Origin of the sequence: Acinetobacter septicus (genome assembly GCF_019355975.1) — a bacterium.
Taxonomy (GTDB): Bacteria; Pseudomonadota; Gammaproteobacteria; order Pseudomonadales; family Moraxellaceae; genus Acinetobacter; species Acinetobacter ursingii.
The window spans coordinates 1-57,671 of record NZ_CP079899.1 but is presented as its reverse complement, the minus strand read 5'-3'; the positions used below and the strand labels follow the sequence as shown (position 1 = coordinate 57,671).

Sequence of the window (57,671 nt, the reverse complement as noted above, 5' to 3'; positions counted from 1 at the left end):
CACGATATTCTTTTAGTTTTTCGATTAAGGCTTGTTGCTTGAAGATCAGATTGTCTAATATTAGATTTTCAGAATCTAAATACTCAACAATTTCATTTTGAATTTGTAAAGTTGGCAAAAACATCACAATATTCTTAACATTGTCTTTATTTAGTTTTGGTTGTGCAGTAGAAGTCATAGAAACTTGAAATTGATATTGAATTGTCTTGCTGTTTATTAAGTAATACATGAATTTGTTATTGATTCTTTGTTCTTTAAATCGGAGCAAAAACATATTTGGTGCTAAAGTGGCTTTTATTTTTTTATACGGCATTAAGCAAGCAAATCCAGCGTAAGCACCTACATTTGCTAATAATAATTCACCACCAAAAAACTCTGATTTTTTCAAATATTTATGAGCATCTTCTGTAATATAAACTCCATTATTATTTAAATCCTCTCGAAGATCAGTCAAGCGTACTAATCGAGAAAAACCATAATCTAAATAATTTACATTTTTAGCTAAATCTGCAAACGAGCCATTGGCTGTATAGTCAGTTAAAACCTTTATCGTACGTTTAATTGAATAGTATTGCCAATCACAGGGAACCCTTCCCAACCATTCCACACCACTATCTTTCATCAGTGCATTCGGGTTTAAACCTTTGGTGACAGCATGAGAAATAATGGATTTACGCTGTTCTTCTAAAAGCTCAATTAACTTTTCTTGTTTGCTAATGAGTTTGTCAATTCGGGTGGTTTCAGTGTCGAGGAATGAAACAATGCGTTTCTGTTCATCCTCACTTGGTAAAACAACAGGCATTTTATTTAATTCGTCCATCTTTAAAGATTGACGCATACCTTCGCCCATAGAATAAAATACTTTCTGTAAATCGTAAGCACGGAATAAATAATTATAAAAATCTGCATTTTGTTTGGTTTTGACAGCAATATATGCAGACGTAATAATTCCGTGATATTTTGAGATAGCACTTCTTAAACTACGTTTATCATTTTGTAAATCTGTAAAACGGAAAACAATATCATTAGGTTTAATAATTTGATAAGTTTCAAAGGATTCAGGTAATAAGCCTTTGTTGTCATCAATATTCTTTTCTTTAATATTTCCATAACTTAAAGACAAAACATTGGTTTCTTTTAAGCCAATATTTTTCTTTTTGTTTTCAGTAAAAAGATAATAAAACCTTTTCAAACTCCAATGCTCAGGTACATCATCTAACCATTCCACACCACTCGGCTTATAACTTGGGTATTGTTTAAATTCCATTTTTAAACCTCCCCAAGCAATTGTGCGACTTCGGCAGACAACTCTTTGATCTCCGCCATAATTTCATTTGGATGGCGTGGTTGCTCAAATACATAAAAATAACGGTTAAAGTTAATTTCATAACCCACCACACCAACTTGACCATCCTTGGTGTCGGTATAACTGGTATCAGTCACCGCATCAGGCGCATGAGGAAGCACCTCTTTCGCCATATAGTCCTGAATATTCTGATTTAAAGGGATATTTTCATAGTCAGTGAGTTCACTATCCATTTGCACTTCACCGTTAATTTCAACAGCTTCGGCATCAGGATTTTGTACACCAAACGCAGCGATCAAAGCATTCTTTAAGCCCTTACTGACTTTGCTGAGTGGTAGATTTTTCAGGAATGTATTCTCAAACCAAGCATAGTCTTTGCCGTCACCAAACTGCTGCTCAATATAAGTGGCTATTGTTTGTCGGTCGCTGTCCAGTAACTTGCCAAACTCTTTTGATGCTTTAAATAACTCCAGTTTTTTACCATCAAATTGAAGATTGATGCGTAGAGGACGTAATACTTTCACTCGGCGGTAGCCAAAATCGGTATAGTCAAAAATCTTGCTGACTGAACTTTCTTCAAAATCAGCGTAAATACGGCTAATCGTATCAATTGAATCTTGGTCAATAAACTTGCGTTTATTGCCCTCATTTTTACGCATGGAAGAACCCATGCCAGTTGCATCAATCAGTTGCACTTTGCCTTTGCGTTGATCGGGTTTACGGTTTGAAATCAACCAAATATATGTACCAATACCTGTACGGAAGAAAATATCTGTCGGTAATGCCACAATTGCTTCGAGATAATCATTTTCTAAAATAAAGCGTCTAATTTCCGACTCGCCTGAGCCTGCACCACCGTTAAATAATGGTGAACCTGATAGCACAATCGCACCACGACCACCACCATTTTCAGGCAGTTCTAGTTTGGAAATCAGATTTTGTAAAAACAGCATTGAGCCGTCACTGGCTTTAGGCAAGCCCGCACCAAAACGCCCATTTAAGCCTTTTTCTTTATGCTCTAATTGAACCGCACTGGCATCTTTCGCCCATGACATACCAAAAGGCGGGTTAGAACATTGATAGTGGAAACGCTGTCCTGCAAATAAGTCATTACTGAGTGTACTGCCCAATTTAATATTTTGCGATAAATCACGGCTTGGGTCAGATTCTAGTTTTTTTAACAGCATTGAACCCAATGCGACAGCATGAGTTTCAGGCTGTAATTCTTGCCCGTGGGGTACAAGTACAGGGGCAACTTTATAGCGGTCCTTAAAACCGTCTACATAGTTCATCATGTCGGTTAGGAAGCCCGATGTACCACAGGTTTGATCATAAATAGTGCGGATTAAACCATTCTTTTGTTCAAACAGCTCATTATCAGGCTCAAGCAATAAAGTTGCTGCCAAATGCACAATATCGCGCGGAGTCATAAAGTCCTCAGACCCCGTACCGACTTCTGCACCAAATCTTGCAATTAAATGTTCATAGACATTACTCATGGTACGGTCAGGCACAACATTCGGATGTAAGTCGATGGCAGCGAAATTATTGCAAATACGCAGTAATAGATTGGCTTTGGCTAATTTATTAATTGTTGTATTGAAATCAAATTGTTCAAAGATGACACGTACATTTTCAGAGAAATTGGCGATGTAATCTTCAAGATTAGCTTTGGTTTTTGTACCGCCTAAATTGGAAAGGTTATAAGTCGATTTGTTATAGAACGGATTGCCGCTTACGTTAGTAAGAATATCGTCAAGCGCCATCCCTTGATCTTTGAATTGCGCATAAGTATTGAGAACAGCTTCTTTCGTTGGCTCAAGTACACATTCCAAACGTCTTAATACCGTAAAGGGTAAAATGATTTTGCCGAACTCTGTATGTGGGAAATCACCCCAAAGATCATTCGCATTGTTCCAAATAAAACTTGCCAGTGTAGATTCGGTATTGTTTGGTGCAGAAGCCATTTTGTTTTTCAACCTTATTTTGCAATAGTTAAATATTATGCAATAAACGTAAATTTTTCAACCTTGAAATGCAATATTTAAAAATTTCAAATCTGACTACTTTTTTATTTCATAATAAAGACTTAATGTTAAAATTTATCACAGGATAATCATTAGGCTTGGTGTGAGATGCCAAATAAGCAAGAAAAAATGACAGCATTTGGACAGTTTCGTATCTTAAAAATTGGAACAAAGTATATTCAAGCTGAACTGATCGGTAGTGTAAAAAATTATCAAGCCCAACTTGTCAAAAATGCCGTGCTATCAGATATAGAAATAGGTGCAACCATTTTTCTGAGAGTAAATGATCAATCTACCCAAAACAGATATGGCACTAAAGTTCAGTTTGAACCAATTGAGCTTTTAACTGACCAAGCTGAAATTGAGAAATACATTTTGGCTGACAGGAAGCGAGTAGCAGAAATTTACATTCAAGCAGCACAAGAAAATTTGGATAAAGGTTGGTATAGCGGTGATGCCATAGATAAGGCACTATTTTTTAGCGCAAGCCATCCAACTTATAAACCAATCAATATTGAGCTACGCCACAGACGACTCAAAAATATCATTCATGCTTGTTGTAATTATCAGTACAAAACAACAGCACACTTCATTCATTTGTGTCGAGCAACTATAGATATGTACAAAGATGAACAACGATTGAGTGATTTGGAATTAAGCCAGTTTGAACAAAGCATCATTAAGATTCAATCTGATTTGAATTTATCAGAAGAAAATGCTCAACAAAAAGCAAATGAATATTTGAGTCAACTAAAAGGATTATTAAAAAGCTAAATTCACTTTCAACCTTATAATGCAAATTTTAAAAATGATTAGCTCAAGTAGTTTCAACCTTAGATTGCAAAATTAGAGTTTGTTAAGTTAAAAATAAGGTGAGATTTATAAAAATCCCACCCTAAAATGCAAATAGCCCTTAAAAGAGGTGGAGAGTATGGGCTATAAAGAGATTAAGTGTTTAGGCTTCAAGTTCTTTAATAGCGATCCTCGTGGTGAAACTGATTTTGCACTGGATTTTAGGGCAACATTGCCACACTAATCTTGAAAACATTGACTCAAAAAGAAGCCCCGATATTCGGGGCTTTTTCATATCTGCTTTTACATATCGAACGACTGTCCACGTTCGTTAGTTTTGTTTAAATTCTGCGGTTCTATACCATACAGCTTTAGACCATCACCTAGAACGAGATCATCTACACGCTTTTCAAAACGAGTAAAGAAATCGTTCAGTCTTTGGAAGACTGGTGGTTCATCTAACAGTTTGGCCATGTTGTTTAATGTTTTACTTAGACTGTTCACAAGATTGAACTTTTGTTGACGGTCCAAAGACAAGCTGTTCGATGTATCTAAAAGGGTGGTGAGGCTTTCTTGAACCTTTAGATAGTTTTGATCATTGGTCACATTACTGACAATCAAATGCACTACTTTGTTTTTGATCTTCAATGTATCCAGATTCAATTGATCAAATGCAATGGTCCTATCAGTAAGATTTTCTCTAAATGTTTTGAGATTCTGCCACTCTGGATGTGCAGCCTCTAAATCAGATAAAACTTTCATGATTGACGCACGGTATTCGCTATCAGACGCACTAATCACAAAAAGTTCAGGATACGACCGCTTCTTAGAAACTTCTTCCTGAGCTTTATTGAGCTTATCTTCAGCGACAGCAATTGAACCCTCAACATCGGCATTACTAATACCAGCTTCATGAATTAACTTTCTAGCTTTATACATTTCTGCTGAATGAAGCCAAAAAGCGGTAAAGATAGCTGACTTAGCGTAGCTTTGATGATCGATACCTTGCTGAAGATTTTGTTCGGGAATGGTCGAACGATCCACACTCTGCAATTTAACTGTATCTTTGTTGATGTCCTTGGATACATCAATATGTACTTTGGTATTTTGCATGCTATCCATACTTGGGTTTGTGCTACTGGTTGGTTCTTTGGCACCCATTTTCTCGAATTCAATATCACCGGCTTTAATCTTTTGATGGCCATCTGCAGTAGCGACAACTTTCAAAACATCATTTTGAACTTTGGTGACATCAATTTCAGAAAGGATCTCCATATAAGACTTAATGCCCTCAAGAGTCATGACGGGCGTAGATACGGGTGCCGTAGCGGTTGGAGTTGGTTTATCATCAAATGCTTTATCAAATGACGGCGGTTGGTACTTTGGTTTTGCATAGGATTTCGTGCTACCTGTACCAGCTGGTCCATCATAGTTAGCTTTTGATAGATCTTGTTTACGCTTTTCAATATTTGCGTTGTAATTTTCAATATTTGCTTGGTTTTTAGCACGTATGTTCTGCAATTCCAGATATTTTTCATCTGATTGTGCAATCACAATGCCGTAATTCGGTTGGTATTCTTTATTAGGGAACTTGGTTGCATAAGCTTCGCGTTGACGGTTGTAGCGGTTAATTGCATACGCAACTTCAGGGATCTTGTTGTCTATACGTTTGACGGCGTTATTCAGTTCTTTTGCCAACTCTGCAGCTAAACGTTCAACACCTAAATATTGACGAGCATCATCCCAATCAGAAACAGATAATTTATTTTGGAAAACCGGGGGTAGGGTGATACGTGTATTTTCATGTTTGCTCACATCACCTAACACACCACTTAATGAAAAGTTGTGACAAGCTTCTTGTAAGCCAGGATTCAAACCAGACTCAAGCGTTTGGCCAGCATCGTTATCATAACCAACAAATATATTGGCTTCAGGATTGATACTGCGGATAAGCTCAGCAACACTTGAGATATTGGATTTACTGTATGACGCTAAAACTTGTGTGTTTTCTGCAGTAAAACCCTCACCCAATAAACCAAGCTCTAAACCAGCATCCAACGCCTTACGTGCGCTGATCGCTGTTGCCCAACCCTCCTTGATCAAATAGTTCTTTGCATTCGGGTTAAAGACTTCATAGCCAACATCAGGATTTTTGCTAACAGGCAAGAATGCATCTTTCGTTTTGGCTTTATCAAAAAAGTACTTACCCTTATGCAGTACTTCTTCAAGCTTGTTGGTTTCTTTGTTGCGCTTTTTTTGGCGATGGTGGGTGATACGCTGTAAATTGACGACTTTGTTATTGGTGTCAATTAACGGTGCAAGAATGACAGCTCTGCTTTTACGTAAATCAAAGCCTTTTTTCTTTTCGCCCTCAAGCTCAGGTTCAAAGTTGATGAAATGCTTTTGATACGCTAATACATTCTCTACTGTTTCAACGAGAAGCTGTTGATTGGTAGCTGATTCAGGAAGTTCACGCTTTACTGCTTCAATGGCTTCATCACGGGTAAAGTTATCTTTACGCATGATTTTAGCGCCGTATGGCTCTAGGTTCTTTTCAACCATATACGGCATTTGTCGAATGTCGCGTTTAAAGGTCTGAAAGCTTCCAGTTTTATTATTAAAAAATGAATCGTCAATAATTTTACCAGCACGTTGCCACTCAATACGGATAGCGATTTGTGCAGCTAAGAGCTCTTTTTCTTGTTGAAGTAGATGCTTCTTTTGAGCTTCTTCAAACTCACGTACACGGCGATCAACATCTTCTTTGCTTGGTGGTTTGTAGTTAGGGTTTGAATCTCGTTGAGGCTTGATTACGTTCTTATAGTGGTCAGCAAAAGCAATTGAGATTTCAATGTCAGTTACACCAAAGCGGTGTCCTTTGAGTACTGGCCAGTATTCACCAGTATCACGGTTCATGTTTGGATAGATCCAATACATCCCTCGTGGTTTGACATTGTTGCTACTTGATTTACTAGGGTTATCTGATTCGGTGAGGCAAGGCACTTTCTCATCAAATACGGTCACGAATTGATATTTACCAGATGACTTGAATACGAATCCGTAGTTTCGCTCCAGTTCTTCTTGGAAAAACTGAAACATCGTATTTAAATCACAATTATGTCGGGCGCTCGGTACTTTCTCAGCCATAACAATTCCAATTTCTAATATATATTTAGGTGCAATGTGCTACCCAGGTTGCATAGGACTATTAATCATATGCTTAAGAAAATTTATACTTTTAGTATATACCGATTCTAAAAACATTTCTGTTTAATCTTTAATATAAGCTATGTCTAATAAAGGTTTAAAGAAAAATTAAAAGCTTTAATTTATTATTTTAATAAAAAATGTTTAAGCCCTCAATGTTATAATTTACAGATATTAAATAGGTTATGAATGACCACTTATTTAGGGTTAAATTACTTTTAATAATTTGAGGCTTTATATGTCAAAACATATTTTTTCGGGTTCTGTTGTAATCTATGGCAACGGCAATGTATACAGTTCAGGTTCCAACTATCAAATCGTTGGAAGTGGCAAACCAGTGACTAAGCAAGTACCTGTAAACCCATTTAACGAAATCTGTATGAAAGGTCCAATGAGTCTGAAGTTTTTTGCTTCAAGTGTTTCTAAAATGGAAATTACTGCAGACGACAATATTGTAGATCTTATTAGTGCGACTTTTCAGGGTGGTGTATTGGTTTTAGCTATTCAGGACAATGTAAGTTTTAGTACTTGTTCACCGTTAGAAGTATCGATCAGTCACCCAAATTTAAAAGCTATTGATTTAAAAGGTTCAGGCAATATTCAGGTCTTAAATCTTAATGAAGATAAATTCACAGCAAGTATTAGTGGATCTGGAAATATGGATTTAGACGGTACCGTTGAACACTGTGTCTTATCTTTGAGAGGTTCAGGCAATTTTGATGCATTACCATTGAAAAGCAACAATTTAGAAGTGGCACTATCTGGTTCAGGCAATATCTTTTGTACAGCTATCAATTCTGCTCAAGTACAGCTTTCAGGCTCAGGCAACGTTAAAGTTTATGGCAAACCAATCCATAAGTCACAAAACCGAACTGGTTCAGGAAACATTAGTTTTAAATAGGTCGATAAACCTAGTTATAAGTCACAAAACCGAACTAGATCAGGAAACATTTGTCTTAAGTAGGTCGATAAACCTAGTGCAATGAAAGTTTAGAGAAAAACAAACCCCAAAAGTTTGCTACCTTTGGGGGTTTATGTTTGACATTCAAATTATCGAAATAAAAATATTATTAATGAAGTTTTCGGACCATTCAGGATCGTTCGATTTACTCACAATATCTTTGAGCCAAACCTTTAATGATTCAATTGGATAATCTGCATTTTTGTATAAATTAATCACGGCGATAATCTGTTGATTCAGTGCTGTTGTTGAATCATTACGTGCGATCATTTCTACAAGTTTTGTGTAGGCCTGAAGGAGTTCTGGTTCTTCAGCTCCAGTGACTTTACGGGGTTGTTTGCTGATCTGTCCAAGAATTTCAATAAATTGTTCTTTGACCAGCTCAATCGGGTGAATCTGACTAAATCCCTGTTGAGTCAGCAAAGCATATGCACGTAAAACCAAGCTAAACCAATTCTTTTTGGTCATGCTATCAGGATAGAGGCCTATATCATCCAACTGTTGTTTGATGCCAAAGAATAGGGCGCTGATAGAATAGTTCGGGTTAACCGTGCTTTGAACTGCAGTCGTCCACACGGCATTTTGCATTTTATGACGTATTACATCACGCGTGTATTCAACGCCGTACAAACACTTAAAATCGTTCCAGTCACTTAGATCTAACTGTTCATCAGTAAATTCAGGTCCAATCATGGCTGCGTTTACAGCTCGGCATGCTTCTGTTGCGTAATAGATACCGGGATTGCGCTTTATTTTGCTTTCTAATGCTGTTTTATGGTCATTATCATTGAAGATATAGAAGCGTGAAAACGGGAATTCGGCACGGAAATCACGTACTACATTCATGATGTTGCCAGCCACGTACACGACAATGACTGGAATAGAGTATTGAATTGATTCTGCAATTGCTTCACCAGTGGCGTAGCCCTCACAAAAGATTATCCGATCTTGGTTCCATGCATCCAATGGATCTTTAAATAAGATTTTGAAAGCGCCGTTTGCAAGTACACCACGTAATGTAAACTTATCTTCACCACGCTTGTTTTTATGTTCAGCGATGGTCTGAAGGAAAATGATTTGATTTTTGAGGTTTTGCCCCTCAACTAAAAGCTTGTTCTGACGTAGCGACTGTTGATCTAGATCTGGTTGCAGATCAATAATACGGTTCAGAATAATGGTGCTGTTCTTGTGTTGAGGGTAGTACTGGCTGACATAATCAATCAGCTCATTTTTAGTGAAGTTGCTTGGATTGTACAATCTAGCATGACTGAAGCTAATCTGCTTTTTCACATTGTAGTTGTGTGGACGGTTTGGCAAGGGTAGGCTTCTGGCCCATTCAAAACCCATATAGATTTGAGCCAATATCTCTTGGTCTTTTTTGTTCTTCTCAGCACTTTTGCATGAGCTTAAGAAGCGTTTAAGATCTTCTTCTTGCTGTTCCTTGGTATATACGGTATCACCAGGTTGCAGATCCATTTCTTGAATGTATTCATACAAGCTGTAAGTGAAGTTTGCACCGCCAGCATGAAACCAACCATAAGACATACGTGCGTTATCTAGATCTACAAGATACCAGGCCGTTTTTTTCTTATTTTTTGTGGCGTCATTGTGGTGATTGGTTCTGAGGTAAATACGTTTAGAGCTTCGTTCAAGCTGAAAGTCACTCTCACGATCAAATACAATGCCCTCATTTTCAAGATGCGATCTAAATATTTTAGATAGCGTACCAATATCGATACCATACTTGATCATGAGGGGGTTCATAAATAAAGAAACTCACTTATAAATATTTTATAACCAGAGGTTGAGCGACTACATATTTTGATGGGTTGTTGGTTTGCAACGTGATTTCATGAGCGTAATGCCATGCCTTAGTGATACGGTTTAGGATGACACTTTCAAGGTCGTCTTCTAAGAATTCGTAAAGATTAAATCGCACGTTGTTTAAGATCAGTTTTTTATAACCTTTCACAAGGGTATTTAAAAAATTCTGAGATTGGTCCATAAAGGCGTTAACGTCAGCATCATAACTTATTGTGTTATTCACGACTGCATTATAAAAGTACTGCTCAGAATCAATTTTAATAATATGCATCTGCTCTAAGAATGACTCTAAATAAGCTGGATGCATATTTTTACTTAAAAACTTACAGATCCGCTTATTCTTGTTGTCGTTAAAATAGATGTATTTAGAGGTTAGCTCAGTATTAATCACTGTGACATATTCGCCGTCCACACGAAACTTCACGGTATTATTGTTGGTGAACTGCAGCATTAATTCTGTGAAGATATAGCTATCTAACGTTTTTTCATGCTTAAACGTCTGCTTGTCCAAGAAATTACTGTTGTACTGAAGATCTGCAACATTGGCATAGCTTTGAACGAATTGAGCGATGTCATTGTGCATGTTTTGGGTGTCGAGATCCGATACTTCAGTTGAAACCGATTGAAAGGCACTATTTTTATAAAGATGCCCTAATAATTCTGTTTGATTGTGGTTTTTAGGTTTAACTTTCAATCCAACTGTAAAATCGTCTTGCTCATAATTCCCTTTAATTAGATTGCTTAAATAACTTTCAGCTTCTTGAAAAGATACGTTTCCAAGGTTGTCTAAAAATGATTTTAAGGAAGTGCCATCTAATCGTACTGCAACATGAGATATAAATGATGGATCGAACTCGAAACGCATAATACTTCATTGATTGAAATGGGTATTAAAAGTATATAACAGGTTTAAGGAAAAAAGAATGAAAACCTTTAAGTATTATTACCATAAAAGTAATTTTGAATTGATTTAATAAGTTTAGTTTCGGTTTCTTGAGTATATAAACTACCTGAAATTAGTTTTAAGCCAGTATCAGTTTTAAGCCAATGTAGTGTATTAAAATGGTCATTAGCGATATGGCTACTCTTGTGCATGCGCGACACAAAACCAGTGTTCAGACCAGTATCAAACAGGCGTGGACAGCTTGGTGCGTGGACATGATAGAGGACTTCACGGCGTTGATTGCTAGAGGGTGATTTACCTACGCCACGGCGTACTGGCATACCTTTGTGCTTTCTATAACTACTGAGAAATGAATCAATCGTATCGTTATACGTGGGTTGCATCAGGTAGCCACGGTGATTGTAGATGTCAGTTTTAGGATGAATAGAGAAATTAAATAAGCTAAGCATTTTACCAAGTAAGATTAATAGCTCAGGACTACCTTTAAGGTTGGTACCAATCAAACTATCTTTAATAGTTTTAATAGTATCCGTGCGATACTCTAAAACCACATAGTCACCCCAATTAGAGGTTAAGCTTAAAGCATCTTCATCAGATATGTTGGCTTCAGTATCTTCATAGCAAAACACAATGATCAATACTTTAACGTTGTTGCCGTTAAACAAAACTTCGTTTTGATGCGCGAAAAAACCATATAAAGGTTTGTCGTTGTGTCCTAGACCTGGTGTATGAATAAAGTTGGTCCACTGAAAGTAGTAATTCAGCAAATGACCATCGACATAGCGACCGTTTTCATCATTCAATAGGGTGCGATATACATCATTTTCAAGCTTTAGCACGGGTTGGCTGTACCGCCAAGCGCTCAACGCTGCAGTCGTAAATGCAAAGTCATAAAAGTTAAACTCAGGGTTCATATTTTTATAGAACAATGCATAAGGCTGTAACACACTTTCCCATACCTGTAATGGGATAAAGATGTTGGAACCCCACTTAGGAATCTCCGCAAAATAACCAGTGCCATAGGTATGATTTACGTTATCCCAAAACAGGCGTTCTAGCTGTTTATAGTCTGGAATGTCTACGCTTTTAACCAATGATGCTGTACATAATGCTAACTTTTTCTCCAGTGCCAATAATTGACTGACAGGAGGGTATAAGCGACCAGCTTTTTGCGTAAAAACTTCCGCATTCAACTTTGATATAACATCAGCAAAGATTGAATCTTTCACTATACTGGTCATCCATAAAAAGTGTGTGAGGGTGGCTGATTTAGTATAAGGCATTCTAACAAGTTGTATGTATTCTATTAGGCGTAAAATTCTAAAAAGTTGATAATATATATCAGTTTTTAAAGCATTCACATTTCATACATAATTCCAACCTCGCTCAAATATAACATCTTATTGTTTGCAATTTCTAAACAGCAGTTTAACTAATCTGCAATATATCAGGGTAGAGTTGAGTATAGGGCTTAATCATTACTTTTGTTCAGCATGAGATAACAGTTTGTGGAATTTACGTGAATATAATTAAAAAAGCTTTAAAACTTATTAGAGATCGGTTATATTACGAATCAAGGGATATTACCCTATTTAATAAACTATTAGACTGAGATTGTTCTAATAGTTTTTTTTTGCCCTTTTTTTGACATTTCCTCTTTTTTCTTCTATAGCTTCTGCTATATTTCTCCATATTTTTCGTTATTTTGGTTAATATTTAATCAATGTTAAAAGCATAAATAATCAGCAACTTAGCCATTTATACCCACTACTATCCACAAAAACCTGTGCATAAAAAAACCAAATATTAAATCCCAAAATGGAATTTCTTCAATTTTAAGCTATAATTACGCACATAGTTTTAATCATTGTAGTGGACTTAGTTATGAGCCATGTAGACCAAATAGAAACGATTAAAATTACTAACCGCGAAATCGGAATATTGCCTAACAATGTGCCAGTAGTGGATCAGTTTTTGAATAACTACCGCACACATAAAGCATCAACGACTCATTCAGTGGCTAGTAATTCACCTTTAATGAACAATACCAATTCAATGCATGTGCATCGGTCAGTAGAAGATTCTCCCTATAATCAGCCTATTCGTAAAATTCATTAGAAATAAAAAAGCAGCGATTTCGCTGCTTTTTTATTGCCTATTGGATTTGTTTAGTGCTGATCCATATAGCTTTGAGTGAGCTTCTTACGCTCGTAATTCTCTTTGAGCTGTATGCCAATACTAATAATTACCATAGGTAAAATGGCTAGGGCAAAAAGAATGCAGATCGAATCAAAAATATTGGCCTGGGCATATGAGCGCATTATTGCGGATTCGCATTGGTTAATTCCTCTAGTGTTGATGGTTTTGTGGCGACTGGTTCATTTGCTGGTGCTTCAGGTGATACTTCTGGTACTTCAGGTGATACTTCTGGTGTTGAACTTGGTTCTTGTTGTGGATCTAACTTGTCTTCATAAGACTCTTGTTGACAATTACGTTGATAATATAGACTGATACATTAATATAATAGACTGAGTTTAATTTTAAATAGATTCTATAAAGCAATTTACTTAAACATATTAATAACTATGAATCAGCCTCCTTATTCAATTAGTCATTTGAACGCGCCTGAATACAAAGATAGATTATGGCGAGTCGAATGGTTTGGATGTGATATCAAAATTAATTCTAATGTGGAATCTGAACCAACTCTGAAAATACTTTTAGGTCTAATAAAAGAAAATTATGAAGGAAACCTTGCTTCAACAGAAGCCATTGAAAAATGGGAAACTACAGAAATTGGTGTCGGTCAAATAGTTAATTTATCTGTCGGATCTTTATTAAAGAATGGAAAACTTTTACAACAAACTGTGGGAAGCAAAGAAAAACTTACCATAAATTCAGAAAATGCAAGCCTTTTTAAAGCAACTGATAAAATTGGCAATCAAAATATAATTACTTATGCTGATCATCGAACATCAGGATTTGGTAAAGACTCATGGTGTTTGTGCTTCCCTTTAGGTGATGACCCAGCAGGAATCATTATACCTATTACTGAAATTATTCGATTTTATTTTGCAACATCAACATTACTATCAAAAGCAATTTATACAGGCGAGATTTCACACAATATCAATAAATTTGTTAACCTTAATTTCAGTGGTATGAAAAATAATACCTATTGTGTTGTTCATAGAAGGCAAATTGTTAGTGATAACGATTGCTGGGTGTTAGGTCGAATACTTAATGATGAAACAGCATACAAAGCCGCACAAGAAGTTCATGATAGTCTAATGTTCCAAAAGTATAATAAAGCATCTAACTTACACCCAAAAACTATTTTGCCATTTATGGGTGAAACCGAATTAACAGTAAGAAGTAAAACTTGAACCGTACCGGGTTTGTCGGAGAGTCAATATTCTGAGAGACTATCCCGATGACAAAATTAAAATATACCCCTGAAATCAGAGAAAGAGCGGTTCAATTATTGATTGAATCCGAGAAAGATTATCCATCGAATTGGGCTGCAATCACAGCAATTGCTCCTAAAATTGGCTGTACTCCTGAAACACTACGTGTTTGGTATCAAAAATACTTAGATCAACAAAATCCAGTTAAAGCACAGCAGCTTTCAGACCAAGAACGTATCAAACAACTGGAACGCGAAAATAAAGAACTGCAACGTGCTAACGAAATTCTACGTAAAGCAGCGGCTTTTTTCGCCCAGGCGGAGCTCGACCGCCCATACAAATAATGGTGGATTTTATCCATAACAATAAGGCGTTATATGGTGTTGAGGCGATTTGTAGAATTTTACCGATTGCAGCTTCGACCTATTATCGGGCTTTAGATCTCGTTGATAACCCAGAACATCGAGCGAAACGTGCTCTGCATGATTTACATCATGCAGAGCAAATCAAACGTATTTGGAAAGAAAGTTCAGGTCGATATGGTGTACGTAAAGTTTGGCAAAAATTGAAACGTGAAGGCTATGTGATTGCACGTTGTACAGTTGCTCGATTGATGCAAAAGCTAGGTATACAAGGTGTTTGGCGTGGTAAGAATAAACAAACTACTCGTAACCGAGATGACCAAAAACGGGCAGATGATTTAGTGAAACGTAATTTTAATGCTGATCATCCAAACCAACTATGGGTGGGTGACTTTACGTATATTCAAACTCATTCAGGCTGGGTATATACCGCATTTGTTATTGATGTGTTCTCACGAGCAATTGTTGGATGGAAAGTATCGACACGGATGAATACAGATATGGTGCTCGATGCATTGGAGCAAGCATTGCACGATCGAGGCATGCCAAAGAATGTGATTCATCATTCCGATAGAGGTGTTCAATATCTTTCTATTCGCTATACCAATCGTTTAGAAGCTGCAAATTTACGAGCATCAGTCGGTACAACTGGTGATTCATACGATAATGCTCTGGCTGAAACGGTGAATGGCTTATACAAAACAGAGGTGATTGAATATTTAAAAGCAGATTGGCAAGGTTTAGCAGATGTACAACTTGCGACACTAAACTGGGTAGATTGGTTCAATAAAAAGCGTGTACACAGTGCACTGGGTTATGTATCGCCTTTTGAGTTTGAAGCAATGTACTATGATAAGATTAACCCGTTAGGTCAGGTGGCCTAACTTAAATAAAAAAGTCTCCGACAAACCTGGTACGGTTCACTAGAAGATTATGGTGTTTCCTTGGTTAATGTTGGCAATCTCGCCTATAAACGCTATGCAAGAATTTATCGTAGAAATAATGCAACTACTGCACTTCCAATTAAAGTCGCATGTATCACAGACTTAGATATTTGGCCATTGAAAGCAGAAGCAAGAAATGATAATCCGATCGGATTTAAGAAGAAAAAAAATCCTAATACAAGTACTGGAGCAAAAGGAAATTTAAGGTATTGGCAAGATCATTATGATACACCCGAAAAAATGAAAAACCATCTCGATATGAAACGAGGAATTGATGGTGATAACGTTAAAACATTTGTATCCAATGACTGGACTTTTGAATATTGTCTTTGTAAGTATGGATTAGCTGAGTCAGTTTATGAATCAATAAAAGCAGATACTGACCCTGTATACTCATCATTACCAGAAGATATCGAAGAAAAAGCAATTAAAATATATGGCATGATTGAAAATAAAGGTTCAGGAAAAACAGAGGCAACATATAAATTAGTTAATTTATTAAAAAGTAAGTATAAAGATAAACCATCAGAATTCCGAGCACTTCTCCCATCATATATTATAGAAGCAATTGCACATGTAACAGAACCTTTCCCAGAATTAGCTGCAGCTGCAGCTGCAACTGGAGATAACCATGTTTAATATTTCTGATGATGATATAAATTTACTAGAAAGAGAAATGTCCCTTCAATTTGATAGTAGTCGAAGAGAAGCTTTAAAAAATTTTATTGATGTTCAAGCATGCCCTGGCGGAGGAAAAACAACATTAATTGCTGCCAAGCTTATTTTATTAGCAAAAAAATGGAATAGTCCATATAAAGGTATTTGTGTAATTAGTCATACTAATGTTGCTAAAGATGATTATTTCTCGACTTGAAAAACATGAACATGGCAGAACAATTTTATCCTACCCACACTTTATTGGAACCATCCAAGAATTTATAAATAGATATCTGGCTATACCATATTGCCGCCAGAATAATATATCTGTGAATCAAGTCGATGATGAAGTTTGTACAAAAATTTTATCATTTCACATAACCCGAGGTACTACAGCTTATCTAAATAGACGTTATGCACAGATTTCCGATCTTCAATATAAATTTATAAATAATAAATTAATTTTAAATGTTCCTGGATTTACAAGAAAATCTGAATCTTCATCCTATACGAACTTAGTCAATGCAAAAAAAGCATTAATAGACAAAGGTTTATTTTTCTATAGAGAAATGTTCGAATTCGCATGTGCGAATATGTATGAGAATGCAGGAACAGCCTTATCTATAAGAAAAAGATTCCCTATTGTATTTATAGATGAAATGCAAGACACCTATAAATATCAAGATGATATCTTGAGTATAATATTTAATCAGGATTCTAATCTTCAACGATTCGGGGATCCTGATCAAAGTATTTTCGAAAGTAGTAATGAACCTTTAAATACATCTTACAATGGCAGGAATCATCATAACATTAATGACTCTAATCGGTTTAACCAGACTATAGCCAATTTGGCTTCGGGATTAAGTTGTAATAGGTTAAGCTTAACATCAGCTATTACATCAAATTTTCAAAATACTATTTTTTTTATAGATAGTGCAAGTCAACATAAAACTATTAATGCTTTCGCAAATCTATGCTCTAACCAGTTAACAGACTTTAAAACAGATCCTATTAAAATTGTGGGTGCTATAGGAGCTAAAAATGATACCAATATATCTTTGGTTAACTACTTTCCAGAATTCAATAAATGTAATTCATCATCAAATTATAAACCTGAAAGAATTATTTATTGTTTTAAACGAGATAATATCAATCAAAATTGGCATTCTAAAGAAATTTACAAATCCGTATTAGAAGGGATATGTTACTATGCAAAAATTAACAATAAAAAGATTCTTATAGATACTGAAGAGCAAGAATTCGGAGTTAATAGTATTAAAAAATACTTAAAAAAAGAATCAAAATTAAAAAATTTCAATAAATTATTTATATCTATATTAAGAAAAGAAAATTTAAATCAAGAATTTTGGGATAGCTCAATTTCGCAAATACTCCAAATTTTTAATTTAAATGGTTTATTAAAAATTCCAGAGTATCTTAGCTACGATGGACACCCCCCATCTGCACAAAGCAATAATGAAAATTATGAACAAAATAAAATTTCTATTGAAATTAATAACAAAAATATAGAAATGGAAGTTGCAACTATACACAGCATTAAAGGTGAAACCCACGCTGCAACTTTGGTAGTTGAAACAACATTTGGAAGATCACATGATATTTCAAATGTATTCACTTACCTTGTACATCAACAACCTCAAGAACCAAAACCACAAACAATTAAGTTTATGAAACAAATCTATGTCGCTATGACTCGCCCTAGGCATTTTGTTTGCTTAGCCGTGCATAAAAACAACATTAACCAGCATCTTTCTTTGGCTGAACAAAAAGGTTGGAAAATAATTGATCTTACTGTGACTTAATTTTTCACTCTACCAAGCAATCACAGACTTGATTTTGGATTGATCATCAAGATAGTACTTAATATCTTTATTTTATTTTTTTCAATTAATTCAAAGTAGTAGCTACAGATATTGATTTCTATTAATGAGGTTTTTTCTTGGTCCACCCCAGTCATTTACACCTACACAATTTCAGTAGTAAATAGGTGTGTGGCTATAATCAAAACTATTCAGAAGTTGGCTCAGTAGGAGTTTCATTCAATGGTGGCAACAAGATAGAATAGCAATTAATAGGTTGATGTATGGAAATAAATTCGCTTTCGAACTTTCTTAGTGCTTGATGTTCAGGATAGCTTTCCACAGCCAAACTAACTAATTCCTTAGCTTTATCAAGATCGTTATTAGCACGATACCTTTCCGCTAATTGGAGCAACATTCCAGATTCAAGAAGTTGAGGGCAACGGAAACTAAATTTATGGTCACGTTCTTTGAAGTACTTCATTAAACAGGTGTGATGATCTTCAATACTCCATTCAATTTCCATCTCTAGTATATTTCGAGTAACCAATACAGCAGAGCTTGGCTGGATTAAAAGATTTTCATATCTTCCAATAAATTCTAGGCAATTTTCAATGCGGTCTCTTTCACCTACAAGACGATTATAAATGATGAATAGACAGATGAAAGCAAGCTTATCTGCAATGTTGATTCTGTCAAAGTTGGTTTGCAATTCTGTCAACAATTGAGATAAATCTGATAAAGGTTTATTTGGGTCATTTTCCCATAGGATTGCCAGCTGACTTAGAAAACCTTCAAATCGCTTGACCCCAGAACCTCTACTAAAATCGACTATTTGTATCCAATATTGAGGTGCTAGAGAGACGGTCATTATATTACTACGTTCAAGGTTATAATTATAAGGTTCACTTGTAATAGTTTGCTGACGCATAATGAATTCAGTAATGATATGTCTTGCAAGCCGTGCTAAGCCTTGAATCGTTAACCATGTTTTATTATCGATTCTACAAGTGTCGGAATAGCCAGAATCTCGATCTAAGGGTTTTGGTAGTTTTTGTGACGTATGTATGTATTTGGATCTAGCAAGATATGCATTGGACAATGCTGTAGGCAAATCAAAACGAGTTATCGGATGAGTTACAGCGTCAGATTCTTCTCTAAAGAATGAAGGTTTGATGTGGTTGATGGCAAAAGCTTGAAAACGTTTGCCTAACGATACATGTTCAATTCCTAAAATTGCATTACGTACACGTTCAGCAAGTTCTTCTTCAGCACCAGTTAAAGCCTCATCTATAATTCTTCTTTTTCTTTCCTCATAGTCATTCCACGTTGCTTGATGCCCATCAAATTCTTGAGCAAGAGATTCGATTGAGGCAACTAGAAGGGTATACGCCAGTTCAAAGTTATCTGCTATACGATGTATCCCAGTCACATAAGTTCGGATAGCATTCATTACTGTTAAGAATGTTTTGCGGTTCAAACCATGCAATTGCTGGGTAAAATTGATTAAGTGTTGTTTGTGGCTTTCCTGACAGTAGATGACTTTATCGAAGGTTTGATTTACTACTTTATTAGGAACAGTATGAGTGCTTGTACCCATTTCATCACTGAGTAATCTTTCAATCAGTGAATAACTTGGTGAAGCTATGCAATTTAAAGCGAAGGAGAGTATAGCTGAGAAATCACTTATAAAAGATGCAATACCATGGGAAGCCATAAAACCTGGTCCATCGCTATCAGGAAGGGCTTCGATAAGCTCCGTGTATGTGAAAATTAGAACGTTCGAATTATGAAAGGTTGACGTTCCCTCAATTGATCCAGTATCAGTTTCAATACGATCTTCAGCCATAAGGTGTAAATTTGAGTAGATGACACCTTTTAACTTATTGTGATATTCGACATCTCTCGTAAAGAGTTTACCTGAACCAATTTGAAGCACTGATGATTTCCTATTGTTAGATAAATTTTTGAATGATCAAAATACTTTCGATAAAATCAAGTGAATATATGAATATTATTAGAATGAAGGTCGAGAAACAACTTCAATTCATCAAGCTGCTATAGTCATTTTCGTAGCATAAAAGGATAGGTGAGGTTGAGCATGTAACCTGAAATGAATTTCAGAGACCCATTTCAATTGATGCAATTCACTACCACCAACATGAGATAAGCCAATAACACTTACATATTTGTTCAATTATTTTCAACAAATATTTTATGAAGAAATTTATTAGAAGAAGGTAAATTATGACTATATATACCATTGGTTTTACTAAAAAAAGTGCAAACAAGTTTTTTAATCTAATAAAGCAAAATCACGTTAAAAAAATTATCGATGTTCGCCTTAATAACGTTTCACAACTAGCAGGGTTTGCTAAGCGTGATGACTTGAAATTTTTCTTACGGGAGATATGTAACTGTGATTATGAACATGTGCCTGATTTGGCACCTACAGATGAAATTTTAAAGCCTTATAAAAAGGGCGATATGCCTTGGGATAGTTATAAAGATCTTTTTTTAAACCTTATGGCTCGGCGAAATATAGAAAAACATATAAGTCTGCAACAATTTGAAAATGAGTGTTTACTGTGTAGTGAGGATTTACCACATCAATGTCATCGTCGTTTGGTTATAGAATATTTACAGAAATATGCTGAGCAAAATCATGTGATTAAAGATATTTTCTAGGTAAAATTTATCTTCTTTCTTTAAAAAGAATTCGATAGTAAGAACATCACAAATCTAAGAATGAAAGAATTTGATTGTCATTTAAAGCTATGTATTTCAACGGATTAACATAAGAAATACTATGACTTAAACTTGTTTTGATATTGTGTATTATATTAAAAATATTGCTTGTACATCTTAAGTTGTTAATGATTCAGATTTTTTCTTAAGGTAGTTAAATATAGAGGGATTTCAATGCCACACGGTAAATTTATTTTGCATTCAAATTATATCCCCGCTGGGGATCAACCCGAAGCTATCGCAAGATTGATCTCAGGTATTGATAATGGTGCAACTCATCAAACCTTAAAAGGGATTACTGGCTCTGGTAAGACATTTACCATGGCAAATGTTATTCACCGCTTGAAACGACCTACTATTATTTTAGCGCCGAACAAAACATTGACGGCTCAGCTATACGATGAAATGAAGCGTTTCTTTCCAGAAAATGCGGTTGAATACTTTGTTTCTTACTATGATTATTTTCAGCCAGAAGTGTATATCCCTGGTAGTGATCGTTTTATCCAAAAAGATTCTGCAATTAATGACCATCTAGAGAGACTACGCTTATCCACGACTAAATCCCTCATAGAGCGTCGGGATGTAATTGTTGTTGCCTCTGTATCATCAATTTATGGTTTAGGTGATCCAAGTAGTTATAAAACCTTGCAAATTCCACTAGCTCCAGGTGCCCAATTTGAACAAAAAGAGCTTATCCATCGGTTAGCATTATTACAGTATGAACGAAGTGAAAAAACTTTAAAGCGTGCAATGTTTAGGGTTAGAGGAGACATCATTGATATTTTTCCTGCTGATTCAGAACATCATGCAATTCGCGTCGAACTCTTTGATGGACAAGTTGAGTCTCTTACGTGGATAGATCCTGTCACGGGAAAAAAGTTAAATGAAATAGATCATTACTTGGTTTCTCCTAAAACGCTTTTTGCGACCCCAAAAAATCAGATCGAGACTGCAATACCAAAAATACTTTCTGACATGGAGGAGCGAGTAGAGTATTTGAATAAAGAAAACCGTTTTACAGAAGCGAATCGTTTGTATGAAAGAATTACAAATGACATAGAAATGATGCAGCAATTAGGCTATTGCTCGGGAATGGAAAATTATTCTTGTTATTTTAGTGGACGTGATGCGAAGTTACCGCCAACTACCTTACTCGACTATTTAGCTGAAGATGGATTGTTATTTATAGATGAATCGCACGTCATGATTCCTCAGATTTCAGCAATGTATCGTGGAGATCAGAGTCGTAAAGAAACGTTAATTGAATATGGATTCCGTTTGCCATCCTCCAAAAATAATCGTCCATTAAATTTTCAGGAATTCGAAAGGATTAAGCCACAAACTATATTTGTTTCTGCGACACCAGGAGATTATGAATTACGTGTATCTCAGCCTAGAATCATTGAACAAATGATTAGGCCAACGGGATTGCTTGACCCTAAAGTCGAGGTAAGAAAATCTGAAGGGTACATTGATGATCTGCTCATTGAAATAGAAAAGTGCGTTAACAATCACAATAGAGTTCTAGTGACAACTCTAACGAAGGTAGGAGCTGAAAAGCTTCATGATTTTATATCAGATAAAGGTTTTCAAGTTCGATATATGCATTCGGATATAAAAACTGAAGACCGGATTAAAATTATTGAAGGTTTACGCGTTGGAGAATTTGACATATTAATTGGTGTAAGTCTTTTACGGGAAGGTTTGGATATTCCAGAAGCATCTTTAATCGCTATACTTGATGCTGATAGAGCTGGTTTTCTACGTTCGAGCCAGGCACTGCTTCAGATGATAGGTCGAGTTGCTCGTAACGAGAATGGTAAAGCTATCCTATATGCAGATAATGTAACTGCTGCAATGAGGAAGGCTATTGATGAAACAGCTCATCGAAGAGAACGACAAATTTTATTTAATCAAGAAAATGGAATTTCACCAGTTTCATCAAAACGTAAATTAGCTTCTGATAAAAATGAAGAAGCGGTACTTCCAATACATTCAGCAGCTTTCTGTGAGAATCTATCAATACTTTGTCAACAAATTACAAGCAAAGAACAGGAACTACTTACGTTTGAAGATAATGGAAATGAAGGAGAAGTTGAAAAAATTCGTCATCAATTAGATAATTTATATCGGCAATTTATTTATATTTGACATAAAATTGTTAACATAAGTGTAATGATACAGTATTCATTGAAAGAGCATTGATATCTAAGGGTTTGAGATAAATGGTTCTCAGATATTGGATATCATTGTTTTTAGTGGATATAATCATTAACAATATTTTATAAATCAAAATGTATATTAAAAAAGTATTTTATCAAGCCTATATTGTTGAATACATTTAAATTTTAAAATAAACCAGAAGTTAAGTATTGTTATTCTTCAAGCTTTGCCTATTGAAGTATAGAAATTCTATGCTTATCTATTTATACTATGGGTGGGTATAGTATATTAATTTCGTGGGAACAAGGAAACCTGAATATATGCCATATAGCGATATTGATAAAAAACAGTCACTTATACGGATTAAGCGTGTTAAGAAACAAGTAGCAATACTTGAAAAGACACTTAATGAAGGTAACAGTGGTGATGAGTTATTGAAACAGTTGACAGCCGTTCGTGGAACGATAAATGGGCGAATTCAAACATGAGGTGCGACAGTTTGAAAAGTCTTATGATAATCAACAAGCTGAGCAAATTTCTCTAATGGTGTAAGCCAATCTAACGCTTTTCTAGGACGAGTATTCAGTGACATGGCAACTTGATTTAAATAATGCTGATCTGCCTGATTTAAATCAATCCCTTTAGGTAAATATTGCCTAATTAAACCATTCATATTTTCGCATGTGCCTTTTTGCCAGGGTGAATGTGGGTCACAGAAATATACATCTATGCCTAAATCTTCTTCAAGTATTTTATGTTCTGCCATCTCGCGTCCACGGTCATAGGTCAACGTTTTACGCAGTTCTGCAGGTAAATATTTCAGAGCTTCAGTTAAAGCCTTGCGCACTGATTCTGCCTTTGCATCAGGTAATGTTGCCAAGATACAGAGCCGTGTATTTCGTTCAATAAGTGTTGCTATCGAACTTTTATTGTCTTTACCTTTAATTAAATCAGCTTCCCAATGACCCGGTATTTTTCTTTCTTGAACTTCGGCTGGGCGCTCATGAATAGTTTTAATATCCTGTAATATAGAATCTTTTTTAGGTTCACCGTTAGCTTTTCGCTTTTTATTTTCATGACGCAGACAGGATAATAAGTCTTTTTTCAACTCACCCTTTGGTAATGCGCGTATCGTTGAATAAATCGTTGTATGGCTTACATTCATTGTTTGATCCAAATCAGGAAATGTCTTTAAACGCTTTGCTATTTGCTGAGGAGACCATAAACAACGGATCGCTTCAACAATAAATTTCCAGAGGATTGAATCGATTTTGAGTTTTCTGTGACCACGTCTACGTCTAGCGAAGGTGTTATCAGAAGCATATCGAGCTTGATAAACGTCATTGATGCTATTTCTTTTAAGCTCACGATAGATCGTACTAGGATGTCTTTTAATAAGTTCAGCAAATTTTCTGGCTGAAAAGCCTTCTTTTCTTGACTCAAGCATTAATGCAGTACGATCTTCAAAGTTAAGATGATGGTATGACAATTTTATATACTCCATAAACCCTTTAAATTAATTAGGTGGTTTATGTCGCACTTCAAGTTTTACTCTGCCATGGTTTGATGGCAATGGTTCTTAACAGTTATTTAAGAGAGGAGTTTCCAGAAAATGAAGCTCTAACTGAGTCTCAAAAGAAATCAATTGAAGAGACAATTGCTGTTATTAAGTCATACCTTCGTTAATTTTAAAGATTGATCCTATCTAAAAGTGTTGCATATAGATTCTATACCATTGGTGTAAGGACTTCGCCATGACAATATTTTTGAAGAAACTTAAAAAGAATTTGCGCTTTTACTTCATCAAGCCTCATATAAATCACATTTTTTATAAATGTGATTAGTACGAAATATCAGTGTGATTTATTACTTCAATCAATTCAAAGTAGAGGTGGTAGTATGACTTTAGGACTTACTGCTCTAGAATTAGCAAGAATTCAATTTGCATTTACCGTTTCGTTTCATATCATTTTTCCAGCCATTTCAATTGGTCTAGCAAGTTTTTTAGCTGTTTTAGAATGGCGTTGGCTAAGAACCAAAAATCCTATTTATCAAGATTTATTTAAATTTTGGATCAAAATTTTCGCTGTTGCCTTTGGCATGGGGGTGGTCTCTGGGGTAGTCATGAGCTACCAATTCGGCACAAACTGGAGTGAATTTTCGAGAATAGCAGGAGGCGTCACAGGCCCCTTATTAGCATATGAAGTTTTAAGCGCCTTTTTCTTAGAAGCCGGCTTTTTGGGTATTATGCTTTTTGGTTGGGGACGAGTTGGTCCTCGAGCTCATTTCTTTGCAACCTTAATGGTAGCGATCGGAACATGTATTTCGATGTTCTGGATTTTAGCATCCAATAGTTGGATGCATACCCCCCAAGGTTTTAGTATCGAAAATGGAATAATTGTTCCCCAAAACTGGTTTGAAATTGTATTTAACCCATCATTTCCTTATCGTTTTACACATATGGCTATTGCTGCATTTTTGGTTGCTGCGTTGTTAGTGTGTGCAACAGCAGCATGGCATTTACTTAAAGGTCGTAGAGATGCTTTAGTCAAAACATCATTTTCAATGGCTCTTTGGCTGATTATGGTTCTTGCACCTTTGCAAATTTTAGTGGGCGATAATCATGGTTTAAATACTTTACATCATCAACCTGCCAAATTAGCTGCAATTGAAGGCCATTGGGAAACAAATAAAAATGAAGCTATGCCTTTATATTTATTTGGTATTCCTGATATGGAAGAAGAACGTACTAAATATGGAGTATCAATTCCTTATTTAGGTAGTCTGATCATGACACATTCATTAAATGGTGAAGTCAAAGGCTTAAAAGAATTTGCTCCTGAAGATCGGCCGAATTCTTTGATCATCTTTTGGAGTTTCCGTGTCATGGTTGGTATGGGAATGTTAATGCTGCTATTAGCCGTCTTAGGCTTATGGCTGCGTCGTTCTGACCGTTTATATGAAAGTAAATGGTTTCAACGTTTTGCATTATATATGGGTCCGTCAGGTTTTATCGCTCTTCTAGCTGGTTGGTTTACAACAGAGGTCGGTCGTCAACCTTGGGTTGTTTACAATGTACTTCGTACTAAAGATGCGTTGTCACCCGTATCCGCATCGCAAGTTGGAATAACTCTAATTATTTTTGTTCTGGTTTATTTTGTAGTTTTCGGTATTGGCATTTATTACATGTTAAAGCTAATGCATAAAGGCCCGCAATTCTTAAGTGTACATTCAGGCGAACATGCTGATGTTGGTCAAACACCGATGCGACCAATGAGTGCGGTTGAAGGAAGCTTAGATAAACTAGAATCAATACGGGAGAATCGCCATGATTGATTTATCTCTTATTTGGATTGTCATTATTGGAATTGGTGTATTGATTTATGTCATTCTAGATGGGTTTGACTTAGGTATCGGAATTTTATTTCCTTTCATTAAAGGTTCCAATGAGCGAGATGTGCTAATGAATACCGTTGCTCCGGTCTGGGATGGTAATGAAACTTGGATGGTGCTTGGTGGGGCGGGGCTTTTTGCTGCCTTTCCGCTAGTTTATTCAACAGTTCTTTCTGCACTTTATATGCCGATTATTTTGATGGTGATCGCATTAATATTTCGTGGAGTTGCTTTTGAATTCCGATTTAAAGCAAACCGTACTAAGCATCTGTGGGATAAAGCTTTTATTAGTGGTTCAGTATTTGCAGGTTTTCTTCAAGGTGTAGTTCTAGGTGCATATATTCAGGGTATTAAAACCTTAAATGGTGTTTATGCTGGTGGGCAGTTGGACTGGTTGACACCTTTCTCTGTGTTTACTGGTATTGGTGTAGTCGTTCTGTATGCAACTTTAGGATGTGGATGGTTAATTTATAAAACTGATGCTGAAATTCAAGAAAAAATGTTTTCAATGATGCCTAAACTGATCATTTCAGTATTTATTATTTTTGGATTAGTTACTATCTATACACCACTTTCACAACCGCAAATTGCTGAACGCTGGTTTAGTCAGCCTCAGTTAATGTACTTTAGTCCAATTCCTGTATTAGTACTTATTTTTACGGGAATGGCTTTACGGGCATGTAAACAAAAGAAAGAACTTAGTCCTTTTATTTATACGTTAGGCTTAGTCTTCCTTGCTTATACAGGTTTTTTAATTAGTTTGTGGCCTTATATTATTCCACCTTCAGTAACGATCTGGCAGGCTGCAGCCCCAGCGAATAGTCAACTTTTTGCTTTGATTGGTGCACTGTTGCTCATTCCTATTATTCTGACTTATACCATTTTTTCATATTGGATTTTTAAAGGTAAAGTTCGTGTTGGTGATGCTGGTTATCATTAGGAGTTTGTATGAAACTTTCACAGACAGGATGGTTTATCTTACTTTGGGTAATTGGTGTAGTTACATTAGCGGTTATTGCAGGAATTTTTAGATTCTTAATTCAATTAGCATACTAAGAGCTCAGAGAATAGTGATGAAAGGGCCTTTGTTTAGGCTCTTTTGTATAATGTAAAAAATAAAAATTTCTCAATAGACTAGATTTGATTAAGAATGTCATGATTTTTGTATCTATTTAATTGAATTTAAAATAATTTCCTATTAATTGTTGAGTGGCTTAAACTTTTTTATAAAATCCCTTTTATACTATAGGTGGGTATAGTATATTAGATTGCTTAATACAACATCTACAAATTTGATGTTGTATCGAACGAATTTCGGCTTGTATATGCGATTAGTTAAAAATGATTGTCTACTAGGTATGTATTAAATCTATGTCACTTTTCATTATTACCCTAGTCACTCTGGTCGTAGGAATAGGTAGCGTTTTGATCGCAGACTTATTGGTAACGAGAGCTGGGGCAGCTATTAACAATCAAGATAGTTATGTACAACAAGGCTTTTTAGGTCTAGCAGCTGGTGCGTTATTAGCAACAAGTTTTACACATTTGTTACCAGAGGCTTTTGAAAGCAATATAGATACACATCAACTTTTTTTAGCACTTCTAATTGGTTTAGTTTTCTTTTTTCTACTTAATAAAGCTGAATTGTGGCATCACGGACATGAGCATAATCATTCACATGAGCCACATACAACTAATGGTTGGTCACTATTATTGGGTGATGGAGTCCATTGTTTTGGTGATGGTATTTTGATTGCTTCAATTTTCATTGTTGACATACATCTTGGGCTGATTGCAGCTGCTTCGGTTCTTGTACATGAAGTACCTCATCATATGGGTGATTTGGTAGTTCTTAGGCAGAAAAATCATCGTAGTGCTGCTGTACTAAAGCTTACTATGGCTGGTGCAATGACAGCTTTAGGTGGATTAAGTGGATATTTTCTACTGGCCGGATTACAGCAATGGCAACCTTTCCTTATGATTTTGGCTAGTAGTAGTTTTATTTATGTGTCTTTATCAGATCTAATTCCTCAATTACAACAGCGTTGGACAACTAAAGATACCATTATCCAAATTCTTTGGCTTTTTATAGGAATTCTTATAGTAACTTTAATTAATAGGGTAGTTCATGGTGCACATTAACTTTGAATGTAAGGTTTGATATATGGATAAATTAATATTTGATGAACACTATACTCATCGTCTAAATATTCTAGGTGAAAATTTACCTTTATTGACTATGTGTTTGCGAGGGATAGAACGTGAATGTTTGCGTGTAACGAAGAATGGGAATTTGGTGCTTACACCGCATCCAAAAACACTAGGATCAGCTTTGACAAATGAGTTTATTACTACAGACTATTCCGAATCATTAATGGAATTTGTTACGCCACCTTGTTTGAGTGCTTCAGAGGTCCTTGCAGAACTTAATGATATTCATCGTTTTGTTTATACAAAACTAAATAATGAATACCTTTGGAGTTCATCAATGCCTTCTCTTTTGCCAGAAGAAGAAAGGATTCCTATAGCTGAGTATGGCAATTCAAATATTGGTAAGTTTAAACACGTTTATCGAAAAGGATTAGCTCTTCGATATGGTAGGGCCATGCAATGTATAGCAGGTATTCACTATAATTTTTCATTACCTGAGCAATTAATTCAGCTTTTATACCAACTAGATAATATAACTACTTTCGAAAATAAAGATCGGTCATCAATTTATATGGATATGATACGAAATTTTCACCGTTATAGTTGGCTATTGATTTATCTATTCGGAGCATCCCCAGCGGTTAATTCAAATTTTTTAAAAAAAAACTTAGATCAATTTAAAAAATTTGATAATGACACTTACTACTTGCCTTATGCGACTAGTCTTCGAATGAGTAAGATTGGTTATCAAAGTAGTGCACAATCTACTATCTCTCCTTGTTTTGATAGTCTCAATTCATACATTCATAGTATAAAAGAGGCTTTAGAAACACCTTACCCCTTGTATACGAATATTGGTACCCATAAAAATAACGAATGGGTGCAACTTAATACTAATATTTTGCAAATAGAAAATGAATATTATTCAAATATTAGACCAAAACGAGTTCCATATTCTGGTGAGCGTGTGCTTCATGCATTAAATGCACGTGGGGTACAGTATGTCGAGATACGTTGTTTGGACATTAATCCTTTTTCTTCGTTAGGAATTGATTTAGAGCAAGCTTACTTTTTGGATGCATTTTTATTATTTTGTGCTTTATATAAAAGCCCATCATTAAGTCAAGATAGCCTTAATCAGGCGAATAATAACTTTCACCTTGTGGCTGAAAAGGGGCGAAAGCCAAATTTAGAACTCCAAAATGGAGATAGTTCAATTGCTATGTATGATTGGGCTCAAGAGTTGTTGGCTAATATTAGACCTCTAGCTAATTTACTCGATCATGCAAATGATATTAATAAACATAAAGAAGCTATATATGCTCAACAGGCTAAAATTGAGAATTCATTCTTAACGCCATCCTCTAAGGTCTTAACATATATGTTTCAACATAATATAGGTTTTAATGACTTCGCTTTACATCAATGCCAGCAACATTTGAATAACTTTTCGAAACAGGTTTTGACGGATGAGCGTAAACAATTTTTTGAATCAGTTGCACAAAAGTCTCTTCTTGAGCAAGAAGTGTTAGAGCAGCAGCAAGTCATGGATTTTAATTTGTTTATGAAGAATTATTCAAGTTGAATGCATACTAGTTAAAAAGAAAATGATTAAGTAAATTCGATAGATTAATTTGTATCATGGTTTTATTTTAATTGATTTTAATTTAAACAATTGAAATATTCTTTTCTAACAATCGGTTTGATTACTAGGTTTTTTTTACTTTAACATAAATTATTGATTTAATTTATTTATTTTTTAAGCGTGTTTTTGCTAAAAGATAATTTGATATACAGAAGTGTTAATATAAGAATATTTAATATAAATTTTCTTTTTTTTAAAAAATATATTTTTAATATTTTTTTACTAAATTACTTATTTTTAATAATATTAAATTAATTATGCAAAGCAATAGTATAACTAAAAGATAATTTTCTTCAAAAAATATTAATTATTTTTAATTTACCCCTTTTATACGATGGGGGGGTATAGTATTATGAGTTTAACGATAAGAGAGTATAGTATGATGACTAAATCTAAATGAGAGAAGGTTGAATATATGCCATACAATGATCGTGAGAAGAAACAAGCGCTTACTCGTGTTAGACGTATCAAAGGACAAGTCGCTGCTCTTGAGCAGGCACTTGATGAAGGTACTGAGTGTGGTGTAATTCTTCATCAGCTAGCCGCAGTCCGTGGGGCTGTAAATGGTTTAATGGCGGTTGTACTAGAAAGTTATTTGCGAGAAGAATTTCCAGATAATGAAACTAGAACTAACTCTCAAAGAAAGTCAATTGACGAAACTATTTCTATCGTTAGATCGTATCTTCGTTAATCAGCACCGACTTGATGTTCGGTGCCAAAAACTACATTTGGTCTAAGGAAACGACATCATGAAATCACGTGCAGCAGTTGCTTTTGAGCCGGGGAAACCCCTACAAATTGTTGAGATTGACGTTGAACCGCCTCGTAAGGGAGAGGTTCTAATTAAAATTACGGATACAGGTGTTTGCCATACTGATGCCTTTACTTTATCTGGTGACGATCCAGAAGGATTATTTCCAGTTGTACTTGGGCACGAAGGTGCAGGCATTGTTATAGAGGTTGGGGAGGGTGTAACCAGCGTTAAGCCAGGTGACCATGTTATTCCGCTTTATACAGCTGAATGTGGTGAATGCCTATTCTGTAAATCTGGTAAAACTAACCTTTGTGTTGCTGTTCGTGCTACCCAAGGTAAAGGGTTAATGCCAGATGGAACAACACGTTTCTCATACAATGGTCAGCCTCTTTATCATTACATGGGATGTTCAACTTTCAGTGAATATACCGTGGTTGCTGAGGTTTCTGTTGCAAAAATTAATCCAGATGCAAACCCAGAACATGTTTGTTTATTGGGATGTGGTGTAACTACTGGCATTGGCGCTGTTCATAATACTGCAAAAGTTCAGCCTGGTGATTCGGTAGCAATCTTTGGTCTTGGTGGTATTGGTCTAGCTGCTCTTCAAGGTGCACGTCAGGCAAAAGCTGGTCGTATCATAGCAATTGATACTAATCCTGCTAAATTTGACTTGGCACGTCAATTTGGTGCAACTGAATGTCTTAATCCAAAAGATTATGACAAACCAATTCATGAAGTTTTAATTGAAATGACTGGATGGGGTGTTGATCATACATTCGAATGTATTGGTAACGTGAATGTTATGCGTTCAGCATTAGAAGCGGCTCATCGTGGTTGGGGACAATCGATCATTATCGGTGTAGCTGGTGCAGGCAAGGAAATTTCAACTCGTCCATTCCAGTTGGTGACTGGTCGTACATGGAAAGGCTCGGCTTTTGGTGGTGTTAAAGGTCGTACACAACTTCCAGGAATGGTGGAAGATGCGATGAAAGGTGAGATTGATCTTGCTCCTTTCGTTACCCATACAATGGGCCTTGATGATATTAATAAAGCCTTTGATCTTATGCATGAAGGCAAGTCAATCCGTACGGTTATTAAGTACTAATTAACTAATCTCATATTAAAAATCCATGGTGTGAATTTCACACCATGTCGATCAATTCATCTTAAGGAAAGTAAAATGAGCGAAATTCATATACACCCTTCTCTTGATCATGGGATCCGTCCAAGCCAAGAAAACTTCGACGGTGGAATCTTAGAATGTCTATGCTCAACGGATAAAGTTCAAGTTGAGGTTGGTGCTCAAACATTGCATAACCATGCTTGTGGATGTACTAAATGCTGGAAACCAGAAGGTGCTACGTTCGCTGTAATTGCAGTTGTACCACGTGACAAAGTAAGCGTTGTAGCAAATCCACAAAAGCTTCATATTGTTGATGAGAATGCTGCAATTCAACGTCACGCATGTCGTGAATGTGGAGCGCACCTTTTTGGTCGTATCGAAAATAAAGATCATGCATTCTACGGTTTAGACTTTGTTCATACGGAGCTTTCTCCACAAGAAGGATGGTCTGCTCCTGGTTTTGCAGCTTTTGTTTCGTCTGTGATTGAAAGTGGAACTCCTCCATCAAATATGGATGCTATCCGCAATCGTTTACGTGAACTTAAACTTGAACCTTATGATTGTTTGTCACCGGGCTTAATGGATGCTTTAGCTACACATTCAGCTAAGCAGAAAGGAACGTATAAAGAAGCTTAATTCTCTTTATTAAACTTGAAAAACTGAGGTCGTGATGAAAGAAGAACCCGCTATCAAAACGACCCCACAAACTTCCTCGACTGCATTTGTATATGGTATGCCAGCACATGCAGATCGAGTGAGGGCTGTGGGAGAGGTACATGCCCGTCCACCTTTATTAATACAAGCTCCACGAAACTTATTGCAGTTAGCTTTCTTGACAGAGGGAGATCCAAGCAAGGACCAAATTGCGCTGGATGAACTATCAGATCGCTTTGGCTTGAAAAAAACTCAAAAAGAAGAATCACCACTTCATGGTTTGACTTGGGATGAAGGAAATTTGCATTGTGAAAAACACACAGAATTTTCCACATATCTTTGGTGTGCAGAACTAGATGTACCAACGGGATTGCCTAAAGGTGAAGATCCATTTAAAAATGGCTTTGTTCCACCAGGTGAAATTATCTCAGGTATCTGCTTGCAAGTATTGCCATGGGCTACTGAATCTGAAAAATTGGTAAATCGTTTTGATACAGTCAGTTTGTGCTATTCACTAGTAGAAAATGAAACAGCAGCTATTTTGACTGATTTCAGACAAGATAATGACGGTCTGACCCGGATTCTTATTCTTGATCGTGGTTTGACAGAGGCTCGTGCAGGCGCACTTGCTCAAAGTTTATTAGAGATTGAAACATATCGAACATTGGCATTACTTGCTTTGCCATTAATTCGAACAATGACCTTTGAACTACGTCAGATGGAGCTACGGCTTGCCGCGATCACTGATGAAATGAATAAAGGAACAGAATTAAGACGTGATAATGATGTACTGCTATTTGAACTTACGACGCTTGCAACTGAACTAGAAGCCAATGTGGCAGCGAATCTTTACCGATTTGGCGCCAGTCGTGCTTATTATGAACTCGTTGAAGAACGTTTGAATAGACTTTCAGAAAAGTCTATATCTGGATATTGCACATGGCACGACTTTCTTGAGCGTCGTATCGCTCCAGCGATGAGGACATGTCAATCTGTTAAAGAACGCCAAGCTACTCTTTCTGAAAAATTAACACGTGCTATTTCTCTTTTGCGTTCATGGATCGATGTTGAGTTAGAGCGTCAAAATCGAGATTTGCTCACATCAATGAATAATCGTGCTAGACAACAATTACACCTTCAACAAACGGTAGAAGGTTTATCCGTTGCTGCGATTTCTTATTATGTTGTTAGTTTACTTGCATATTTAGTGAAAGGTATACCTTCAGTTCATGATATAGCAGCGCCTGAATTCACAATTGCGATATTAGTACCGTTAGTGATGTTTTCTATTTGGTGGACAATGCGAAAGATTAGACAAAAGCATAGTGATGTAATACCAGAAAAATAATCATTTTAACGACAAACAAGACCTCTCTAAAAATAAAGGGAGATCACAACTTTTTTGTAATAAGGAAAACGATATGGATCGTGTTGAACATCATGCAATGTTTGGTGGTTGGCAAGACGTTTATCAACATAAATCTGAAGTACTCGGATGCATGATGAAATTTGCTATTTATCTGCCTCCTCAGGTGCATCAAGATAAATTACCAGTACTGTACTGGCTCAGTGGTCTTACCTGCACAGAACAAAATTTTATTACGAAGTCTGCAGCGCAACAATATGCGGCTGAACATGGAATTATTATTGTTGCACCAGATACTAGCCCTCGTGGAGAAAATGTAGCTGACGATCCTGCATATGATCTCGGTCAAGGTGCTGGATTTTATCTGAATGCCACTCAAGATCCTTGGGCTGCACATTTTCAAATGTATGATTATATTGTGCATGAACTTCCAGCGCTAATTGAGGCTCATTTCCCTGCGTCACAAAAACGCGGTATTAGTGGTCATTCAATGGGAGGACATGGGGCATTAACGATTGCCTTACGTAATCCCGAATTATATCTGAGCGTATCAGCTTTTTCGCCTATTGTTAATCCATCCATAGTTCCTTGGGGACAAAAAGCTTTCAATGCTTATTTAGGAGCTGATCAGGAATCATGGAAACAATACGATACTGTTGAATTAGTTAAGAATTCAATTCATAAAATTCCATTATTAGTTGATCAAGGCTTAGGGGATGAATTTCTTGATAGCCAACTTCAACCAGAAAGACTACGAAAAGTATGTACTGAAATGGATCACCCTTTAGTTTTAAACCTAAGAGAAGGTTACGACCATAGTTATTACTTCATTGCGAGCTTTATTCGTGCACATATTGTGCATCATGCTTTAGCTCTTAAGTGCTAGGAAATAGGGAGATAAACTCATGGTAAAGTCTACAGGACGTCATCGTGTTGTTATTATTGGAGCTGGTTTTGGAGGGATAGAGGCTGCAAATAGTCTCGCTGGTGTCAATGTCGATATAACTATTATCGACAGAAGAAATCACCATCTATTTCAACCATTATTGTATCAAGTCGCAGGCTCATCTTTATCAACATCTGAAATCGCTTGGCCTATTCGATATATTTTTCGAAACCGTCCTGAAGTCCGTACCTTAATGGGAGAGGTGCAGGGCATTGAAGTGGGTAGCCGACTAGTTGTTCTTGATGATGGCGAAAAGTTGCATTATGACACTTTAGTTATTGCGACAGGTGCTACTCATGCTTATTTTGGTCATGATGAATGGGAGCGATTTGCACCAGGTTTAAAAACCTTGGGGGATGCAACAAATATTCGAGAACGAATTCTGGCTGCCTTTGAAGAAGCTGAACGTACCAAAGATCCAATCTTAAGAAAGGCTTTACAAACATTTGTGATCATTGGAGGTGGTCCGACGGGAGTTGAGCTATCAGGAACTATTGCAGAACTGGCAAAAGATACGTTATCTCGAGATTTTCGTTTGATAGATCCTCGTGAATCTCGAGTGGTATTGATTGAAGCCGGTCCACGTTTATTATCAGTTTTCCCTGAAAAGTTGTCTAGCTATACCCGTCAGGCACTTGAACAACTTGGTGTTGAGGTTGTACTTGGAACACCAGTGACAAGTTGTTCAGAAGATGGTGTTGTTTATGATGGAAAACAGCTACCTGCAAAAACAATTATTTGGGCTGCTGGCGTACAAGCATCTCCAGCAGCTCGTTGGTTAAATGTTGAATCTGATCGTGCAGGGCGTGTGTTGGTTGATTCAAATCTAACTGTGACAGGGCATCCTGAAATTTTCGTCATTGGTGATACCGCGGCAGTTACTATGGAAGATGGTAAGTTAGTACCAGGTATAGCACCAGCCGCCAAACAACAAGGAAAATATGTTGCGAAAACCATTGATAATCGATTAAAAGGCAAAGATATAAAAGAGCCATTTAAATATCATCATCAAGGTAATCTAGCAACAATTGGACGTAGTCGCGCAGTTGTTGATATGGGTAAATTTCAACTACAAGGAGTACTCGCTTGGTGGTTTTGGAAACTTATACATATTTACTTTTTGATTGGTGTGCAAAGTCGTTTAAACGTTGCCTTAAGTTGGTTGTGGAATCATAGTGTGGGTTATCGTGGTTCAAGACTTATCACAAATGTAAGAAAAGAAGATATTAGTAAATCTATTCCTAAGAATTAAGCTAACTTTAATTTTAGGAATTAATAGAAAATATTTTAATAATTATTAGCTTACGACTTTTTAAGCGATAGAGGGTAGAAACATGAAAACACATTCTTTTGGTGAACCCAATAACATTACTTTATCTAATAATTGTATTGAAGTTCGAGGTGCGCGTGAGCATAACCTTAAGGATGTAGATGTTTCTATCCCAAGAAATGCACTTGTTGTTTTCTCAGGTGTATCGGGTTCGGGAAAATCATCACTTGCTTTTGGGACTATTTTTGCTGAAGCACAAAGAAGATATTTCGAATCTGTTGCACCTTATGCAAGACGCTTAATAGATCAGGCAGGAGTACCAGATGTTGATGCTATTGATGGTCTACCACCAGCAGTAGCATTGCAACAACAACGTGGTGCAAGTAATACCCGTTCTTCTGTTGGAAGTGTAACAACTTTATCAAGTCTCGTGCGAATGATTTATTCGCGTGCGGGTGCATATCCTGCCGATCAGCCAATGTTATATGCCGAGGACTTTTCACCGAACACTCCTCAAGGTGCTTGTCCTACCTGTCATGGTTTAGGTCACATTTATGAAGTTACAGAATCGACAATGGTTCCTGACCCAACACTCAGTATTCGTGAGAGAGCTATCGCATCATGGCCACCTGCTTGGCACGGGCAAAACTTACGCGATATCCTAGTAACCCTAGGGTATGATGTTGATCGACCATGGAAAGATTTACCGCAATCGGATAGAGACTGGATTTTATTTACTGAAGAAACCCCAACAGTTCCTGTCTATGCTGGTTTAAGCCCCGCTGAGACTCAATCTGCACTTAAACGTAAACTAGAATCCAGCTATATGGGCACTTTCACTGGTGCTCGTCGCTATGTCCTTCATACTTTTGCTAATACCCAAAGTACGTTGATGAAAAAACGTGTTTCACGTTTTATGGAAGGAAAAATATGCCCTTCCTGTCATGGTAAACGCCTTAAACCAGAAGCCTTATCTATTACCTTTGCTGGAGTAGATATTGGTGAGTTTATGCAACTTTCTTTGGATAAGTTAACTTGCCTGCTTGAGCCCATTGTTCTTGGCAATTTCGACGCTCATGATGCTGGAGAAAAGACTAATAATAAAGTAACCCAACTTGATAGATCTGAACGAGCAACAACAGGTAGAGCTGTGCATTCTGTATCTCCAGATGTAAGACGTACGTCAGCACTTTCAGATGAAAAGAAAATTGCTGCCCAGCGTTTAGCAAATGGTGTGGTGGGGCGTTTAAATCAATTACGCCAGTTAGGTCTTGGTTATCTAACATTAGATAGAGCCACACCGACTCTTTCAGCGGGAGAGTTACAACGTTTGCGTTTAGCAACACAATTAAGTTCTATGCTATTTGGTGTAGTTTATGTACTGGATGAACCGTCTGCTGGATTACATCCTTCAGATAGTCAGTCATTATATGATTCTCTCGATAAATTAAGAGACGCTGGAAACTCCGTATTTGTTGTAGAGCATGATTTAGAGCTCATGCGTCGTGCTCAATGGTTAGTGGATGTTGGACCAGATGCAGGAGAGCAAGGTGGTAATATTTTATATAGTGGAGTACCTCAGGGTTTAAGTGAGATTTCAGCTTCACGTACTGCAAGTTATTTATTTAATAAAATCCCAGTTACTCAAAGTTATGGACGTACACCCTCTGGTTGGCTTGAACTTAACAATATTTACCGACATAACCTGCATAATGTTGATGCTCGTATACCTCTTGGTGTACTTACAGCAGTTACAGGTATTTCAGGTTCAGGTAAATCTAGTCTCGTTTCTCAAGCTTTACCCGAGTTAGTACTTTCATATTTAGGCAATGAATCTGAAACTGAAAACAATAATGAAAATAATCCTTTAAATGAAGGAATGTTGGTTACCGAGGTTACACAGGGTTCTCTGGCTGGTGATGTGGAGGCTATACAGCGTCTGGTACAGGTTGATCAAAAACCAATTGGCCGTACTCCACGTTCTAATCTGGCAACTTATACGGGTTTATTTGATCATGTTAGAAAGTTATTTGCTGGGACTCCTGAAGCTCGCCAAGCTCATTATGATGCTGGACGTTTTTCGTTTAATGTGGCTAAAGGGCGATGTGAAACTTGTGAAGGTGAAGGCTTTGTCAGTGTAGAATTATTGTTTATGCCAAGTGTATATGCCCCTTGTCCGACATGTCATGGTGCTCGATATAATGATGACACTCTGAAAATTCGCTGGAATGGACGTAATATTGCTGAAGTATTAGGAATGACCGTCAATGAAGCACGTGATTTTTTTGATGGAGAGGTCTCGATTGCTCGTTCACTACAATTATTAAAGGAAATTGGCCTTGGTTATTTACGTTTAGGGCAACCAGCGACTGAACTATCTGGTGGAGAAGCGCAACGTATTAAATTGGCGACCGAGCTGCAACGCAATCAGCGTGGAAATACACTGTATATACTTGATGAGCCAACTACAGGTTTGCATCCATCAGATGTAGATCGATTGTTAGTTCAATTGCAGCGATTAGTCGATGCGGGTAATACCGTGGTTATGATTGAGCATGATATGCGTGCCGTTGCACAAGCAGATTGGGTGATTGATGTGGGACCAGGTGCTGGAAATGCTGGTGGGAATATTGTTGTGGCAGGAACACCAAAACAAATAACAGAAAATCAAGATAGCCGTACTGCTCCATATTTAGTTAATGAGTTAGTGAGTCGTGATACTAAACGTTGATATTGCGAGTGAGTAGAATAAAGACTTAAATTAAAATCCTGTAAAATCAATCAGATATTTTTTTGTTTTAGGTGGTGTGTGAGCATGAAATCTAAAATTTTTTTCAACTAAGGGCTTTGTTGCACAAACCTATCTGTAAAGGGTTTTTCAGCGATATAATTTTCAAATGAAGAAGCCTACACACAAAATCTACCGCACAACCAATTGGCCCGCATATAACCGAGCACTCATGAGTCGCGGAAATATTGCCATTTGGTTTGATCCTGCTACGCAATGGTATGCGCCATCAAAAGGCAAACAAGGGCGAAATCAAACCTACTCCGACGCAGCTATCCAATGCTGCTTAATGATTAAATCCTTATTCCGTCTATCTTTACATATGGTCACTGGCTTTGTGCAAAGTCTGATTAAACTTTGCGGCTGAGCAGCCCCGAATATCAGTGATATTCGTACTCCACACTGTGTAGAAGACAAAAGCATATTGATATTGTAATCAGCTACCAAAAAAGTAGCGATGGGCTGCATCTACTCATGGACTCTACAGGCATGAAGTTTCTAGGTGAGGGCAAATGGAAACGCAAGAAACATGGACCTGAATATCGTCGCCAATGGCGTAAACTACATATTGGTATAGATGCCAAAACCCTGCAAATACGAGCAGTTCAGCTTACAACCAATAATGTCAGTGATTCACAGGTGCTTGGTGATTTACTTAATCAGATTCCACAAGATGAGCAGATTGACTCTGTTTATACCGATGGAGCTTATGACACCAAGCAATGCCGTCAGGTCATTGCAGATCGGCAAGCGCATACGGTGATTCCACCTAGAAAAAATGCGAAACCATGGAAAGATACAAAGAGTAGCTCGCTAGAGCGAAATGAATTACTTCGAACAGTTAAACGTTTAGGCAGGACACTATGGAAAAAATGGTCAGGCTATCATCGGCGAAGTTTGGTTGAAACTAAGATGCACTGCATTAAATTATTAGGAGATAAACTCAGTGCAAGGAGTTTTGATAGCCAAGTGAATGAGATCCATGCACGTGTAGCAGTCCTTAACAGATTTACGGAATTAGGTCGACCACTTACCCAAGTTACGCCTTAAATTTGGCTCAATTAGGGGCGCTTTGCATTTCAAATCTTTGTGCAACAAAGCCCTTAAAAACAAGAAAAAGAGGATTGATAAAATGATGATAAAAAATAAAAAAGCGCCTGATGGCGCTTTCCTTTAATCATATTTATGGCGTCAGAATCACTTTACGACAGTCTTCTTCTTTTTTATCAAAAATACGGTAACCTTCCGCAGCATCTTCCAGTTTCATGCGATGGGTAATAATCAGATCTGGAGACAGATCTCCATTTTCAATATGTTCTAGCAACTGCGGCAAGTAATTATGCACATGAGTTTGTCCCATTTTAAAGGTTAAACCTTTGTCAAAGGCATCACCAAACAGGAAGCCGTGAATTGGACCGGCATAAATTCCAGGTACACTCACCACACCGCCGCGGCGGACCGCTGCAATACATTGTCTTAACGCTGAACCACTCGAACCTTCTAATTTCAGGTTAGTCATTACGGTTTCCAGCATGCTGCCTTTGGCTTCAAAACCGACCGCATCAATGACGGCATCGACTCCACGATAACCCGTGGTATTTTGAATGATAAATTCAGCGGCATCGACTTCATCAAAATTGACCGGAATCACCCCATAGGTTTGATGTGCGAAACTCAGACGATAAGGATGGTGATCGACCATAAAAATCTGCTCGGCACCGAGCATCCGCGCACAGGCAGCAGCCAGCAGACCAACTGGGCCAGCACCATAAATCGCCACACTGGAACCTCGACCAACTTGGGCATTGTTCACTGCTTGCCAGGCGGTTGGTAGAATATCGGTCAGGAATAATACTTTTTCATCAGGCAGGGAGCCTGGCACTTTAAATGGTCCGACATTGCCCTTGGGGATCCGCACATATTCAGCTTGACCACCCGGTATACCACCATATAGATGGCTAAAGCCAAATAAAGCTGCCCCTGGTGGAATCTGTTTTTTATTGAGAATTGCACCACGGCCGGTATTGGTATTTTCACAGGAAGCCATGAGTTCATGTTCACAGAAAAAACAGTGACCACATGCAATCACGAAAGGAATAATGACCCGGTCGCCTTTTTTGACTTCGGTGACTTCAGGGCCGACTTCTTCTACAATTCCCATAAATTCATGGCCGAAAATATCGCCATCTTCAGTGGCCGGAATTTTACCCCGGTATAGGTGCAGATCTGAGCCACAGATGGCAGTCGCTGTCACCCTTAAAATGACGTCATCTGGTTCCTGAATCACTGGATCTGGAACGGATTCAACTCGTACATCCCGAGCACCATGATAGGTAAGAGCACGCATGCGGATTTCCTCTCTCTAGTTCAACATTAAACAGACTCGTATCAAGGCTGCCAAAAATAAAAAACACTTTTATTATAGCCTTATGCGCCAAGAAATCGCTGTAAATTAATGTATGAAATAAGACATCCGAGTGTTTAAAAAATAAATTTATATAGGGTTTACGTAATTCGTGATCTTATGTGTCGAATGAATAGAAAAGAACAGAATTAAAGAAACATCTAGTAATTTCTATAACTTAACCCGAATCACGGATAAGAAATTGACTTGAAAAATAGGAGGACTAGAGCCATCAGTTGAGTTACGACATCAAACCTAAAAGCAAGTTATTGCTCAGAAACGTAAATGATTGCCACTCTGCCGATCAATATATTCAATTCTTCTTAATAGTGGAGTCTGCCTTTTCACAGCATGTGGACTATTAAGCTGGATTATTTCATCTTTTAAAATACATTAGCATTCAATCATTAGATGTTGCTAGATTACCTCTTAGGTGAGATTTTGATTAAATCCATTAAAATATACTGACATATTAAAAAAACAAATACTAAATTAATATTTAGATGATATCTAAACAATATTAGACAGTCGACCGGTATTTATCTGATCTTATGTTTGTCTATGCAAGACATAAAAATGGATAGAAAACATTAAGGGATATGTAATGAATAAAAAACTCGTTGTTTGTCTTTTGGGGATTATGGTATCCCCAGCCTATGCTAATCAGGTTGAAACGAAGATTGTAGAACTGGAAAATCAGATTTTGTTATTAAAGCAACAAATGGAAGATGATCGTAAAGTTCAGCAAAATTTTATAACTCAACAGCAGTTAGTACAAGAAGATCAACAAAAACAGGATATGCCGAAATTACAAGTTTCAGGACATGATCTGAAATTTTATGGACAATTACGGTTAGATGGTGCAATTGATTTCGACGCTTCAAATGGAGGGACATTTGGGAAACTTAATTCAGTACCTTTAGATGGTACAAATGGGAATCGTTCTGAATTTAATTTAACTGCATCTAGATTAGGTGTTGATTTAAAAAAACACATTGATAATAAAAATTTGAATGCTAAGTTGGAAGTTGATTTTTGGGATGGGAGTTCTGGAGACGGGAAACTAAGAATACGTCATGCGTATATTGATTATGATAATTGGTTATTAGGACAAACAGTTTCCTTAATGGGTAACTTAGAAACTGCTACTGAAAGCGTAGATTACACGGCTCTTTTAGGAACATCGTGGGTTCGGTTGCCTCAGGTTAGATACAATTTTGAATTAGATAAACATCATAATCTTAAAACTGCTTTAGAGTATGTAAGTTCTAGATCTTCTGAACTTCCAGCGTTAACTACAAAATATACTTATAAAAAAGGTGATATCACAGGCTTATTACAAGGGTTTTTAAATGAAAAACGTGCATATTTAGCCGATAAAGATGTTGATAAACTCGCTTGGGGAGAGGTGGATCAGGAAATTTGAACAACACTTATAAGTGATATTTTGCTCCCCAAATGATGTTATAAACATCAATATATGGAGTATTTTATGGCACGTAGACCAAGAAGAAATCATTCAAATGATTTTAAAGCTAAGGTAGCACTTGCTGCGATTAAAGCAGAAAAAACACTTGCTGAATTGAGTGCTGAATTTGATGTTCATCAAAACCAAATTATCGACTGGAAAAATCAACTGATTTCAGCTTCCTCGCAAGCTTTCGATCAATCAAAAGCTCCAACAGAACCACCCATCGATCTAAAAAAACTACATGCAAAAATCGGTGAGCAGGCATTAGAAATTGATTTTTTAGAAGGTGTGTTGAAGAAACTGGGCCGCTTCAACCACAAAAGTTAATCGATGACTCACTTCAGATTTCAGTATCTAAGCAAGCTCAGCTGCTGAAAGTCTCCCGTGGTTGTTATTACTATCGCCCAAAACCTGTGAGTGCATCAGATCTGAAGCTGATGCGGTGTATGGATGAGTTACATATGCAATACCCTTTTGCAGGTAGCCGTATGATGCGTGATTTGTTGAATCGTCAAGGACATCATATAGGACGACGTCATACACGTACTTTAATGAAGAAAATGGGCATTAATGCGTTATATTGCAAACCAAATTTAAGCCAGGCTAATCAAGCTCACCGCAAATATCCATATCTGCTCAAAGGATTGGCTATTCAGCGCAGTAATCAAGTGTGGTCTACGGATATAACGTATATCCCTATGGCAAAAGGCTTTGTTTATTTATGTGCTGTGATTGATTGGCATAGCCGCAAGGTACTTGCGCATAGAGTATCGATTAGTATGGAGGTTACATTTTGCATAGAAACATTAAATGAAGCTATTGAAAAATATGGTCGACCTGAAATATTTAATACAGACCAAGGCAGTCAGTTTACCAGTGATGCATTTATTGATGTATTGAAATCAAATGACATCCAAATCAGCATGGATGGTAAAGGTCGATGGGTTGATAATGTGATGGTTGAACGATTATGGCGGAGCGTTAAATATGAAGAGGTGTATCTCAAAGCCTACAGCAATGTTTTGGATGCGAAGAAGCAATTAAACGCATATTTTGAATTTTATAATTTGAAACGACCTCATTCGAGTCTGGACAAAATGACTCCAGATGAGTTTTACTATGACCAGCTACCACAACAAAATAAGGTAGCTTAACTAGAGCAGAGTATCACTTATAAATAAGCTTTTAGTTGTTCAAACATGTGGGACCACCTCTGATATTGTGCCTGTTCCCATTGATCTTGTGAAATAGTTGCCAATAATTGTTTCGGGGTAGTGTATTTTAACTTTTGTAATTCATCATCTAAGGTCGTAATTAACTCAATCTCTGGAATTGGATAGCGGTATCCTAATAAAAAACGTGCGTTTTCATTAAAGTCATTACGAATTTCATTCTCTGTTAAAATTTTGAAAATCCAACCTTGCTCTTTAGCAAATTTTTTTGCTTGTTTTAATTTTGGTTTGAGCTCAGCCCAATTCTTTTTAAGATCTTCCCTATATTTTACTTCCACTAATTTTGGTTTTTCAGCTGCTCCTTTATATTCAATAAAAACATCTGGAGTATAAGTTCTTTTTTGACCACTATCATCTATCCATTCAAGCATAATTGGTTGAACTGTATATGATTTCACTTGTGCATTAAATTCTAGTGAGGTTAGTAGATCACGCTCCAATGAAGATTCATAACGTGCTTCATCTGAGGATTTTTTTGACGCAATAATGCCTGTAACACTTCTGTAATTTTTAGGAATAATCCTAACTGATTTTCTAATTTCCAAACCAGTCTCTCCAAACAATGTAAATCCTGATTCAGTCTCTAATAGTACTGGCATAAAATCTCCATTAATTTTGTAAAAATTGAGTTTTATACCTATTTGATACACTTTATTTTTGTTATTGTCACTTGTGGAAGGCTATTGCTTGCAACAAAGTTATCTAGAATATCCTGAGCCTTATATGCCTTATTGCATTCGTCATTTGAGGCGTACAATTCTTTTTGTACGCTATCGTCTAAATACTTTTCTCGGCCATCACTAACATCATCGCTGTAATAACCAGCTTTCTTAGCAGAATCTATATAAATGGAATAACAAATATTTAAAACATTACTACGCTCGTAATCATGTTTGTAATACCAGTCAATACTACGTTCCTTTGCATCGGTTTTCGTATCTTCAAGATATTGATCTAAGCGTTTTTCTTGTGGCGTAGACGAACACCCGATGATTAACAATGAGGTGCTTAAAACTATAAGTTTTTTAATCATGGTTTTAGCTTAAAACAAACGATACCTTTATAGTACAACATTAATTCGTTAAATAATATTTTTGGAATTTTAATTTGTGATGGTTAAACATTGCATTTTCAAACAATTAAGCCGTTTTTTCCCATAATTTTAGATAAATATTGTTGTCTTTTTGCGCGTAGAATATTGAAAACAGGAAGTAATTTAACCACTTGAAATGTTCATCCAACTAAAGATTAAGAAATAAGCCCTTAAAAGTGTTTGTTTATCAACCCTTAAACCTATTTAAACATTTTAAAATTGTATATACTAAAACCATTACTAGATTAACTTCAGTAATTATTACTAAAGAAAGTTAAAAATTGGATGAATTTTAATGAGTAGTTTGTTCATAGTAGAGTCACCCGGAAAGGTCGAAAAAATTCAACATATCTTGGATGACCTGTATCCGCACGAATTCGTTGTACGCGCTTCAGTTGGCCATGTATGTGATTTACCTAATCATGAGATCGGTTTTTCATATCCAGCCTTTGTTCCTAAATACGAAATATCTCAAAATAAAACACGCGTTGTTCAAGAATTAAGACAGGCTGCTAAAAATGCAGATACGGTTTTCCTCGCAACTGACTTGGACCGTGAAGGTGAAGCCATTGCATATCACTTAAAACGTATCCTGAACTTATCTGACGATCAGTATATTCGCGTCAAATATAACGCTATTGATAAAAGTACGATCGCTAATGCACTTCAAAATGGTGAAGAGCTGGATCAAGGTATGGTGGCATCTCAAGAAACACGCCGTTTCCTTGACCGTATGATTGGTTTTTACTTGTATGAGCCAATTTCAAATATTTTAAAAGGCAAATTTCCTGTTGGCCGTGTTCAATCTGCCGTACTCGTTGTGCTTGGTGATTTAGAAGATCTACTGAAAAACTTCAAATCACATGAACATTACAATCTTGAAGTAACTCTAAAACAAGGTTGGGCTGCGAAATGGGATTTTTCTAAGTGGCTTAATCCTGAAATGAAGGATGTGCACAATAACCAGTGGTTAGATAAAGCTTCAATTACCCGTCTACAAAACGTAATTGATAAAAAAGACTTAACCATTACCAGTGTTGAAACTAAGCCATCTTTCCGTAGTGCTCCAGCGCCGTTTATTACTGTTGATCTGCAAGCTGCAGCTGCAGCGCGTCTTGGTTTGGATCTAAAACAAACTATGGAAGCAGCGCAAAAGTTATATGAAGGTGGTTATATCACTTACCATCGTACTGATGCTGCTGTAATTTCGCCTGAGGGGATGCAAGCTCTAGAAGCTTTTGGTGAGAGAGAGGGCATTGCGATTATCGGCAATAAAGCCAAATCTCGCGATGGTGCTCAAGAAGCACATGAATGTATTCGTCCTAGTGACTTCTTTACCTTTGAAGCTGGTGAGGACCAAGTTCAAAAGGATCTATACCGTCTAATCTGGTTGCGTACTGTTGCATCGCAAATGGCTCCAGCTGAATACGAAGTTAAATCCGTTATAGGTGTCTATAAAGATGTCACTCTCAATGTAGATGGTGAAAGCATTACTAAAGATGCTGAATTCAAAGCTTCTAGCCGTATCTTAAAAGAAGATGGCTGGTTGGGCTTATTAAAGACCTACAGTATTGATGAAAATGCACTTGAATACGTGGACGGTGAAGAAGATTCAGAAAAAGAACCTGAACATACGCTACCTATAGATATTGAAGTCGGTCAAAACCACAATGTTATTGCTGGTAAAGTTATCGCGACCAAAACCAAACCACGTTCACGCTACACCGTACCATCATTGGTCAAATTACTTGAGAAAAAAGGAATTGGTCGTCCTAGTACTTACCAATCAATCTTTGAACGGTTAATCAAGCACGGCTATATCAAGCTTGTTAAAAAGAAAATTGAAGTTACACCGCATGGATTGAAGTTGATTCAAAACATTAGAGGTAAGTTTAGTTTTGCAGATCCGCTTTACACCAAAGAAATTGAAGAAACACTGGATCTAATCGCTACTGGTGATGCCGATTACAAACAAGAACTCCAAAAGTTCCATTTAGGGATTGAAAGTGAATTAGGACAGTTCTCAAAACATTGGCTTGATTCATTCCCTGTCTACAAATGTAAAAACTGTGATGACGGACGCATGTTGCCGAAAATCGGTACCAATCGCGACAAAACAACATCGGTCTACTGGTCATGTAATTCATGCAAAAGTTCAGCGCCAAACAGAAATGTTGATGGTAAAGATGAACCGGGTAAGCCAACTGTACGTGAGCCAACTGCTCATTTATGTTTATGTGGCAAATCACTGACTCAGGTTACAACTGATAAATCTGTATTTTTTGAGTGCTCTCAACGTGCGTTCGTAGATGGCACCTGTAAAGAAACATACCGTTCTACAAATGACGAAAGCGGTAACTTGGTTCCTGATTTTGACGAATATCGCCGTAACCATACATACAAATGTCAGCTTGAAGGGTGTGGCGGTTGGTTGCGTGAGTTAAAAGGTATTTCAACTTCTTCAGGTAAGCCGTATCACTTCTTTTCTTGTGAAAAATCCAATCCAAACCTGAAAGGCAAAAAATGTAAGTCGGGTCCATTAGAGGTGTTCCCTGATGGTAGTCCTAACTACGAGCCAAGATTCCAAGTGACCAAAACAGAGTATCCATGTATCTGTAAAAAGCCTCTTGTACATACCAAGTACCGCAAAGAACCTGGTGTTTACGAAGAGCGATACAGTTGTGAAGCTGCATCATGTAAACGTTATTTCGACATATTGCCAGATGGATCACCAGATACCCAACTTACAAAATCTCGCACTGGCAACGAAGCCAAGTGTTTTGAGTGTGGCCAGACCATGATTCAGTCTGCATTTAATTTACGTGGTGAACGTAAGTATAAATGGGATTGCTTTAGCTGTGGTGCAAGTGGATACGACAACAACGGTGAGCCAGTTCAACGTGGCAAAAAGAAAGCCAAGTCTAAATCGACCTCTACAAAAGCTAAATCAAGTAAATAATTGAATAGGTGAATAAATGAGTAATCACGAACCAGATGATATGGACAACATCGGGAAGGAAGCTGAAGAAGCGATCAAAATCCAACCCGATGATGAACATGTAAGTGAGCCTGAACAGCCAGCCAAGACAGCAAAGAAGGGCAAAAAAGTAAACATTGATGAAAACTTTGTTGCTAAGCATAAAAAGCTAATCTTGATTGGCGGTGTTGTTCTTTTCTTTTTGTTATTTGCTGTGGTTATTTTTGGCAATCAAAACATCGAAGTTGAACGTCCACAACAAAGCGATGTTGAACTTGAAGCTCGACTGCAGAGTGAAGTTGCAAGACGAGTAAAAGAAGAAAGTATGAAATTGGCTGCTCAGCGCAATGAAATTATCGACCGTATTAGTCGTAACTTTGACTGTAACGCACCACAAGTATTCTGTCATGCACAAGATACGTCAGAACCGTATTCAACTGTCGTTGCTAGTTTGCAGAACTTCCAATTTCAGCCAGATACGCCGTATGAAGTTTACATTGAAGTCTACCCCTTGAAAGTGGATGCCCAAAACCCACAATCAAGTCAGCGTAAAGGAAGTGTTTGTAGCCCGAACAACGTGCACCTTTTCTTATGCCAAAAAATCGTAATGAAAAATCCTGCGCTTATGGCCAATCAGATCCGCGAACTATATGCGCTACTAACGCCGTCTATGACTTATCGCTTGCAGATCAGCAGTCGTCCAATTACGCCAAGTGACATCGATCTGACATTGATTACTACCGAACTGGACAAAATGAATGCCGATTCTGCAACTGCTAGTGAACCTGAATTGGAGTGTGTACCGCCAGATCCTAAAAAAGATCCTGTTGCGTACAACTTATACGAAACAGGGGGCATGTCTTGTCAAGACATCATGAAGGACTTAGCTGCACGTAAGACAACTGCTCCAGCTGGTCAACCTGGTCAAGCTCAACAAAGTGGTGGTGAACAACCACAACATCCTGATGCATTTGGTACGCCAGTAGCAACACATTAAACATACTAATAAGAAACGGATTGATTTTGGTTAATCCGCTATTAATTGGCTTTTGGTTGAGAATACTAATTTAAGCATCTGTTTATCAAATAGATCTTAAAAAAATGAAACAATAAAATGCAGATTTATTCTGCATTTTTTAATTTTCACATTACAATAGTTTAAATTCGCAACTTTTAAGCAACCGGGTACGCTATGAACAACCCAATCAAAATTCAAGATCTGCAAGTGGCAGATTTGCCGTCCACGTTTAAGCTGAAGAAAAAACATAAAGAAGAAGTTTTTCTGAAGTTCAAAGAGTTGAATGAGGCACTATTCAAAGTAGGGTACATTCCAGTGACGTTCTCAGACTTTGTGCATGCACTTATAGAAACTGGCGTAAAGGGATTTTCTGTCGAAGAATATGTCAACGCTCAATTAAACTCTTAATTTTAGAACTCTAATTATTTTTTTGATGTCAAAAAAAAATGGACCACATTCGTAATCCATTCCTTTATTTTCTTTAACGATTAACTTTCTATTTTGGTACCACACTGAGGGCAAAACAGCATATTGTCCTGAAGTGGTTCACCACATTTCACACAAAACATATTCTTTTTCGGTTTGATGATCACGGGTACTTGATCTGATAGATCCTGACTGTGTGTTTCAGGGTTATTCATCAATCCAAGATGTGTACCATGTGTTCTTGGTGAGCTTTTATTGATTGCGCTATTCATCTGGTTCATAGATGACATGCGGTTAATATCTACTTCAGACGTTGGGGCAACCACAATGCTTTGGCTTTTGGCAAAGTCGGCTAAATGCTCTTTCAGTACAACAGCATCATCAGTACAAGCAGTCATGCTCAAGATCGCACGGTTTTGATATTTACCGAAGGTCGTTGTGCTAATTTCAGCGTACCAGACACGTAACGTCATGGTTTCAACATTGATGACTTCTTTTTGTGATTTCACGCTGTCGTCAAGGTAACGGCCAAAGTTCATTTGAGACAATTGATAGCTACCTTTAGCCTCAACCCATATTAGTTTTGATACAAAGTCAAAACGGCTCCATAGGTAATTACCGTGCTCAAAACAAAACTTCCCTAAGATCCACATCGATACACCAAAGAAACCATAAGTGAAGTCGCTAAAATCCAGATAGCTTCCGTTATATAGACCTTTGGCAAAAATAGTCATTAATACGACTGAAGCAATAAAACTTAACAATCCAAAACTATTGAGGATGGCTAACCAGCGATACTTTTCTTCTTTGAAGCATGAGCTCAATGTCATATCACGAAGGGTATTGATTGGCACTGGTTGAGTTTCTTCTAAGATCTCACCCTCAAAAGCACCGTTTTTACTGCGAGAGTTGATAACTGGCAACTGGCGTGAATAGATTCTGTTAGGAATAGCACTTTCCCAATTCTTTTGTAGATGGCGTTCAAGTTCATCAAACAATTGCATTGGTTGGCAATTCATACTCAAACTATCCTGAACGACTCCAGCACTGGCTTGTGGTGGCTGTTTTACCATTTGAGCAATCACGGCCAAGAAGAATATCGCAATCGCAATCAGCGCTGCAATTAACGTAAAAATTGCTTTATCCATGCTTGGCAACCAAATAGGTGCAACTGCATGTTGGGTAAGGATAGGAACCAATACAGGTCCAAGAATGGCGACTAAAACCAAACCAATGACTTTAGATAAACCAATTTCTTGTGCACCTGAGTTCGGATTAGCCATAGGACGCAATAAAACAATCAAAATAATGGCGTTGTAAACAATCCCAAGCCAAGCACCTGTATTGGGTGATGCACCCACATACGCGATTAGAGCACTCACTAAGGTAATCAGAAAAACAATCGCATTTTGAAATTGAGCTTCTGCAGCGTTACGGATGAATAATGGCGAAAAAATAAGATTAGGGAACAGTGAATATAGAATCCCGTTCACTGAGCCTTTTGGTTCTTCATAAATCAAAGCGCTTTGGCGTAGGATCTCTTTAATATCGGTTGCACCAGGATAAGCACCAGTTTCTTGAATGGATAACTCCTGTGCAAGTCCGGCTGGTTGATCACGACCAAAGTAGAACTTTAGGTTTGATAAGCCTGTGGTCAGCAGTAGAGCGCCATAACTGAACATTGCTAGACCAACTATAAGCGGTGGTAGTGCAACAAATACACCGTTACTGAATAGACCTTTTGCACTGAAAATTAAGCTTAGGCCAGCCAGCATAAAAACGATGGCACCGATCACTTTAAAAATGTTTTCTATTCGGTAGGGATTAGGGAATTCAAACCGCTTATCTTGCGAGTTATATTCATATGCCATTTTTAATACTCCTTAACGCATTTATCTAATTACGTTTTAACTGGTTAATTATAACTAAGTCGTGGGGTATAAAGTTTTTTTAGTTAAAATGAATCACTGTTTTAGTTAAGTTTTAATAAGGGAATTTAAAAAGTATTTTAAAGGCGCATTAAAAAAGGGGATAACGAATCCCCTTTAAAGATGTACCAAGCTTATGTGCTGTTATTTGTTTTGATCTGCTTGTTTTTGAGCATCTGCAGCTGCAGCGTTCAGCATAGAAGACATATCATTTTGCTCGTCCTCTTTTGGTGGATTTTGTTCTGCAGTTTTTTGATGTGCATCAAAATCGTGGCCCTCAACTTTTGAAGGTTTTTCATTATCGACATAAGCTTCACGCGCTGCTTGTAGGTCTGCAGATGGATCTACTTTGTCAATTTGTTCATCTGGTTGAATAGGTTTTGATTGAGATGTTGATTCTTCTTTTTTACTACAACCAACTAAAACCAAACCTACAGATAATAAGCCAGTTAATAATAGAGTTTTGAATGACATTTAATCGCCTCCAGCGAAACATAAGCAAAGGTATAGTCACATATACTTATAATGTATATACCAAAATTTAACTAAAACTAGTCCGTTGTATAACGTGACCTTTATAAAAACGGTTTAAGTATATACCAATTGCAAATTTTCTTGTTATCGGCTGAAAGCTAATAGAATAGGGTATCGCTTAACGACACTATATAATGGCAAAAAAAAACCACCTTTTACGGTGGTTTCACTAGTTTTAAAGATTAAATCTCTTTAAGGTCTAGATTTTGTTCGCAATAACTACGTACAGCTTCTTTATCTGAAGGATCAAAACCCTTTTCAATCATTTCTTCACGTAACCATTTAATTACTTGACCGCGACCAGCCCAACGTAAGCTGTTGTTTTCACGGTGAACCCATTCATGCGTAAGCTTACGTTTTTGACGTCTTACAGGCTCAACTTTTGTGGTATCAATGTGGTTGTTTTTTAGATATTCGCTAAGTGTATGGATGTCCACAACACCATCGGCAGTAATTTTTTCTGAAATGATTGCATTAATGGCACTAACAGCATCGTGAAAAGCTTTATTTTCTTTAACGACTAGTTGTTGTTGAAGTTCTTCAATATAATTCTGAAGTTCAACAGGTGACATTTGAGCAACATTTTCTGGTTTTGATACATTTAACATGTCATTAGTTCCAGTATTGCGAGTTAAGTTGTTCATGATTAAACCTTTAGAAATATATTTGAAAATTAATTCAAAATATCTCTTACGACAAAACCATTTTTACACATTTACATTATTAAAATCAATTAGAGTTAATCGTATTTATACCTAAATATACCTTGAAATGGTTTTTCTTATAACTTTTATGTCGGGAATTTCCTTAAACCTAATGACAGGAATGCCAGCACTCTTCAAAAGCTCGTCACGCCTTTTATCTTTATCCTGGGTATATTTGTGATAATGCCCATCAAGCTCAATAGATAATATAGGATTGTAGTCTTCATCAACAATCAAATAGTCCACGTAAAGCCTAGAAAACTGATTTCGGGTACTTATGTTTTGCGTGGTCATAAAAGCACTCATGCTTACTTGCACCAAAATGTTGCGTGATGGAATGACCTGTTCTAGTGCATCAAGCATTATAATCTCGTCTTTTGTAAGGACTTTTTTAGATACAAGCTCCTGATTCTTTTGAGGCTTACGATAGCCTTTTTTTGAATTCTTTTTGGCTTTAGTTTTAGGTTTGCGAAATACGCCACATAAAGCAAAAACAAACTTATACACTATATAAAACAATAATGAATAAATTATGGACTTTAACAAAAAGGAATTTAAAATCGTTTCCATAAACCTAATACACAACAAATTTTAAAGGGTGCTTAAACTTCTTAAACATATTAGATAGTTTTAACGGTGATTGATACGAATTAACTAAAAATGTTTAAGGACTATTAGTGATGCAATGTTAAAAATAGTATAATCTTGTAAAGACAGCTTAGAAGTAGTTTTAAAAGTAAAACTGGTTCTCACAAATAACACCGACTATTTCACTGGAAAAGTTTAAAATGGTATTTAATAAACGTACTTTAGCTTTACTGATTGGTACAATCTCGCTATCAGCACACCTCTATGCCAACAACACAACCGTTAAAGTCTCACAAACTCCAATTGTATCATCTTCACCAATTCCCTTAGTTAAAGCGAATGCAATTGAACAATACTATATCAATGTTAAACATCGCTTTAATGGTGCGGAATTTGAACAACCGCCTCGTAAAATTAAGAGCATTAAACTTAACTTGAATGTTATTAATAACGGGGAAGTGGTTTTAACGGCGCACGAAGCTGATAAATCCAAGCTGGAAGACTATTTACAGCAAAACCCTAAAAACTCGGAACTATTGGCCAGTTACGTTGCTCGTATGATCAATTACAACCACGGCTATACGGTTCCTGAAAACAAGGGTAAATACAGCAAGTATGCAAGTACGACTGTATATGAAGCTCTTCTTGATGAATTGAACTATAACTTCGCAACTACGCCAGTAGTATCAGTAGATAGCTATGCAAGCCAACAACAGCTTGAATCTGCTTATCTATACATCCTTTCTCGTTTAGATCCACAAGAAAAAGCGGTGTTTTGGCAATTTGTGAACACATACAAAGTAGGGGATAAGATTGAGATCCCTGAAGGTACTGTTATAGCAGATGTCTTGAACACTTATAAAATCCAATTGAATTTTAAAGCGCCTTAATCACTAAACAGGTAAGGAATATTTAGGAACAAACTATATTATTTTTTTAAAGTTATTTTTTACCTGTTCCTATATGTATTCGCCTTTTTATGTTTCCTCATGGTATTGGGTGTTTTATTCATTATTTTGGTGTGAGTTCTAATTAACTATGCGACATTCCAAACAACCATGCGATAAGGCTTGCTCAAGGGAATTTAGATGAAAAAAACAAATGTCCATATCTTCATTTGGAAATTTGTAATTGGATTATTCTTTTTTAGTTTTCTTATGACTTATGTTCACTCAAATGCTGAAATTACAAATTTATCAATGTTGTTTTATGGGTTTAAGGTAGGTCTGTGGTTTGCAACTATTGCTACCACTTTGATTTGTGTATTGCTCGGTTTAGCAAAGCTCTTAAACAATAAACCTGAGAAAAATGAGCTTATTTACTCATGGTTTTATACATCGACAAAATATACGCTAGTGTTTGTTTGCACATTAGCTGTTGCTATTTTTGTCGCATAGTTAAGTGTAATTTTTTGGTCTTATCGCAACATTGATTAGTAAATTTGTCGCACAGTTCTTTAGAATATTGAATGTATTTTATTGATATTTTATAAAACTGTCGCTTAGTAAATTGGAACTGACATTTGGGGGTCCATTACAGCATCAGCAATAGTTGGATCATGAAATTGCTCAAACCATAAATTTCGGAACTTGACTTTTAATCAACCAATATATTGCTCGAAAATTAGAAGCATTGGGTTGATGTGATTATTTCGAATTTGTTATTAGAAATTAATTGAAAGCAGTATTTTTTAAACTTTAGGTGGAATGAAAAGGTGATTTTTTCAAGTATATTCACTGGTCTTTTTATGACGGTGGGTTTCACAGCGCTAATTTATAACTACGTGTTGATGGGTGGTAATTCTGGTTTGTTCTTTTTGGTTTGGGGTGGTGGTTTCTCTCTAGCAGGATTGTATTTCCATTACCACGGAACAATTGGGAAAATTGGGTGGCAGAGACAGCGCTTTGTTCGTAACACGCAAACACTTGAATGGTATAAGACTGAATACCCTCAATGTGTTGTGACTACAAATATCGTGAAATGTTGTTTTTGCGAAAGTACATCAATTCGCAGATATGCCTTAAAAAACAATACTTACAAAATTCGCAACTCTTGTGCTAAATGCGGTGAAGTTTTGTTTTATACGGATGAGGATTAATAATGACTATTCATGCGTATTATGGTGATGTTAGCCACCTGAAAAATGAACAAAAAATGTTTGAAGACTTATTAACCCAATTGAAGCTTCATTGGGGTAATAGTGAAGATTGGATTTATTTGTTCTATAACACAATGTGGTCAGGTCAGGAAATTGATGTTATTGCTTTCACCAAGGAAGCAATCGTTGTTATTGACCTAAAAAACTATTCAGGCAATCTGGTTGGGTCGGAAAATGGGGAATGGCAGATTAATGGTGAGCTTGAGGTTCAGGGTGGCTCTCAGATTAATCCATTTGTTCAGATTCGGAAGAACAGATTTGCTGTTTTAGAGTGGTTCAAAAGTGCTGAATTGTTTACCGACCAAAACTTAGGTTTTATTAGTGGTTGCATCATCCTGAATGAGTTATCTAGTACGCAAATGGATTTGTCTCATTCGGTAAGAAAGTGGTTTTATGTTACCGATATTGCCAATTCAGTGGATACTTTGTCTAGACTCCATACCAAGGGGATTAGTCTTGCTAGTGATGATATTGTATACCTAGTAAACAAGTTAAAACTTAAAGAATATTCTTGGGATCAGGGTGTTGCTCCTAGAGTTCGCAATCTTATTCAGTCAGAAGATCGTGATACTCCAAGTGATAATAGTCGTAATCAAAGTTCCGCTCCGATCAAATACACATTACATGATCAAATGGAAAAGAAATTCAAAGGTGTTTTAGCACCGTACCTATTTTTCTATGGAACGGTCATCATCTGTTTAGCTATTGCTTTTCATATTGCTAATGGTATGAAAGGTGAAGGGGTTGGGTACTTATTTAGTTTGATCTTTGGTCGCTAAAAATATCAGTTATTCAGGTTGGGATTCCGTAATTATTAAGCCTTTTCCTTTTTGCATTAAAAAAGCCTACATTGTAGGCTTTTAGCTTTTTTAGATCTGTATTACTGAATTAAGTCGTCAACGGCTTCACCAAGGTAGGTTGGATCGTATTGCTTATACAAATAGTTTTCCAGAATTGGTAAATCTGGTGCTAAAACCATTCGCGTAATTTTAGGACGATCTTCTTCAAGGTTAAGCTTCACATGTACGGCGAAGAAATCAATGTTGTTCGTGATGAAGTCATATTCTTTACGACCAGCACTTTTGAGTTGATCAACCATACGCGAAAAGAAGCGGTTATTCGTAATAGAGCAATTCAAGAACTCTAACGCATCTTTTTCAGTAACATTAATTTCAATAATGTTATTGAGGAAGGCTAGCTCTGGTTTAATTAAGTTGCCGTTACGGTCTGCAGTTAGACATTTTGTAGAAAAGGTACCAATACCAGCCATACGACCATCATATTTCACAAAACCGTGCTCTTCAGATGCAACTAAGTTTGACGCATGAACGTATAGAGTAGGGTGGTGCTTTGTATTCCACTCTAAATCAATAACGTCAGTTTCATTTTCTGCATAGAGAGTTTGTAAAAGGGATCTATTGAGGTTGGTATAGAGGACTTGATCAAGCTCTAATACTTTGCGGCGATATAGCTCAGCGAAGGCAATACCGTACTGAGATAAGATATTACATGTTGTATTGAAGCTATTGCAGTAAATCGCACGGTTATCGTTACCGCCGTCTCGATCCTCACTGACCACAATTACATGGTTCCCTAAAACACCATTGATTTTATAAACCACAATTGAGCCTAATGCGAAGTTTTGGGTAAGTAGTTCTTCACCCTCAAATCGTACTGCCGTGCAGTTTTTAATATTTTCTGCGCTTAAAGGATAATTACCCGGTGTGATGGACCACAATGTTGAGACTGGTACAAATAGAGGCTCAATAGAACTACTTAAGTCAACTCGACCAATCGTGATGATGCTTGTGCCGTTAAAACTATCGCCCTTGTGTTCTGCAACGGCTGATGTTCCGATCGTACCTGGTATTTGTGCGTTCTCTGAAGCGCTATTATTTGGTACAACTGATTCTGTCATGAAAC

At 36.8% G+C, this 57,671-nt stretch carries 49 protein-coding genes, 2 pseudogenes and 1 other annotated feature (1 of these 52 running past the window's edge); of the genes and pseudogenes, 34 read left to right on the top strand and 17 right to left on the bottom strand.

All coding sequences use genetic code 11. The features are described from left to right. On the bottom strand, positions 1-1,267 hold the 5' portion of the coding sequence (locus I6L31_RS16710) for a restriction endonuclease subunit S (protein ID WP_005006150.1). 59 nt of this gene lie to the left of the window's left edge; the window shows 1,267 of its 1,326 coding nt (coding positions 1-1,267); its start codon is at positions 1,265-1,267; its stop codon lies off the left edge, out of view. A 2-nt stretch (positions 1,268-1,269) separates the two neighbouring features. Further along, on the bottom strand, positions 1,270-3,273 hold the full coding sequence (locus I6L31_RS16705; protein WP_005006153.1) for a type I restriction-modification system subunit M: 2,004 nt from the start codon (positions 3,271-3,273) through the stop codon (positions 1,270-1,272). A 168-nt stretch (positions 3,274-3,441) separates the two neighbouring features. Between I6L31_RS16705 and I6L31_RS16700 the strand changes: the two genes are divergently transcribed. Further along, positions 3,442-4,107, top strand: coding sequence for a hypothetical protein (locus I6L31_RS16700; protein WP_005006156.1), 666 nt, complete (start codon positions 3,442-3,444; stop codon positions 4,105-4,107). A 321-nt stretch (positions 4,108-4,428) separates the two neighbouring features. Here I6L31_RS16700 and I6L31_RS16695 read toward each other — a convergent pair whose 3' ends face one another. Continuing rightward, complete coding sequence (locus tag I6L31_RS16695; RefSeq protein WP_005006160.1) at positions 4,429-7,272, bottom strand: hypothetical protein; 2,844 nt, start codon at positions 7,270-7,272, stop codon at positions 4,429-4,431. Positions 7,273-7,570: 298 nt separating this feature from the next. On the opposite strand from I6L31_RS16695, the gene I6L31_RS16690 reads away from it, so the two are divergent. After that, a complete protein-coding gene (locus tag I6L31_RS16690; RefSeq protein ID WP_005006161.1) occupies positions 7,571-8,233 on the top strand; it encodes a GIN domain-containing protein in 663 nt (220 codons plus the stop codon). A 144-nt stretch (positions 8,234-8,377) separates the two neighbouring features. On the opposite strand, the gene I6L31_RS16685 is transcribed toward I6L31_RS16690, so the two are convergent. The 3 genes from I6L31_RS16685 to I6L31_RS16675 all read right to left on the bottom strand — a co-directional run bounded on the left by I6L31_RS16685 (position 8,378) and on the right by I6L31_RS16675 (position 12,250). Then, positions 8,378-10,045, bottom strand: a complete 1,668-nt coding sequence (locus tag I6L31_RS16685) for a virulence-associated e family protein (protein ID WP_134253128.1) — start codon at positions 10,043-10,045, stop codon at positions 8,378-8,380. Between the two features lie 28 nt (positions 10,046-10,073). Then, on the bottom strand, positions 10,074-10,982 hold the full coding sequence (locus I6L31_RS16680) for a hypothetical protein (protein WP_005006163.1): 909 nt from the start codon (positions 10,980-10,982) through the stop codon (positions 10,074-10,076). A gap of 68 nt (positions 10,983-11,050) precedes the next feature. Then, entirely contained in the window at positions 11,051-12,250 is a 1,200-nt protein-coding gene (locus I6L31_RS16675) for a hypothetical protein (RefSeq protein WP_032056292.1), read from the bottom strand. Between the two features lie 655 nt (positions 12,251-12,905). Between I6L31_RS16675 and I6L31_RS16670 the strand changes: the two genes are divergently transcribed. From I6L31_RS16670 to I6L31_RS16640, 7 genes are all read left to right on the top strand, one after another. Further along, complete coding sequence (locus I6L31_RS16670; protein WP_005006165.1) at positions 12,906-13,139, top strand: hypothetical protein; 234 nt, start codon at positions 12,906-12,908, stop codon at positions 13,137-13,139. A gap of 218 nt (positions 13,140-13,357) precedes the next feature. Next, positions 13,358-13,495, top strand: a complete 138-nt coding sequence (locus tag I6L31_RS16665; protein ID WP_155237305.1) for a hypothetical protein — start codon at positions 13,358-13,360, stop codon at positions 13,493-13,495. Between the two features lie 111 nt (positions 13,496-13,606). After that, positions 13,607-14,407: a hypothetical protein gene (locus tag I6L31_RS16660; RefSeq protein WP_005006168.1), complete on the top strand. Its 801-nt coding sequence runs from the start codon at positions 13,607-13,609 to the stop codon at positions 14,405-14,407. A 47-nt stretch (positions 14,408-14,454) separates the two neighbouring features. Further along, positions 14,455-15,674 (top strand): IS3 family transposase gene (locus I6L31_RS16655; RefSeq protein WP_151726127.1). Its coding sequence is split into 2 segments (ribosomal slippage): positions 14,455-14,731 and positions 14,731-15,674, totalling 1,221 coding nucleotides; the frame shifts between segments, so codons are not numbered across the junction. After that, positions 14,730-14,846, top strand: a sequence feature (AL1L pseudoknot). Its footprint overlaps the gene before it by 117 nt. Before the next feature lie 60 nt (positions 15,675-15,734). Continuing rightward, entirely contained in the window at positions 15,735-16,373 is a 639-nt protein-coding gene (locus tag I6L31_RS16650; protein ID WP_005006173.1) for a hypothetical protein, read from the top strand. Next, positions 16,366-16,608, top strand: coding sequence for a DEAD/DEAH box helicase family protein (locus I6L31_RS16645; RefSeq protein WP_005006174.1), 243 nt, complete (start codon positions 16,366-16,368; stop codon positions 16,606-16,608). Before I6L31_RS16650 ends, I6L31_RS16645 begins: the two co-directional genes overlap by 8 nt. Further along, positions 16,589-18,217: a UvrD-helicase domain-containing protein gene (locus I6L31_RS16640; protein ID WP_171065006.1), complete on the top strand. Its 1,629-nt coding sequence runs from the start codon at positions 16,589-16,591 to the stop codon at positions 18,215-18,217. Before I6L31_RS16645 ends, I6L31_RS16640 begins: the two co-directional genes overlap by 20 nt. A 205-nt stretch (positions 18,218-18,422) precedes the next feature. Here I6L31_RS16640 and I6L31_RS16635 read toward each other — a convergent pair whose 3' ends face one another. Continuing rightward, the gene (locus tag I6L31_RS16635) at positions 18,423-20,153 is read right to left on the bottom strand and encodes a hypothetical protein (protein ID WP_000939241.1); all 1,731 of its coding nucleotides are present in this window, start codon (positions 20,151-20,153) and stop codon (positions 18,423-18,425) included. A 308-nt stretch (positions 20,154-20,461) separates the two neighbouring features. Here I6L31_RS16635 and I6L31_RS16630 point away from each other — a divergent pair, with 308 nt between their 5' ends. The 3 genes from I6L31_RS16630 (at position 20,462) to I6L31_RS16620 (ending at position 23,613) form a co-directional block, all read left to right on the top strand. Then, on the top strand, positions 20,462-20,902 hold the full coding sequence (locus I6L31_RS16630) for a DUF488 domain-containing protein (RefSeq protein WP_000158491.1): 441 nt from the start codon (positions 20,462-20,464) through the stop codon (positions 20,900-20,902). Positions 20,903-21,136: 234 nt separating this feature from the next. Further along, positions 21,137-23,113, top strand: a complete 1,977-nt coding sequence (gene uvrB / locus I6L31_RS16625) for an excinuclease ABC subunit UvrB (RefSeq protein ID WP_005006178.1) — start codon at positions 21,137-21,139, stop codon at positions 23,111-23,113. Between the two features lie 332 nt (positions 23,114-23,445). Beyond that, positions 23,446-23,613 (top strand): metal-sensing transcriptional repressor, encoded by a 168-nt coding sequence (locus I6L31_RS16620; RefSeq protein ID WP_005006181.1) that lies wholly within the window; start codon positions 23,446-23,448, stop codon positions 23,611-23,613. On the opposite strand, the gene I6L31_RS16615 is transcribed toward I6L31_RS16620, so the two are convergent. After that, positions 23,604-24,629, bottom strand: a complete 1,026-nt coding sequence (locus I6L31_RS16615) for an IS30-like element ISAba125 family transposase (protein WP_010326927.1) — start codon at positions 24,627-24,629, stop codon at positions 23,604-23,606. The two genes, I6L31_RS16620 and I6L31_RS16615, sit on opposite strands and share 10 nt — an antisense overlap. 395 nt (positions 24,630-25,024) lie before the next feature. Here I6L31_RS16615 and I6L31_RS16610 point away from each other — a divergent pair, with 395 nt between their 5' ends. The 13 genes and pseudogenes from I6L31_RS16610 to I6L31_RS16550 all read left to right on the top strand — a co-directional run bounded on the left by I6L31_RS16610 (position 25,025) and on the right by I6L31_RS16550 (position 40,265). Beyond that, positions 25,025-26,461, top strand: coding sequence for a cytochrome ubiquinol oxidase subunit I (locus tag I6L31_RS16610; RefSeq protein WP_000172212.1), 1,437 nt, complete (start codon positions 25,025-25,027; stop codon positions 26,459-26,461). Continuing rightward, on the top strand, positions 26,454-27,458 hold the full coding sequence (gene cydB / locus I6L31_RS16605) for a cytochrome d ubiquinol oxidase subunit II (protein WP_000566428.1): 1,005 nt from the start codon (positions 26,454-26,456) through the stop codon (positions 27,456-27,458). Before I6L31_RS16610 ends, cydB begins: the two co-directional genes overlap by 8 nt. Positions 27,459-27,466: 8 nt before the next feature. Next, positions 27,467-27,574 (top strand): DUF2474 family protein, encoded by a 108-nt coding sequence (locus I6L31_RS16600; RefSeq protein WP_000777872.1) that lies wholly within the window; start codon positions 27,467-27,469, stop codon positions 27,572-27,574. 315 nt (positions 27,575-27,889) lie between these two features. After that, complete coding sequence (locus I6L31_RS16595; protein ID WP_000051649.1) at positions 27,890-28,660, top strand: ZIP family metal transporter; 771 nt, start codon at positions 27,890-27,892, stop codon at positions 28,658-28,660. Between the two features lie 22 nt (positions 28,661-28,682). Then, positions 28,683-30,254, top strand: coding sequence for a glutamate--cysteine ligase (gshA, locus tag I6L31_RS16590; RefSeq protein WP_005006185.1), 1,572 nt, complete (start codon positions 28,683-28,685; stop codon positions 30,252-30,254). Positions 30,255-30,729: 475 nt separating this feature from the next. Continuing rightward, positions 30,730-31,005, top strand: coding sequence for a formaldehyde-responsive transcriptional repressor FrmR (frmR, locus tag I6L31_RS16585; protein ID WP_001146646.1), 276 nt, complete (start codon positions 30,730-30,732; stop codon positions 31,003-31,005). 58 nt (positions 31,006-31,063) lie between these two features. Then, on the top strand, positions 31,064-32,173 hold the full coding sequence (locus I6L31_RS16580) for an S-(hydroxymethyl)glutathione dehydrogenase/class III alcohol dehydrogenase (RefSeq protein ID WP_000842133.1): 1,110 nt from the start codon (positions 31,064-31,066) through the stop codon (positions 32,171-32,173). Between the two features lie 75 nt (positions 32,174-32,248). After that, the gene (gene gfa / locus I6L31_RS16575; RefSeq protein WP_001289504.1) at positions 32,249-32,827 is read left to right on the top strand and encodes an S-(hydroxymethyl)glutathione synthase; all 579 of its coding nucleotides are present in this window, start codon (positions 32,249-32,251) and stop codon (positions 32,825-32,827) included. Positions 32,828-32,861: 34 nt separating this feature from the next. Further along, positions 32,862-34,193 carry a DUF3422 family protein gene (locus I6L31_RS16570; RefSeq protein ID WP_000657000.1) on the top strand — a complete coding sequence of 444 codons (1,332 nt, stop codon included), beginning with the start codon at positions 32,862-32,864 and terminating at the stop codon, positions 34,191-34,193. Between the two features lie 73 nt (positions 34,194-34,266). Beyond that, positions 34,267-35,097 (top strand): S-formylglutathione hydrolase, encoded by an 831-nt coding sequence (gene fghA, locus I6L31_RS16565; RefSeq protein WP_000376303.1) that lies wholly within the window; start codon positions 34,267-34,269, stop codon positions 35,095-35,097. A gap of 19 nt (positions 35,098-35,116) precedes the next feature. After that, complete coding sequence (locus I6L31_RS16560; RefSeq protein ID WP_005006190.1) at positions 35,117-36,409, top strand: NAD(P)/FAD-dependent oxidoreductase; 1,293 nt, start codon at positions 35,117-35,119, stop codon at positions 36,407-36,409. An 82-nt stretch (positions 36,410-36,491) separates the two neighbouring features. After that, complete coding sequence (locus I6L31_RS16555) at positions 36,492-39,158, top strand: excinuclease ABC subunit UvrA (protein ID WP_005006193.1); 2,667 nt, start codon at positions 36,492-36,494, stop codon at positions 39,156-39,158. 166 nt (positions 39,159-39,324) lie between these two features. Further along, positions 39,325-40,265, top strand: a pseudogene (locus I6L31_RS16550) (IS5 family transposase). A gap of 133 nt (positions 40,266-40,398) precedes the next feature. Here I6L31_RS16550 and I6L31_RS16545 read toward each other — a convergent pair. Together I6L31_RS16545 and I6L31_RS18515 are read right to left on the bottom strand one after the other, a co-directional pair. Further along, positions 40,399-41,562 (bottom strand): zinc-dependent alcohol dehydrogenase, encoded by a 1,164-nt coding sequence (locus tag I6L31_RS16545; RefSeq protein WP_005006199.1) that lies wholly within the window; start codon positions 41,560-41,562, stop codon positions 40,399-40,401. A gap of 333 nt (positions 41,563-41,895) precedes the next feature. After that, positions 41,896-42,009: pseudogene (locus I6L31_RS18515) on the bottom strand (IS4 family transposase); the annotation flags it as partial. Positions 42,010-42,223: 214 nt separating this feature from the next. On the opposite strand from I6L31_RS18515, the gene I6L31_RS16540 reads away from it, so the two are divergent. Continuing rightward, positions 42,224-43,045, top strand: a complete 822-nt coding sequence (locus tag I6L31_RS16540) for a DcaP family trimeric outer membrane transporter (protein WP_005006200.1) — start codon at positions 42,224-42,226, stop codon at positions 43,043-43,045. A gap of 54 nt (positions 43,046-43,099) precedes the next feature. Beyond that, positions 43,100-44,244 (top strand): IS3 family transposase gene (locus I6L31_RS16535; protein ID WP_085944219.1). Its coding sequence is split into 2 segments (ribosomal slippage): positions 43,100-43,364 and positions 43,364-44,244, totalling 1,146 coding nucleotides; the frame shifts between segments, so codons are not numbered across the junction. Between the two features lie 17 nt (positions 44,245-44,261). Here I6L31_RS16535 and I6L31_RS16530 read toward each other — a convergent pair. Both I6L31_RS16530 and I6L31_RS16525 read right to left on the bottom strand, forming a co-directional pair. Beyond that, positions 44,262-44,921 (bottom strand): TnsA endonuclease N-terminal domain-containing protein, encoded by a 660-nt coding sequence (locus I6L31_RS16530; protein WP_005006201.1) that lies wholly within the window; start codon positions 44,919-44,921, stop codon positions 44,262-44,264. Positions 44,922-44,959: 38 nt separating this feature from the next. After that, positions 44,960-45,355: a hypothetical protein gene (locus I6L31_RS16525; RefSeq protein WP_005006202.1), complete on the bottom strand. Its 396-nt coding sequence runs from the start codon at positions 45,353-45,355 to the stop codon at positions 44,960-44,962. 355 nt (positions 45,356-45,710) lie between these two features. On the opposite strand from I6L31_RS16525, the gene I6L31_RS16520 reads away from it, so the two are divergent. From I6L31_RS16520 to I6L31_RS16510, 3 genes are all read left to right on the top strand, one after another. After that, positions 45,711-48,374 (top strand): type IA DNA topoisomerase, encoded by a 2,664-nt coding sequence (locus tag I6L31_RS16520; protein WP_005006203.1) that lies wholly within the window; start codon positions 45,711-45,713, stop codon positions 48,372-48,374. A 16-nt stretch (positions 48,375-48,390) separates the two neighbouring features. Then, positions 48,391-49,389 (top strand): hypothetical protein, encoded by a 999-nt coding sequence (locus tag I6L31_RS16515; protein WP_005006204.1) that lies wholly within the window; start codon positions 48,391-48,393, stop codon positions 49,387-49,389. A 195-nt stretch (positions 49,390-49,584) separates the two neighbouring features. Continuing rightward, positions 49,585-49,818 (top strand): hypothetical protein, encoded by a 234-nt coding sequence (locus I6L31_RS16510; protein ID WP_005006205.1) that lies wholly within the window; start codon positions 49,585-49,587, stop codon positions 49,816-49,818. A gap of 80 nt (positions 49,819-49,898) precedes the next feature. Here the strand turns inward: I6L31_RS16510 and I6L31_RS16505 are convergent, their stop codons facing one another. From I6L31_RS16505 to I6L31_RS16490, 4 genes are all read right to left on the bottom strand, one after another. Next, positions 49,899-51,707: a zinc ribbon domain-containing protein gene (locus tag I6L31_RS16505; protein WP_005006206.1), complete on the bottom strand. Its 1,809-nt coding sequence runs from the start codon at positions 51,705-51,707 to the stop codon at positions 49,899-49,901. 201 nt (positions 51,708-51,908) lie between these two features. Continuing rightward, a complete protein-coding gene (locus tag I6L31_RS16500) occupies positions 51,909-52,238 on the bottom strand; it encodes a hypothetical protein (RefSeq protein WP_005006208.1) in 330 nt (109 codons plus the stop codon). 242 nt (positions 52,239-52,480) lie between these two features. Beyond that, positions 52,481-52,942: an H-NS histone family protein gene (locus I6L31_RS16495; protein ID WP_005006210.1), complete on the bottom strand. Its 462-nt coding sequence runs from the start codon at positions 52,940-52,942 to the stop codon at positions 52,481-52,483. Positions 52,943-53,053: 111 nt separating this feature from the next. Further along, entirely contained in the window at positions 53,054-53,572 is a 519-nt protein-coding gene (locus tag I6L31_RS16490) for a DUF2726 domain-containing protein (RefSeq protein ID WP_005006211.1), read from the bottom strand. A 218-nt stretch (positions 53,573-53,790) separates the two neighbouring features. Here I6L31_RS16490 and I6L31_RS16485 point away from each other — a divergent pair, with 218 nt between their 5' ends. From I6L31_RS16485 to I6L31_RS16470, 4 genes are all read left to right on the top strand, one after another. After that, positions 53,791-54,480, top strand: a complete 690-nt coding sequence (locus I6L31_RS16485; protein WP_005006214.1) for a hypothetical protein — start codon at positions 53,791-53,793, stop codon at positions 54,478-54,480. Between the two features lie 198 nt (positions 54,481-54,678). Beyond that, a complete protein-coding gene (locus tag I6L31_RS16480; protein WP_000753507.1) occupies positions 54,679-54,987 on the top strand; it encodes a hypothetical protein in 309 nt (102 codons plus the stop codon). 350 nt (positions 54,988-55,337) lie between these two features. After that, positions 55,338-55,688 (top strand): hypothetical protein, encoded by a 351-nt coding sequence (locus tag I6L31_RS16475; protein WP_218646829.1) that lies wholly within the window; start codon positions 55,338-55,340, stop codon positions 55,686-55,688. A gap of 2 nt (positions 55,689-55,690) precedes the next feature. After that, the gene (locus tag I6L31_RS16470) at positions 55,691-56,527 is read left to right on the top strand and encodes a nuclease-related domain-containing protein (protein WP_005006218.1); all 837 of its coding nucleotides are present in this window, start codon (positions 55,691-55,693) and stop codon (positions 56,525-56,527) included. Positions 56,528-56,628: 101 nt separating this feature from the next. On the opposite strand, the gene I6L31_RS16465 is transcribed toward I6L31_RS16470, so the two are convergent. Further along, complete coding sequence (locus I6L31_RS16465) at positions 56,629-57,666, bottom strand: hypothetical protein (protein ID WP_005006219.1); 1,038 nt, start codon at positions 57,664-57,666, stop codon at positions 56,629-56,631. Between the last annotated feature and the right edge of the window lie 5 nt (positions 57,667-57,671).

What these genes read in the sequence shown, in the direction of transcription:
- I6L31_RS16705 (WP_005006153.1), bottom strand. Translation starts at nt 3,273, where the DNA reads ATGGCTTCTGCACCAAACAATACCGAATCTACACTGGCAAGTTTTATT.
- I6L31_RS16700 (WP_005006156.1), top strand. Translation starts at nt 3,442, where the DNA reads ATGCCAAATAAGCAAGAAAAAATGACAGCATTTGGACAGTTTCGTATC.
- I6L31_RS16695 (WP_005006160.1), bottom strand. Translation starts at nt 7,272, where the DNA reads ATGGCTGAGAAAGTACCGAGCGCCCGACATAATTGTGATTTAAATACG.
- I6L31_RS16690 (WP_005006161.1), top strand. Translation starts at nt 7,571, where the DNA reads ATGTCAAAACATATTTTTTCGGGTTCTGTTGTAATCTATGGCAACGGC.
- I6L31_RS16685 (WP_134253128.1), bottom strand. Translation starts at nt 10,045, where the DNA reads ATGATCAAGTATGGTATCGATATTGGTACGCTATCTAAAATATTTAGA.
- I6L31_RS16680 (WP_005006163.1), bottom strand. Translation starts at nt 10,982, where the DNA reads ATGCGTTTCGAGTTCGATCCATCATTTATATCTCATGTTGCAGTACGA.
- I6L31_RS16670 (WP_005006165.1), top strand. Translation starts at nt 12,906, where the DNA reads ATGAGCCATGTAGACCAAATAGAAACGATTAAAATTACTAACCGCGAA.
- I6L31_RS16660 (WP_005006168.1), top strand. Translation starts at nt 13,607, where the DNA reads ATGAATCAGCCTCCTTATTCAATTAGTCATTTGAACGCGCCTGAATAC.
- I6L31_RS16645 (WP_005006174.1), top strand. Translation starts at nt 16,366, where the DNA reads ATGTTTAATATTTCTGATGATGATATAAATTTACTAGAAAGAGAAATG.
- I6L31_RS16640 (WP_171065006.1), top strand. Translation starts at nt 16,589, where the DNA reads ATGATTATTTCTCGACTTGAAAAACATGAACATGGCAGAACAATTTTA.
- I6L31_RS16630 (WP_000158491.1), top strand. Translation starts at nt 20,462, where the DNA reads ATGACTATATATACCATTGGTTTTACTAAAAAAAGTGCAAACAAGTTT.
- uvrB (WP_005006178.1), top strand. Translation starts at nt 21,137, where the DNA reads ATGCCACACGGTAAATTTATTTTGCATTCAAATTATATCCCCGCTGGG.
- I6L31_RS16620 (WP_005006181.1), top strand. Translation starts at nt 23,446, where the DNA reads ATGCCATATAGCGATATTGATAAAAAACAGTCACTTATACGGATTAAG.
- I6L31_RS16615 (WP_010326927.1), bottom strand. Translation starts at nt 24,629, where the DNA reads ATGGAGTATATAAAATTGTCATACCATCATCTTAACTTTGAAGATCGT.
- I6L31_RS16610 (WP_000172212.1), top strand. Translation starts at nt 25,025, where the DNA reads ATGACTTTAGGACTTACTGCTCTAGAATTAGCAAGAATTCAATTTGCA.
- cydB (WP_000566428.1), top strand. Translation starts at nt 26,454, where the DNA reads ATGATTGATTTATCTCTTATTTGGATTGTCATTATTGGAATTGGTGTA.
- I6L31_RS16600 (WP_000777872.1), top strand. Translation starts at nt 27,467, where the DNA reads ATGAAACTTTCACAGACAGGATGGTTTATCTTACTTTGGGTAATTGGT.
- I6L31_RS16595 (WP_000051649.1), top strand. Translation starts at nt 27,890, where the DNA reads ATGTCACTTTTCATTATTACCCTAGTCACTCTGGTCGTAGGAATAGGT.
- gshA (WP_005006185.1), top strand. Translation starts at nt 28,683, where the DNA reads ATGGATAAATTAATATTTGATGAACACTATACTCATCGTCTAAATATT.
- frmR (WP_001146646.1), top strand. Translation starts at nt 30,730, where the DNA reads ATGCCATACAATGATCGTGAGAAGAAACAAGCGCTTACTCGTGTTAGA.
- I6L31_RS16580 (WP_000842133.1), top strand. Translation starts at nt 31,064, where the DNA reads ATGAAATCACGTGCAGCAGTTGCTTTTGAGCCGGGGAAACCCCTACAA.
- gfa (WP_001289504.1), top strand. Translation starts at nt 32,249, where the DNA reads ATGAGCGAAATTCATATACACCCTTCTCTTGATCATGGGATCCGTCCA.
- I6L31_RS16570 (WP_000657000.1), top strand. Translation starts at nt 32,862, where the DNA reads ATGAAAGAAGAACCCGCTATCAAAACGACCCCACAAACTTCCTCGACT.
- fghA (WP_000376303.1), top strand. Translation starts at nt 34,267, where the DNA reads ATGGATCGTGTTGAACATCATGCAATGTTTGGTGGTTGGCAAGACGTT.
- I6L31_RS16560 (WP_005006190.1), top strand. Translation starts at nt 35,117, where the DNA reads ATGGTAAAGTCTACAGGACGTCATCGTGTTGTTATTATTGGAGCTGGT.
- I6L31_RS16555 (WP_005006193.1), top strand. Translation starts at nt 36,492, where the DNA reads ATGAAAACACATTCTTTTGGTGAACCCAATAACATTACTTTATCTAAT.
- I6L31_RS16545 (WP_005006199.1), bottom strand. Translation starts at nt 41,562, where the DNA reads ATGCGTGCTCTTACCTATCATGGTGCTCGGGATGTACGAGTTGAATCC.
- I6L31_RS16540 (WP_005006200.1), top strand. Translation starts at nt 42,224, where the DNA reads ATGAATAAAAAACTCGTTGTTTGTCTTTTGGGGATTATGGTATCCCCA.
- I6L31_RS16530 (WP_005006201.1), bottom strand. Translation starts at nt 44,921, where the DNA reads ATGCCAGTACTATTAGAGACTGAATCAGGATTTACATTGTTTGGAGAG.
- I6L31_RS16525 (WP_005006202.1), bottom strand. Translation starts at nt 45,355, where the DNA reads ATGATTAAAAAACTTATAGTTTTAAGCACCTCATTGTTAATCATCGGG.
- I6L31_RS16520 (WP_005006203.1), top strand. Translation starts at nt 45,711, where the DNA reads ATGAGTAGTTTGTTCATAGTAGAGTCACCCGGAAAGGTCGAAAAAATT.
- I6L31_RS16515 (WP_005006204.1), top strand. Translation starts at nt 48,391, where the DNA reads ATGAGTAATCACGAACCAGATGATATGGACAACATCGGGAAGGAAGCT.
- I6L31_RS16510 (WP_005006205.1), top strand. Translation starts at nt 49,585, where the DNA reads ATGAACAACCCAATCAAAATTCAAGATCTGCAAGTGGCAGATTTGCCG.
- I6L31_RS16505 (WP_005006206.1), bottom strand. Translation starts at nt 51,707, where the DNA reads ATGGCATATGAATATAACTCGCAAGATAAGCGGTTTGAATTCCCTAAT.
- I6L31_RS16500 (WP_005006208.1), bottom strand. Translation starts at nt 52,238, where the DNA reads ATGTCATTCAAAACTCTATTATTAACTGGCTTATTATCTGTAGGTTTG.
- I6L31_RS16495 (WP_005006210.1), bottom strand. Translation starts at nt 52,942, where the DNA reads ATGAACAACTTAACTCGCAATACTGGAACTAATGACATGTTAAATGTA.
- I6L31_RS16490 (WP_005006211.1), bottom strand. Translation starts at nt 53,572, where the DNA reads ATGGAAACGATTTTAAATTCCTTTTTGTTAAAGTCCATAATTTATTCA.
- I6L31_RS16485 (WP_005006214.1), top strand. Translation starts at nt 53,791, where the DNA reads ATGGTATTTAATAAACGTACTTTAGCTTTACTGATTGGTACAATCTCG.
- I6L31_RS16480 (WP_000753507.1), top strand. Translation starts at nt 54,679, where the DNA reads ATGAAAAAAACAAATGTCCATATCTTCATTTGGAAATTTGTAATTGGA.
- I6L31_RS16475 (WP_218646829.1), top strand. Translation starts at nt 55,338, where the DNA reads ATGACGGTGGGTTTCACAGCGCTAATTTATAACTACGTGTTGATGGGT.
- I6L31_RS16470 (WP_005006218.1), top strand. Translation starts at nt 55,691, where the DNA reads ATGACTATTCATGCGTATTATGGTGATGTTAGCCACCTGAAAAATGAA.
- I6L31_RS16465 (WP_005006219.1), bottom strand. Translation starts at nt 57,666, where the DNA reads ATGACAGAATCAGTTGTACCAAATAATAGCGCTTCAGAGAACGCACAA.